38 protein-coding genes and 2 tRNA genes are annotated in these 57,671 nt (G+C 39.8%); 28 read left to right on the top strand and 12 right to left on the bottom strand.

Annotated features, from left to right (window positions below):
* The first annotated feature begins 488 nt into the window (after positions 1 to 488).
* The 7 genes from EV194_RS09125 (at position 489) to EV194_RS09095 (ending at position 8,546) form a co-directional block, all read left to right on the top strand.
* Positions 489 to 1,223, top strand: coding sequence for an ABC transporter ATP-binding protein (locus tag EV194_RS09125; RefSeq protein ID WP_207915973.1), 735 nt, complete (start codon positions 489 to 491; stop codon positions 1,221 to 1,223).
* 84 nt (positions 1,224 to 1,307) lie between these two features.
* On the top strand, positions 1,308 to 2,555 hold the full coding sequence (locus tag EV194_RS09120) for an ABC transporter permease (RefSeq protein WP_132433729.1): 1,248 nt from the start codon (positions 1,308 to 1,310) through the stop codon (positions 2,553 to 2,555).
* Positions 2,556 to 2,816: 261 nt separating this feature from the next.
* Positions 2,817 to 4,097, top strand: a complete 1,281-nt coding sequence (locus EV194_RS09115; RefSeq protein ID WP_132433728.1) for an ABC transporter permease — start codon at positions 2,817 to 2,819, stop codon at positions 4,095 to 4,097.
* 71 nt (positions 4,098 to 4,168) lie between these two features.
* Positions 4,169 to 5,251: an efflux RND transporter periplasmic adaptor subunit gene (locus tag EV194_RS09110; RefSeq protein WP_132433727.1), complete on the top strand. Its 1,083-nt coding sequence runs from the start codon at positions 4,169 to 4,171 to the stop codon at positions 5,249 to 5,251.
* A gap of 160 nt (positions 5,252 to 5,411) precedes the next feature.
* On the top strand, positions 5,412 to 6,746 hold the full coding sequence (locus EV194_RS09105) for a TolC family protein (RefSeq protein ID WP_132433726.1): 1,335 nt from the start codon (positions 5,412 to 5,414) through the stop codon (positions 6,744 to 6,746).
* A 116-nt stretch (positions 6,747 to 6,862) separates the two neighbouring features.
* Positions 6,863 to 7,558 carry a tRNA (adenosine(37)-N6)-threonylcarbamoyltransferase complex dimerization subunit type 1 TsaB gene (gene tsaB, locus EV194_RS09100; protein WP_132433725.1) on the top strand — a complete coding sequence of 232 codons (696 nt, stop codon included), beginning with the start codon at positions 6,863 to 6,865 and terminating at the stop codon, positions 7,556 to 7,558.
* A 187-nt stretch (positions 7,559 to 7,745) separates the two neighbouring features.
* Positions 7,746 to 8,546, top strand: coding sequence for a DUF3108 domain-containing protein (locus tag EV194_RS09095; RefSeq protein WP_243699372.1), 801 nt, complete (start codon positions 7,746 to 7,748; stop codon positions 8,544 to 8,546).
* Here the strand turns inward: EV194_RS09095 and EV194_RS09090 are convergent.
* A complete protein-coding gene (locus tag EV194_RS09090; RefSeq protein WP_132433723.1) occupies positions 8,543 to 12,634 on the bottom strand; it encodes a hybrid sensor histidine kinase/response regulator transcription factor in 4,092 nt (1,363 codons plus the stop codon). The genes EV194_RS09095 and EV194_RS09090 overlap by 4 nt on opposite strands.
* Positions 12,635 to 13,112: 478 nt before the next feature.
* Between EV194_RS09090 and EV194_RS09085 the strand changes: the two genes are divergently transcribed.
* The 7 genes from EV194_RS09085 (at position 13,113) to EV194_RS09055 (ending at position 28,224) form a co-directional block, all read left to right on the top strand.
* Positions 13,113 to 16,175, top strand: coding sequence for a SusC/RagA family TonB-linked outer membrane protein (locus EV194_RS09085; protein WP_132433722.1), 3,063 nt, complete (start codon positions 13,113 to 13,115; stop codon positions 16,173 to 16,175).
* 31 nt (positions 16,176 to 16,206) lie between these two features.
* Positions 16,207 to 17,868, top strand: a complete 1,662-nt coding sequence (locus tag EV194_RS09080; RefSeq protein ID WP_165921842.1) for a RagB/SusD family nutrient uptake outer membrane protein — start codon at positions 16,207 to 16,209, stop codon at positions 17,866 to 17,868.
* 27 nt (positions 17,869 to 17,895) lie between these two features.
* Positions 17,896 to 19,593, top strand: a complete 1,698-nt coding sequence (locus EV194_RS09075) for an IPT/TIG domain-containing protein (protein WP_132433720.1) — start codon at positions 17,896 to 17,898, stop codon at positions 19,591 to 19,593.
* 130 nt (positions 19,594 to 19,723) lie between these two features.
* Positions 19,724 to 21,391 (top strand): glycosyl hydrolase, encoded by a 1,668-nt coding sequence (locus EV194_RS09070; RefSeq protein ID WP_132433719.1) that lies wholly within the window; start codon positions 19,724 to 19,726, stop codon positions 21,389 to 21,391.
* A 449-nt stretch (positions 21,392 to 21,840) separates the two neighbouring features.
* Entirely contained in the window at positions 21,841 to 22,839 is a 999-nt protein-coding gene (locus EV194_RS09065) for a ComEC/Rec2 family competence protein (RefSeq protein ID WP_165921841.1), read from the top strand.
* A gap of 68 nt (positions 22,840 to 22,907) precedes the next feature.
* A complete protein-coding gene (locus EV194_RS09060; RefSeq protein ID WP_132433717.1) occupies positions 22,908 to 24,995 on the top strand; it encodes a discoidin domain-containing protein in 2,088 nt (695 codons plus the stop codon).
* Positions 24,996 to 25,245: 250 nt separating this feature from the next.
* Positions 25,246 to 28,224, top strand: a complete 2,979-nt coding sequence (locus EV194_RS09055; RefSeq protein WP_132433716.1) for a glycoside hydrolase family 2 protein — start codon at positions 25,246 to 25,248, stop codon at positions 28,222 to 28,224.
* Positions 28,225 to 28,278: 54 nt separating this feature from the next.
* Here EV194_RS09055 and sfsA read toward each other — a convergent pair whose 3' ends face one another.
* Together sfsA and larE are read right to left on the bottom strand one after the other, a co-directional pair.
* Entirely contained in the window at positions 28,279 to 28,977 is a 699-nt protein-coding gene (gene sfsA, locus EV194_RS09050) for a DNA/RNA nuclease SfsA (RefSeq protein WP_132433715.1), read from the bottom strand.
* On the bottom strand, positions 28,974 to 29,777 hold the full coding sequence (larE, locus tag EV194_RS09045) for an ATP-dependent sacrificial sulfur transferase LarE (protein ID WP_132433714.1): 804 nt from the start codon (positions 29,775 to 29,777) through the stop codon (positions 28,974 to 28,976). The genes sfsA and larE overlap by 4 nt, the downstream gene beginning before the upstream one ends.
* 179 nt (positions 29,778 to 29,956) lie before the next feature.
* Here larE and EV194_RS09040 point away from each other — a divergent pair, with 179 nt between their 5' ends.
* On the top strand, positions 29,957 to 30,211 hold the full coding sequence (locus EV194_RS09040; protein ID WP_132433713.1) for a YkgJ family cysteine cluster protein: 255 nt from the start codon (positions 29,957 to 29,959) through the stop codon (positions 30,209 to 30,211).
* A gap of 52 nt (positions 30,212 to 30,263) precedes the next feature.
* Positions 30,264 to 30,827: a ribosome recycling factor gene (gene frr, locus EV194_RS09035; protein WP_132433712.1), complete on the top strand. Its 564-nt coding sequence runs from the start codon at positions 30,264 to 30,266 to the stop codon at positions 30,825 to 30,827.
* A 444-nt stretch (positions 30,828 to 31,271) separates the two neighbouring features.
* Here frr and tyrS read toward each other — a convergent pair whose 3' ends face one another.
* Both tyrS and EV194_RS09025 read right to left on the bottom strand, forming a co-directional pair.
* The gene (gene tyrS, locus EV194_RS09030; RefSeq protein WP_132433711.1) at positions 31,272 to 32,564 is read right to left on the bottom strand and encodes a tyrosine--tRNA ligase; all 1,293 of its coding nucleotides are present in this window, start codon (positions 32,562 to 32,564) and stop codon (positions 31,272 to 31,274) included.
* Between the two features lie 97 nt (positions 32,565 to 32,661).
* Positions 32,662 to 33,198 carry a CvpA family protein gene (locus EV194_RS09025; protein WP_132433710.1) on the bottom strand — a complete coding sequence of 179 codons (537 nt, stop codon included), beginning with the start codon at positions 33,196 to 33,198 and terminating at the stop codon, positions 32,662 to 32,664.
* A gap of 272 nt (positions 33,199 to 33,470) precedes the next feature.
* On the opposite strand from EV194_RS09025, the gene EV194_RS09020 reads away from it, so the two are divergent.
* The 3 genes from EV194_RS09020 (at position 33,471) to EV194_RS09010 (ending at position 36,043) form a co-directional block, all read left to right on the top strand.
* On the top strand, positions 33,471 to 33,728 hold the full coding sequence (locus EV194_RS09020) for a hypothetical protein (RefSeq protein WP_132433709.1): 258 nt from the start codon (positions 33,471 to 33,473) through the stop codon (positions 33,726 to 33,728).
* 209 nt (positions 33,729 to 33,937) lie between these two features.
* Positions 33,938 to 34,507 (top strand): elongation factor P, encoded by a 570-nt coding sequence (gene efp / locus EV194_RS09015; RefSeq protein ID WP_079558949.1) that lies wholly within the window; start codon positions 33,938 to 33,940, stop codon positions 34,505 to 34,507.
* A 303-nt stretch (positions 34,508 to 34,810) separates the two neighbouring features.
* The gene (locus EV194_RS09010) at positions 34,811 to 36,043 is read left to right on the top strand and encodes a PP2C family protein-serine/threonine phosphatase (protein ID WP_132433708.1); all 1,233 of its coding nucleotides are present in this window, start codon (positions 34,811 to 34,813) and stop codon (positions 36,041 to 36,043) included.
* A gap of 5 nt (positions 36,044 to 36,048) precedes the next feature.
* On the opposite strand, the gene EV194_RS09005 is transcribed toward EV194_RS09010, so the two are convergent.
* The 3 genes from EV194_RS09005 to EV194_RS08995 form a co-directional block, all read right to left on the bottom strand.
* On the bottom strand, positions 36,049 to 37,896 hold the full coding sequence (locus tag EV194_RS09005; protein WP_132433707.1) for an ATP-binding protein: 1,848 nt from the start codon (positions 37,894 to 37,896) through the stop codon (positions 36,049 to 36,051).
* Between the two features lie 192 nt (positions 37,897 to 38,088).
* Complete coding sequence (locus tag EV194_RS09000; protein ID WP_132433706.1) at positions 38,089 to 40,233, bottom strand: LamG-like jellyroll fold domain-containing protein; 2,145 nt, start codon at positions 40,231 to 40,233, stop codon at positions 38,089 to 38,091.
* A gap of 321 nt (positions 40,234 to 40,554) precedes the next feature.
* Positions 40,555 to 40,638: transfer RNA gene (locus EV194_RS08995), tRNA-Leu, on the bottom strand.
* A gap of 112 nt (positions 40,639 to 40,750) precedes the next feature.
* On the opposite strand from EV194_RS08995, the gene recO reads away from it, so the two are divergent.
* From recO to EV194_RS08960, 7 genes are all read left to right on the top strand, one after another.
* Positions 40,751 to 41,476 (top strand): DNA repair protein RecO, encoded by a 726-nt coding sequence (gene recO, locus EV194_RS08990; RefSeq protein ID WP_132433705.1) that lies wholly within the window; start codon positions 40,751 to 40,753, stop codon positions 41,474 to 41,476.
* Positions 41,477 to 41,818: 342 nt separating this feature from the next.
* Positions 41,819 to 42,037: a hypothetical protein gene (locus EV194_RS08985; RefSeq protein ID WP_132433704.1), complete on the top strand. Its 219-nt coding sequence runs from the start codon at positions 41,819 to 41,821 to the stop codon at positions 42,035 to 42,037.
* Positions 42,038 to 42,708: 671 nt separating this feature from the next.
* The gene (gene metK / locus EV194_RS08980; protein ID WP_132433703.1) at positions 42,709 to 43,956 is read left to right on the top strand and encodes a methionine adenosyltransferase; all 1,248 of its coding nucleotides are present in this window, start codon (positions 42,709 to 42,711) and stop codon (positions 43,954 to 43,956) included.
* 422 nt (positions 43,957 to 44,378) lie between these two features.
* Entirely contained in the window at positions 44,379 to 45,422 is a 1,044-nt protein-coding gene (locus tag EV194_RS08975) for a polysaccharide deacetylase family protein (RefSeq protein ID WP_132433702.1), read from the top strand.
* Complete coding sequence (locus EV194_RS08970; RefSeq protein ID WP_132433701.1) at positions 45,419 to 46,549, top strand: DegT/DnrJ/EryC1/StrS family aminotransferase; 1,131 nt, start codon at positions 45,419 to 45,421, stop codon at positions 46,547 to 46,549. The genes EV194_RS08975 and EV194_RS08970 overlap by 4 nt, the downstream gene beginning before the upstream one ends.
* A 73-nt stretch (positions 46,550 to 46,622) precedes the next feature.
* Positions 46,623 to 47,231 carry an acyltransferase gene (locus tag EV194_RS08965; protein ID WP_207915971.1) on the top strand — a complete coding sequence of 203 codons (609 nt, stop codon included), beginning with the start codon at positions 46,623 to 46,625 and terminating at the stop codon, positions 47,229 to 47,231.
* Positions 47,232 to 47,321: 90 nt separating this feature from the next.
* Positions 47,322 to 48,350, top strand: coding sequence for a Gfo/Idh/MocA family protein (locus tag EV194_RS08960; protein ID WP_132433700.1), 1,029 nt, complete (start codon positions 47,322 to 47,324; stop codon positions 48,348 to 48,350).
* A gap of 29 nt (positions 48,351 to 48,379) precedes the next feature.
* Here the strand turns inward: EV194_RS08960 and EV194_RS08955 are convergent, their stop codons facing one another.
* The 4 genes from EV194_RS08955 to EV194_RS08940 form a co-directional block, all read right to left on the bottom strand.
* On the bottom strand, positions 48,380 to 49,105 hold the full coding sequence (locus EV194_RS08955) for a M48 family metallopeptidase (protein WP_132433699.1): 726 nt from the start codon (positions 49,103 to 49,105) through the stop codon (positions 48,380 to 48,382).
* Positions 49,106 to 49,359: 254 nt separating this feature from the next.
* Positions 49,360 to 51,633, bottom strand: coding sequence for a TonB-dependent receptor (locus EV194_RS08950; RefSeq protein WP_132433698.1), 2,274 nt, complete (start codon positions 51,631 to 51,633; stop codon positions 49,360 to 49,362).
* A 394-nt stretch (positions 51,634 to 52,027) separates the two neighbouring features.
* Positions 52,028 to 52,414: a hypothetical protein gene (locus EV194_RS08945; protein WP_132433697.1), complete on the bottom strand. Its 387-nt coding sequence runs from the start codon at positions 52,412 to 52,414 to the stop codon at positions 52,028 to 52,030.
* Positions 52,415 to 52,512: 98 nt separating this feature from the next.
* Complete coding sequence (locus EV194_RS08940) at positions 52,513 to 53,643, bottom strand: hypothetical protein (RefSeq protein WP_207915969.1); 1,131 nt, start codon at positions 53,641 to 53,643, stop codon at positions 52,513 to 52,515.
* Positions 53,644 to 54,051: 408 nt separating this feature from the next.
* On the opposite strand from EV194_RS08940, the gene EV194_RS08935 reads away from it, so the two are divergent.
* Complete coding sequence (locus tag EV194_RS08935; RefSeq protein WP_165921840.1) at positions 54,052 to 57,309, top strand: DUF6055 domain-containing protein; 3,258 nt, start codon at positions 54,052 to 54,054, stop codon at positions 57,307 to 57,309.
* A gap of 164 nt (positions 57,310 to 57,473) precedes the next feature.
* Positions 57,474 to 57,547, top strand: a tRNA-Ala gene (locus tag EV194_RS08930).
* Positions 57,548 to 57,671 lie beyond the last annotated feature (124 nt).

The raw sequence follows: 57,671 nt of genomic DNA, 5'->3' as shown, positions 1-57,671 counted from the left end.
TATTTCTGTAATTGATGTCCAAAGACATCAATTTTCTGATTTTTTAACTATAAACATCCTGTTTATAGGGTTTTTAAACTTAAAAAGATTTAATAGTCCTGTTTGAAAATCTTCTCCTATAATTTTTCTGATTGCATCAAAGGAAGAATTAATTGTAAATTAAAGGGGGCTGTAGTCAAATATTTGGTCAATCAATCGCCAATATCAGGTGATGCTGCCATACCAACAACCTCTAAAATAGGTTGGGATTAATTCTAAATGGAATTTTCTTTAAAATCTAACGAGCATAGTTGCAATGAAATTTATTCTGGTTTATCTTTACAAATTGTTCGTAAACGTACACCTCCTGTTCAAAAACAGACAATTATCATATTTTCTTGAATCTTCTCAAATTTGTTATTTATCACAAAATCAGGATGAAAAAGTTTTTGGTCTGATCATTGATAAGTATTTTTCGCATTTTTATACAACCAGCTAATTTTTATACAATGGATAACAGTATCATTCGTGTCGAAACTCTGCACAAGTCTTATGTGAATGGAAGCAATGCGCTTCATGTATTGAAAGGGGTGGATTTGGATATCAGGCAGGGAGAGATGGTGAGTATTATGGGATCTTCGGGCTCCGGAAAATCTACATTGCTTAATATCATTGGGATTCTTGATAACTATGATGCTGGTGCATATTACCTGGATGGGATAAAAATTGAAAAGATGAGCGAAACACGCGCAGCACGTTTCAGGAATAAATACATCGGCTTTGTATTTCAGTCTTTCAATCTGATATCATTCAAAAATGCCATGGAAAATGTGGCTTTACCGCTCTATTATCAAAAGGTAAGCCGCAAAAAGCGAAATATGATTGCGCTTGAATATCTCGAAAAGCTTGGGTTAAGAGAATGGGCGCATCATTTGCCTTCCGAATTATCGGGTGGTCAAAAGCAGAGGGTGGCCATTGCACGTTCTCTCATTTCAAAACCAAAGGTTATTTTGGCTGATGAACCTACCGGAGCATTGGACTCGGTTACCTCCGAAGAGGTCATGGAGATTCTTAAGGAAGTCAACGCTACCGGGATCTCCATAATCATTGTAACGCACGAAAATGAGATTGCAGCACAGACGCAAAGAATCATCAGATTGCGGGATGGAATCATCGAATCGAATGAGGTAAACCATAACTTCAGCAATGAGGTTTCTGCTGGTGTTTTGCTAGAGCAGCGATGAGTTCCTTGATTTGAATTAAAATGCAATTTCGTATAGTACCACTTTTATCATCTGTAATGTTTTAGAGAACAAACAGGCTATATTATGATTGATTATCTGGAAGAAATATTTAGCACATTGAAGCAAAATAAGCTCCGCGCCATCATGACCGGTTTTAGCGTGGCATGGGGAATTTTTATGCTGCTTTTGTTGCTTGGTTCAGGAAAAGGACTGCAAAATGGCATGGAATATAATTTCCGGGGGTCTTCTACCAATGCTATTTGGATACATAGTGGTGAAACCGGTGAATCATATGAAGGTTTGGGAAAAGGCAGACGCATACAGTTTACCAATGAAGATTATGACATGCTTAAAAGGGAACTTGCCGGCATTAAGAACATTTCCGGAAGAATGTATCTTAGGAGCAGTGCCCCGCTTACCTATAAAAATGAATTTGGAATATACACCATTACCGGAGTTATGCCGGAGTATAACGGAATCGAAATTTTGGATATGCAACAAGGGCGATTCGTTAATCGCCTGGATATTGATAACTATCGGAAAGTAATCGTATTGTCTCAACCCATTGTAGATGTTCTTTTTAAGGACGAGGATCCTATGGGAAAATATATTAAGGCAGGTGGTGTCCCTTTTCAGGTTGTTGGAACTTTTTACGATTATCAGAACCAGGATGCAAGAAAGGCATTTATTCCTATCAGTACCGGGCAGCGTGTGTTTGGCGGAGCCAACCGATTAGCCAACCTGGCCATAACCACGGCATCCACATCGGTTGAGGAAAACAAACAAATTGAATCGGAAATAAAATCTCTGCTGGCCAGGCGCCATCGCTTTTCTGAAACCGATGACCGTGCCATCTTCATCTGGAATACACTTGAACATTTCAGACAGGCGCAAGGGGTTTTCGCAGGAATTCGCATGTTTGTATGGGTAATTGGGATTATGACCATCATTGCCGGAATTGTTGGAGTAAGCAACATCATGATTATTCTTGTGAAAGAACGTACCCGCGAAATTGGCATTCGAAAATCCATTGGAGCAACCCCATGGAGTGTGATCCGTTTGGTGTTGTCCGAATCGGTATTTATTACTGCTGTAGCAGGATTCTTTGGTCTTTTGTTTGGAATGGGCGTATTACACTTAGCCAATATGGTGTTAATGGGCATTGCGGAAGGTAACGATATGGTAAACAGGATGTTTTATAACCCATCGGCGGATTTTGGAGTGGCTGTGTCCGCTACATTAATCCTTATTGCTGCGGGATTAATTGCAGGGTTTATTCCGGCACGAAAAGCTGCCGCAATTAAACCAATAGAAGCACTACATGATGAGTAATTTGTAAATATCCTTTCGGAATGTAGGATTCCTCATTTGTGTAAAACGTATAAAAGACCGTTTAAATTTGTATCGAATAAATAGAATAGATTTTTAGACCGATAGACAAGACAAAATAGAAAACCAGTTGTGTCTAATCATCTTTCTTAACTATTCTATCTGTCTAAATTCTAAAGTTCTATAATCTATAGAGTTCTTTAGAAACTAGATTTAAACAGTTACTAAGTTTTAGATCTATTTATCTATTAAAAAAGTGAAACTGTGTTTGATAAAGATCGTTGGCAGGAGATATTTATTGCCATTAAGCAGAATAAGTTACGAAGTGTCCTGACAGCATTCGGGGTGTTTTGGGGTATATTTATGCTGGTTGTTATGACCGGTTCCGGTAACGGCCTGGTTAATGGCGTTACCCAAGGAACAGCAAATTTTGCATCCAACAGCGCATTTATGTGGACTCAGAATACAACGAAACCTTATAAAGGATTTCGGCAAGGACGCTGGTGGAATTTTAACAACAGAGACATGGAAATTATCCGCGACCAAGTTCCGGGTGTGGACGTAATTGCGCCACGTTTGCAAGGTTGGGATGTTTCACAGGGAGAGAATGTACACCGGGGTTTGAGAAGTGGTTCATTCACTGTTAACGGAGATTATCCTGCATATAACCTCATAGATCCGAGTGAAATGATTCATGGACGGTTTATAAATGAGATGGATATTCATTTACGTCGCAAGGTTTGTATCATAGGGGAACGCGTTTACGAAGTGATGTTCGAACGTGGAGAAGATCCTGTTGGGCAGTATATGAAAGTGAGTGGTGTCTATTTTCAGGTTGTAGGAGTGTTCAGAACATTAAATCCAAATATACAGCTTGGAAGTAATAAAAGTGAGAGCATTTATGTTCCTTTCACCACCATGCAGCAGGTTTATAACTACGGTGACAGGGTTCACTACTTTGGCTTCACCGCCAAAGATGGTCATAGTGTTGCTGAAACCGCAGAACAGGTAATGGCGGTGCTTAAAAACAACCATTCAGTTGCACCTGATGACAACGATGCCATTGGTCATTTCAATGTGGAAGAAATGGTTCGAACCATGACTTATCTATTCCTTGGAATCAACATGCTGATATGGATTGTTGGAATTGGAACATTGATAGCCGGAGCAGTTGGAATCAGTAACATCATGGTTGTTGTGGTGAAGGAACGAACCAAAGAGATTGGGATTCAACGTGCCATAGGGGCACGTCCATGGACCATTGTTTCTCAGATTTTAACCGAATCAGTATTCTTAACCACCCTTGCCGGATTCATGGGACTTTCGCTTGGAACTTTAGTTTTGCATGGAGTTGACACAGCATTAACTCATGCACAGGCATCAATGCCTGCTGATGAGCAAGTGTTTTTCACAAATCCGGAAATAGGTGTTACAATGGCGGTGGCTTCTCTGATCATTCTAATAATTACCGGATTAATAGCAGGATTAATTCCTGCCCAAAAAGCAGTTAGAATCAAGCCTATTGAAGCGCTTCGGCATGAATAGCAACAGATCTAAATATAAAATATCGAATAGTATAAATATTTTTTTGAAAAACCTGTTAAAACGCCATAACAATGAAACGATTTTTTAAAATTCTCGGCCTTTTAGTATTTGTAGGCCTTGTTTTGTGGGTATTTGTATATCTTTACAAGCAATCAAAATCTGACCCTGTTGTATTTGACACAGAAACACCTTTTACCACCGATATAATAAACAAAACGGTGGCTACGGGGTCTGTTATTCCAAGACGCGAAATTGCCATTAAACCGCAGGAGAACGGAATTATAAGGGAAATTTATGTGGATCCGGGAGATCGTGTGAAAGAGGGTGATTTGATTGCCCGCATTCAGATCATTCCTGAAATGATTGAAGTCAATGCGGCAGAAAGCCGGTTGAACAAAGCTCAACTGGAATATGAAAATGCCCGGATTGAATTCGAAAGAAAAAAGGGGTTGTTTGAACAGAATGTTATTGCCCGCTCTGAATTTGAAGCCGAAGAGTTGAGATACAGAACCAGATTGGAGGATCTCAATGCTGCGGACAATCATTTACAGTTGATTCAGGAAGGAGTAACCCGGAAAATGGGTGCTCAAACCAATACCCTGATCCGTTCAACAATAGATGGAATGGTGCTGGATGTTCCTGTACGGGAAGGAAATTCAGTTATCAGAACCAACGCATTCAACGAGGGCACCACAATTGCTATCGTGGCCGATATGAATGAAATGATTTTTGAAGGAAAAGTAGACGAGACAGAAGTGGGACGTATCAGCGAAGGGATGCACCTTTTGCTTACAATTGGAGCACTTCAGGGTGACTCTTTTGATGCTTATCTGGAGTATATATCACCAAAAGGTCAGGAAGAAAGCGGTGCCATACAATTTGAAATCAGAGCAGCGGTTAAATTACAAGAAGGGAGTTTTATCAGGGCCGGCTACAGTGCCAATGCCGACATCGTTCTTGATCGTCGTGACAGTGTTCTGGCTGTTACAGAAAGGGTTTTACAGTTTAATGGGGACTCCATTTTCGTGGAGATAGAAACAGCTCCGCAGACTTTTGAAAAAAGAGTGGTAAAGACAGGTCTATCTGATGGCCTCAATATAGAAATTAAGGAAGGAGTCAGTGAAAACGACAAAGTTAAAGTTCCACGGATTTAATCACTGATTCATCTGCAAGGATGTATTCCCCTTGTCGGTGTGTCATGGTTCGTTTGAACGTTGAAGATCTTTAAACTGGAGATGAAGATGGAATTTGTGCAGCATTTAGCATTCAAAATTCAAACGATCAAATTATTGGTAATTATTAAATACATTGAATATGAAGTTTATACATCCCATCCTGGTAAGCAGCTTTCTGTTGTTTGTTGGTTATGCCAATGCAGATGAGACTTCTGCACCATGGAGCCTGGAGGATTGTATCAATCACGCATTGGAACATAATCTCTCCATAAAACAGCAATCCTTAAATGCTGAGTATGCCGGGAATCAATACACACAGAGCAGATATGAGTTATATCCAAATCTGAATGCAGGTTCATCCCACCGTATAACACGCGGACGTACTACGGATCAGGTTAACCTGCGAATTGTGGATATTACATCAAATACCACCAACTTTTATGTGGGGTCATCAACTCCTTTGTTTGAAGGGTTTGCCAGACGAAATACCATTGAAAGAAATCAATCAGACTGGCAGGCTGCGCTCAAGGATGTAGATCGTGCCAGAAATGATCTGACTTTGAACATCACAGCTCTATATCTTCAGATTTTGTTTGATAAAGAGCTGCTCGAGGCAGCCAAAAGGCAATACGAGGTAATTGAACAACAGATGCAAAGAACCCGTCGCTTGGTGGATGCCGGAAGCATTCCTGAAGGAAACTTCCTTGAAATGCGTTCTTTGGCCGCAAGGGAAGTATTAAACATCACGCAGTTAGAAAACAGCGTTGCATTATCGTTGCTTGATCTGGCTCAGGCTTTGGATCTTGAGGTGGTTGAAGGTTTTGATATACAAGAACCTGTATTGGACGAATTATCAGGTGCTGAACTGGTAGAAAGAGCCGACGTTCTTGAGTACGCCATCAATAATATGCCACAAATTGCGGCTTCAGAGCATCGTCTATCCAGCAGTGAACTGGATGTTGAAATTGCCAAGGGGAGAATGTTACCAACGCTCTCTTTTGAGATGGGTTGGGGAACCAATTATGTGTCGGTTAAAGATTTTGAGAATCCTTCATTCGGGAGCCAGTTCAGAGACAATGCCAACAGTTACGTTGGTCTGAACTTGGCCATTCCGATTTTTAATCGATTTCAGGCCAGAACCGGCGTTGAAAATGCTCATTTAGGTGTAAAAAATGCCAGGTTTGAACTGGATCGCCAAAAGCAACAACTTAGAAAAGAAATACAGCAGGCATATGCCGATGCAGAAGCTGCATTTCGTCAATATCTGGCAAGCCAAACGGCTGTTGAATCCTACCAGGAGTCATTCAGGTACACTGAAAAAAGATTCAATGTAGGCTTGCTTAATCCTGTTGATTATAATGTGGCTAAAACAGAGTTGATGAAAGCTGAATCTGATTATATACAGGCAAAATATTCCTATATTTTGCGATTGAAGATTCTGGAGTTTTACCAGGGAAATCCCATCGAATTATAACAGATTGTCGATGTTTAGCTTGATTAAAAAATTAGCCCGGTTTAAAACCGGGCTAATTTTTTAATGTTCTCTCTCAACAATTCTTTTTCTATCTTTGTGCATCCAAAAATGATTTTATGGCTTTGATTTTGTGTATTGAAACTTCTGCTGTAACCTGTTCTGTAGCTCTTTCAGAAAATGGTATCGCCATTGCCAGATTGAGGGAAGATATTCCCAACTCCCATTCTGCCAGGCTTACAGTGCTTATTGAACAATTACTGAAAAATCAAAATCTGCAAATCAAAGATCTGGATGCAGTGGCTGTTAGCAGTGGGCCGGGATCTTACACCGGTTTGCGAATAGGGGTTTCTGTTGCAAAGGGATTGTGCTTCGGAGCCTCCAAACCATTGATTTCGGTTCCCACTTTAGAAATATTGGCAGCCATGGTTTTGCATCATCAGGAGTTTTCTGACGACACCCTTATCTGTCCCATGTTGGATGCCAGACGAATGGAGGTTTACTCTGCTTTGTACAACAGCAGACTTGAGAGAATCCGAAACACAGAGGCTGAAATAATTACTGAAGAGAGTTACCGAGAACATCTGGATCAGTCGCGGATCATATTTGCCGGAAACGGAGCTGTAAAATGTCGTGGAGTCATACGCCATTCAAATGCCATCTTCCCCGATGATGAGGTGATGCCCCTGGCCGCAGAAATGGCCAGTCTTGCGCATCAAAGATTTTTGGATAATAAATTTGAAAGTGTCGCCTATTTTGAGCCGTATTACTTAAAAGATTTTCTGGTAACGGTGCCAAAACGCAAAGTTTTTTAAAGATTGCAACAATCTTTAAATCAACTCTCAAGCAATTTATCTCTTCTTTTTTTCTATTCCTGAAACAAGAAAGGCTCATATTTTGTATAACAGATATTAACAATCCAAATCATGATTTGGATTGTTATACGATAAACAGTGAACCAAAGATCATTGTGATGTGAGTATTCACTAAAATCTTATGCACATGGGCACAATTAAACCTATTCTATACATCATCATTTTTTTGATGGCCATTATGTCTGATACTGCATCAGCAAGCAATTCACCTAAAACACAGAACCGACCGGCGTACGGCCCCGGAGAGGAGTTACACTATATCATGTCCTACGGGTTTATTACCGGCGGTCGTGGAGTTCTATCAGTAAAGGATACTATTTTAAATGGCAGACATGTCCATCACTTGGTAGGAGCTGCAAATACAGTAGGTTTGGCCGACCGGGTTTTTCGGGTTCGTAATGTTTACGAGAGCTTTATCGACCCCAAAACTGACTTTCCCGTTAAGGCCATACGGAATGTAAGAGAAGGCAGTTACCGCAGATATAATGAGGTGCTGTTTGATCATGGGTCTGATTCCACTTTTATAATCAGTCAGCGCACTGGTGAGAAATACGTTTACCCAAACATTTATGACATTGTAGCTGCTTTCTATGTTGCCCGCAAGCATCATTTTAACGATGATATGGTTGAAGGCCAGGTGATGGAATTCATGACCTACTTCTCCGACGAGGAGTTTCCGCTGCGCATCCGGTACAGAGGAATTGAGGTGATTAATACGCGTTTTGGTAAAGTGGAGTGCTATAAATTCTCGCCTGTTACAGAGGTTGGACGCGCTTTTAAGACCGAAGATGACATGCATGTATGGATCACACGTGATGCTAATCGTGTCCCCATTCGCATCCGTTTTAACCTAAGGGTTGGTGCTTTTGTTTGCGATTTGGAGAGCTTCCGTGGCTTGCAGCATCCTTTTTCGAGTATTGTGCATTAGATTACATTACAATGAATATTTGTTTCTGAGGGGTTGATGCCAAACTGCCTCTGGAAGCATTTTCGAAAATATTTAATATCATTGAATCCCGTCAAAAAAGCAGCTTCCTGAACTGTCATTTCTCCAATTCTTAAAAGACTGGCAGCTTTCTTTAGTCTAACTGTTCTTATAAACGGATTTATTGATTGCCCTGTAAGAGATTTAACCTTCCTATATAAAGTCATGGTGGTCATGTTCATTTCTGATGACAAAAATTCATTATTGAGATCAGGATTATCAAGATTGTCCTCTATAGTTTTTACCAACGAAGAAAGAAAAATCTCATCTTTTGAGGTAAATGTGATTTCTGAAGGTTCTGCTTTCACTTCGGTAACAAACTTTCTCTTTAGCAGTTCTCTCAATTGAATAATGTTTTTTGTTCTCACTATCAGCACCTCCGGATTAAATGGTTTGGCGATGTAATCATCGGCTCCAAGTTTATAGCTCTTAACTATTGTGTCCCCTGTATTAAGCGCCGTAAGCATGATTATTGGAATGTGTGAGACGTAAATGTCAGACTTTAGCCGTTGACAAAGTTCTATTCCATTTATTCCGGGCATCATTATATCTGTTATTATAATGTCTGGTTGAAGTTTTGTTGCCAAATTTAATGCAGTTTGTCCATCCTCAGCAGGATATACATCGTAATCTGATTCAAATATAGTTTTTAGGAGACTTAGTAATTCTGCATTGTCCTCAGCAATGACAACGGAGTGTTTTTTCTTTTTTCTCTCTTTGCCACATTTTTCCTGTTTTTTCAACTCTTGAATGGTATGCTTTACTGAGCTTCTTTTAGGTGTTTTGCTTTGTCCAAAAATTTTATCATAAGGTAGATTAATTAAGAAACTACTCCCGACGCCCTCTTCACTATTTACCTGTATGGAACCATTATGTGCTTCTATAATCTTTCGGGTATTATACAAGCCTATTCCGAAGCCAGTTATATGAGATGCTTTTTTTGAAATCATGCCAGACGTGGCTCTGTAATATCTGTCAAATATAAACGGCAAATCTTTTGGGTGTATTCCATACCCTGTGTCCGATATTATGATCTGTATATAGTTATGTAATCCATTTTTTAAAGAATGGAATTCTCTAACTTCGATTACAATATGTCCATGTTGACGGTTGTACTTAATGGCATTAGATATCAGGTTTGACAATGCCTTTTTCATCTCTTCAGGATTAAACCTGAAAAAAAGTGTATTACTCTCACATCTTAGATCAAATGATATATCCTTTTCAAATCCCTTTTCACGGAAATCATCAACCAGAACTTTTATAAATTCATTTAAATCACTGATTAAATATTCTTTCTTGTGATTTTCATTTTCCGTTTTTTGGGTGTCAATAAGTTCATTAATAAGATTGAGAAGGTTATGAGCATTTCGTTGGATGCTTATGAGCATTTTTTTATCATAGATCTCATTCTTCAACAATCTTTCAACGGGGGCTATAATTAATGATAACGGGGTGCTTAATTCATGAGATACATTAATAAAAAAGTCCGATTTCATTTTTGCAATTTCTTCGGCTCTCTGGGCTTTAATTCTTTGAATTTTTAACTGTCCTGCATAAGTAACTTTTAAAAAAGAGTATCTCCAAATAAGTAATAAAAGAAGAGCAATAACTATTGAATACAGTAAATAGGCAACATTGGTTCTCCAAAATGGAGGAGTAATATTAAGATAGATATATGCACCCTCATCATTCCATAAGTTGTTGTTATTGGAAGCCTTAACTGTAAACAGATATTTTCCGGGGGACAAGTTAGTGTAGGAGGCATACTTTTGGTTTCCTGCCTGATTCCATTGTTTGTCGAGCCCCTCTAGTTTATATGCGTAATTATTTTTAGAAGCATTAATAAAATTCAATGCTGAGAAAAAAAAGGTAACAGAGGCAGCCTCATGATGGCTCAGAGTTATGATTTCTCCATTATTGATATGGGATCTCTTTCCTGTTTCTGGTGCATGACTATATTCTGTTATAAATATTTGAGGAAGATCTATGTTTTCCCGAATCTTATTTGGATCGAAATAGACCAATCCTTCTGAAGTTCCAAACAAAAGCTTTCCATCGGATGTTCGTAACGAAGCACCATTATTAAATGCATTACCAGGGAGTCCGTCTAGTTTGGAAAAATGAATGGTTGAACTGCTTGCAGGGTTGTATTTTACCAGACCATTAGAGGTGGCTATCCATAGATTATGGCTATAATCCTCTATAATTCCGGTAATTATTTCTCCCGGAAGAGCTATCTTGGAAGTGTAGTTTTGAAATACTCCACGGTCTCTGTTAAACCTATGTAGACCCATATTTGTTCCAACCCAAATTTCTTTATTTGAATCTTCATATATGACATATACCCACTCCCCTATCAGATTCTGACTCTCTGAGAATCTTTGAATTTCCCCGGTTATAGGGTCTATTCGGCATAATCCCTCATAGGTACCCAGCCAAAGGCGACCAGTGTGATCCTCAACAATGGTTAGTGAATAGTTACTGCTTATTGTTTGGTTGTTAGAGGGATCGCTAAGGTAGTGAATAAAACGTTTCTCATCTCTCAGAAACCGGTTAAGTCCTCCCCCGTTCGTTGTTATCCAAATCTTTTCTTTGGAGTCTTTGTATATCTGTCGGATATCATTATGAGACAGAGCACCTGGGTCATCTGCCTTATTAAGATATGTTGTAAACTTAGCATTCCCTTTTGGATAAATCCTGATCCCTGTCAAAAATCCACCTACCCATATTTGTTTTTTCTCATCTACATGGATCGTCAGAATGACATCTGGTGCGTTGCAAATTGAATAGTCGAATTCATCTGGAGAGACTATTCTGTGAGTATTACGATTGAAGAAATTAATTCCGCCACCATCGGTTCCAATTATTATAATGGAATCATTTAATTCACTTAGCGCAGTAACCCGATTGCTGGATAAAGTGATGTTATTAAATGGATTTCTTTGTACAGCTACAAATGTTGATTGATTGCTGTTTAAAACATAGTTAACCCCGCCTCTTTGTGTACCAACCCACTTGTTTCCTTGCCGATCCTCGAAAAAACATTGCACATTATTATCATTGAGAGAACCTTGTATGGTTTCATCACGGAAATAGCTTCTAAAGTTCAGATTTGCATCAATCATTTTATGAAGTCCGTCATCGTTACTGCAAAACCATAGGTTGCCACTCTGATCAGAATCTATTTGCCAAATCCAACGTCCGTTAAATGGCTGCTCACTCATGGAAGGTTCGTATGCAGTAAATTTTTCAGAAGTTTTACAGTAAATATCCAAACCTTTATTATGACTAACGAAAACGCGGTGAGATTTGTCCTCATTTATTGAAAAAATCAGATTTGATCCTATAGAATTCTTCTGACCTTCTCTAAAATTCAATGTTGTATTCTTATCAGGACAATAGATAAAAAGACCTTGTGTTCTTGAGCCTAACCATAACCTATTGTATTTATCAAAGTGCATGACGGTAATATTACCCAGGGAAAACCTGTCTCCGTTAAGACTCTTAATTGTAACGGGTTCCATCAAATCCTCTTTTTGGTTATGCTTCCATATTCCATGATTTCCCCAACTAACATACAGAACACCATCTGCACTTTCTGCCAGTGCAGGAACGTAATAACTATATAAAACTTCCGATTGATTGTTACTATCTCGCATTAATCCAATTCTATCAAAATTCCCTTTAGCGGGGTTGTATCTTGCCAAACCTGAATTGGTTGCAATCCAGAGATGACCTCTTAGGTCTTTATGTATGGCATAAATTACATTTCCAGGTATTGAATTATTGTCACCAGGGTCATACCGGTAGGTTTTGAAATCCACCCCATCATGACGTTGAAGACCATTTTCTGTTCCAAACCAGATAAAGCCGTCCCTGTCCTGTGCAATTGAATATACATTGTTATGGATAAGTCCGTTATCAGTGGTTAATTGTCGGAAAAACAACTGTTGTGAGACCAGTTGGCTGAAAGTGCTCTCGGAGAGAATTATTCCAAATAGTGGCAATATGTAGATCAGTCTCTTCAAATTAATTGTCTGTTGGCTCTATTGATATACCGCTTTTAAACTCCTCTGGATAAGAAGCTATTCTAATATAACACGTCTTTACCTTAAAGTTTTTAGCAAAGATATGAATTTAGATGTCAGGGTGGCTGAAAATTTCAAATTGGAGATAATTTTTAATAAGAAAATGACAAAATAGTATCATTCAATGTTTTCTGTTTGCTACAAATATTAGTATTTGTTTACAAATAGTCCGGATGCTAAAAAGCTCTTAAAACGCCACAATAACAGCATGTAAGGTAGTTCTATAAATGTTTTTAATAATGAAAAATGAAGGATTCGCCCCCCTCTTTTGAAATAATTGTCCCTGCTTTTCTCTTTAATCGGTGATAATTTAGCACAATAGAAATGAAGGCATTTGAAAATCAAATAAAGATTTTCAAAAGATGTCTGCCGGAAAAATAAATTCGGTGTGTTTTATTAATCATTTAATTATTTATCTATGAAAAAAACGATTCAGTTAATTGTCGTGATGGTTTACTTTACATTTTCTGGTGCTTTATGGGCACAGGAAAGAGTAGTAACAGGAACCGTTACCGACGACATGAATGAACCCATTCCCGGGGTGACAATTGTTGTGCAGGGAACCTCGATTGGTTCGATTTCTGATTTTTCAGGAAATTACCAGATCAATGTTCCTGAGGGTAGTGAATTTCTGGTTTTTTCTTCTATTGGGTTCGATACGCAAACAATAGAGATGGCCGGAAGAAGTGTGGTGAATGTTCAGATGACATCATCTATCCTCGGATTGGATGAGGTAATAGTAATCGGATACGGTAGTGTCCGAAGAAGCGATGTAACCGGAGCAGTGGCCAGAGTTAGTGGAGACCAAATAAATACCATGGCCTCGGCTGATCCGGTATTAGGATTACAAGGCCGTTTGGCTGGTGTGGATGTAGTTTCAAATTCTGGAGAACCAGGAAGTGGAACCCGAATAAGAGTTCGTGGTATTGGGACCATTAACAACAGCAGTCCGCTTTATGTTGTGGATGGATTTCCAATGGGAGACATGAGTAATGTTGATCCATCAAACATTGAAAGCATTGAGGTATTGAAAGATGCTTCTGCAACGGCTATCTATGGATCAAGAGGAGCAAACGGTGTTATATTAGTAACAACAAGAACCGGCCGCTCAGGAGCACCGGTTTTCAATGTAAATGCTTACGCTGGGGCACAAATGATAACCAGAAGGTTAGATCTAACTAATGCTCACGAATTTGCAACTCTTCGTAAAGAATCATATACCAATGCCGGATTGGCAATTCCTAATGTTGAGATGCTTGATTATGTTATCGCCAATAACTTGAAGGGAACCAATTGGCAGGATGAACTTTTTAATGTAGCCCCAATACAAAACTATTCATTATCGGTATCTGGAGGAACCGATAACATGACTTATAACATTGGAGGTACCTATAACTCTCAAGAAGGAACAATTAAGTACAGTGGTATCGATAAACTGTTTCTGTTTTCTAACACTCAATATCATTTTTCTGACCGTATTACTTTAGGTGTAAACCTGAGTTATACCCATTACGAAAAGCACAATAACAATAATGCGCACTATGGAGGATCTCTTACCGATGGTTTGCAAATGGATCCACTAACAGTTGCTTGGGATGACTATACGGGTTATTACGGAGAACGCTTTCTTACAGGGGGAGTAACCATTCAAAATCCTGCCAGAATTGTGGATGAGGCAAAATACAATACCAGCGGGGCTCACCGCTTAATATCCAATTTCGATCTTAACATCAAAAACGTAGTCTTCGAAGGCTTGGATTTTAAGACCATGTTTGCCTCCGATCTTAATTTCACAAATGATAAGTCATTTTATCCCGAATTCTATATTGCTCCTGACCAAATGAGGGAAAAGAGCAGTTTATATGAAAACCGAGGTTTTAACAATAACTGGGTGTGGAACGGATATTTCACATATAACCGCCGAGAAGGATCTCATAACATCAACGCTACGTTAGGAATGGAGACCCAGGAGTTTAATTGGAACGGAATTAATGCGACTGTTTATGATGTCCCGTTTGACGAAAACCTGATGTATTTTGATCAGGCACAAGATCCGGAGCAACGAACTGTTGGTGGTGGCGCGAGTAAAGTATCTCTGATGTCTTATTTCGGCCGTTTGAATTATAGTTTTGATAATCGCTATCTATTTACTGCAACCATGCGTGCCGATGGTTCTTCCAAATTTATTGGAGACAATAAATGGGGATATTTCCCATCCTTTTCCACAGGATGGAACATCCATGAAGAGAACTTTATGTCTGATGTTTATGCTCTGAATCAATTGAGATTACGTGCCGGTTGGGGACAAGTAGGAAATGAAGGCTCTGTTTCACCTAACGCTTATTTGGCCACTATGAATACAGGGTATCATTACGTTTTTGGAGGAAGAATTGTTGATGGAGCAAGAACCGGAGCCTTGAGCAATCCAGATTTAAAATGGGAAGTAACAGAACAGGTAAATGTAGGTTTGGATATGTTACTGCTTAATAGCCGTTTAAATGTAAGTTTAGACTGGTTCAATAGAGATACCAAAGACATGATTCTTCGTACACCAATCCCAACATACGTTGGTTCTGGAAGACCATATCGTAATGCCGGAACCATGAACAATACCGGGTTCGAGTTTTCTGCTGCCTGGAGCGAGCAAATTGGAGAGTTTAATTACGGAATTGGAATAACAGGCTCAATGATTCAGAATGAGGTTACCAGTTTGGCTGGTGGAGAACCAATCAGTGGAGGCGGTGCCCAGCGGCTTGGATCTGTCACTAGAACGGAAGAAGGGTTTGCCATGGCATATTTTTACGGATTAAAAACCGATGGCATATTCCGTACACAGGAAGAACTGGATGCACACGTATGGGTTGATCCTAACACTGGGGCGATCCGCAGAATTCAGCCAAATGCCAGTGTTGGTGATGTGAGATTTGTTGATACCAACAAAGACGGTCGAATTGATGATGATGACAGAGTAAAACTTGGAAGTGCAATCCCGGATTTCACTGGTAGCTTGAATCTTGAACTGGGATACAGAGGTTGGGACTTCAGAGCCTTCTTCTATGGTGTTTTTGGCGTTGAAGCAGTAAACGTATACCGATACTATTCTCATACTTCCGGTCCTGAATCAAATTACCATCGTGATAGGCTGAACCGTTGGACACCCGATAACATCAACACCAATGAGCCTAGAATGGTTTCTAATGATCCGAACAGGAACAACCGTTTTTCAGACAGGTACGTTGAAGATGCATCCTACATCCGTCTCAGGAACATCCAACTAGGATACACCTTCAACAGAGGAATCATTGATCGTCTAGGGTTGTCTCGTGTTCGCATATATTGTAATGCCGACAACCTAATAACCATTACCAATTACACAGGTTTTAATCCAGAAGTTGGTGGCTGGGGACTTAGCGGCGGAGTTGACTATGTTACCTACCCAATGGCTGTAACTATTACAGGAGGTATCAATATTTCTTTTTAATTAAAGTGTAAATGACAGAAAAAAAATGTTTATGAAAAAGATAAAATATTTATTCTTTATTGCGGCACTGGGCATTGGCTGGGGATGCAGTGATTTTCTTGAAATTGATCCAATTAACACCCAAAGTGAAGCGAATTTTTTCAACGTTCCCGAAAATGCAATTCTGGCAGTAAATGGCTGTTACGGATTGTTGGGAATGACTGAAGGACCAGGACCCGATGGAAACTGGCAGGCTCATAACTATGAATTTTTCTTTGGTGATATTCTAAGTGATGATGCAGAAAAGGGAAGTAACGAATCAGACTTTCCCGATATAACTGACATGAAAATTTGGGATGCGAAACCAGACAATGGAGTTATCGATGCATTGTGGATTAAGATCTATGATGGTATTTCCAGATGTAATACTGCTTTGGAGCGTCTTGCTGAAAGCACCCTTGAAGACCGCTTAAGAAAAAGATTAATGGGTGAGGTCTATTTTATTCGGGGATACTGGTATTTTTATGGTTCACGAGTATTTGGTGGTCTCCCTATTTTTACAGAGCCAGTTCGTCCATCTCAGTTTGGAAATGTAGAACGGGCGTCCTTGCATGAAACTTATTTACAAGCTGAAAAGGATTTTAAAGCGGCCATTGAAAGGCTTCCTGAACGCAGCGGATATGCTCCAGAAGATTTGGGAAGAGCCACGAAAGGTGCAGCACGTCATTATCTGGCCAGACTATATATGTATATGATTGGTACCGACATTGACAACACCTCCATCACTTGGCAGAGCGTGTACGATGTTACCAGCGCGATTATTTCTTCCGGGGAGTACAGATTGGCCGATAATTATGCGTTAATATGGGAGCCCATGGGAGAAAATAGCGCAGAGTCAGTGTTTGAGCTTCAGATGCTTGAAGGCAGCCATAATAACAAACCTAGGAAAACAGGATCAAACTTTAATCAGTTTCAAGCCAACCGATTAGACTGGGGATGGGGCTTTAATAACCCTACGTTAGATCTGTTTAATAGTTTTGAAGAGGATGATCCTAGATTAAGCGTAACTCTGTATGGACCTACATTTAACAATGGAATTATGGGTGGCCAACAATGGGATTATGACCTTACAGAACAAATGACACCCTTCTTGAATAGAAAGGCTGCTTTAATGCCTGGTGAGCGACCAAATATCACAAAAAGCAGCAGCTACAACATCCGTTTGGCTCGTTACGCAGAGGTTCTATTGAATCATGCGGAGGCCGCATACCATACTGGTAATGAGACAGAGGCCCGTGATATGATAAATATGGTAAGGGAAAGAGCCCGAAACAGCACATTTGCAAGAGGATTTGACGAGGGATCACTTGATTTTCCGGTTACAGGTTTCTCCGGGAATTTGCCTGATGTAACAGCAAGTGGTGAAGCTCTGTTGGAAGCCATTTATCAAGAGAGGCGCACCGAGTTAGGAATGGAAGCCATAAGATATTTTGATCTTGTAAGAACAGGAAGGTATTTGGAGACGCTTGATAAAATAAGGCAAACATTTACTCCTGCACACGATGAATCAATTCTCCGCTATGCGAATATAGACCTGAGATCCAATGCCTTGGAAAGATCTATTCCGGGACCCAATGGAAACAGGGTTTTTCTACTGCCAATCCCATTACGGGAAGTTGCTGATTGGGGATTAAGACAAAACCCAGGCTATTAATTCATTAAAAACATTAAATCAATACTTATGAAAAAATACTTTTTAAAATATGTCTCCATTACTACCTCCTTATTGATGATAGGACTTCTGTCCTGTGAGGATAAGGAGTGGGGTGAAGATTATGACATAAAATGGCCTGTTTCTGAAATACTGTCGATTTCGACAAATTCAGCCCAAATCGAAGATGTTATTACAATAACAGGAACAAATCTCGATAAAGTTCAATCAATTTCAGTGGGAACTGCGAATTGCGAAATTCTTGAGGAAGGACATACTCCAAATCAATTAAGCTTTAAACTCCCACGCAGGGTTGAAAGTGGCATGGTTACTTCAAGAAATGTTTATAAAAGGTCATATACATATGAGTCAATTTTAACCATTTCATACCCTTCCATTCTCGTTACCGGGTGGCCAACTGAAATAGTAGCAGGTCAAACTTTCACTATAGATGGAGAGAATGTGGATCTGATTACCAGAGTTTTTATTGAAGATCATGAAATAGTTGTAAGACCAGGAACAAATCAGGAATCCATAACCATATCAACTGCTGGAGTTCCTTTAACTATTGGAGAAACTGCGACAATTAGAATTGTCGGATTAGGTGAGATTGAAGGTGCTTCAGAAGTGTCTGGAGTAATGATTTTGGAACCTACTGATATCTTTAATGCAGTTGCACCGATCATTCTTTGGGATTTCGAAGATGGAAATCCAATAATAGAAGATGCGGGTAACGCTCCGGACGTTGCAGAGCGCAACTATGGTGGACTTACTGCTCCAAGGGGCGATAACTACTTCTCTGTTCTGGCTAATCAAACCGGTGGTTGGACTAATTTCATCTACATAACAAGAGAAGGTCCGATAGATCTTTCAGACTTCCACGATCCACACATTACTTTCCTTGTTAATACCAACGGCAAGCGTGGATATGTAAATCCGTTTATGACTCAGGGAGGCGATCAGAGAGACAACCATCTTCATAATGGAACAGCTAATGAGCGTATGCCATATGGTGATAACTACCTGATTGAAACTGATGGATGGGAATGGAGATCTTACCCGGTAAGCAAACTTTTCCCCGATTTTAATGCAACTGGTGTGTTTGACGAAGTAAGAATGAGATTTACTTCAGGAAATGTTGGAAACTCAGGCGATCCTGAAGATTTTGAAATTCATATCGATCAAATTATGATTACCGATGGATTACAGCTACCAGTTGTTAAGGTGTTCGACTTTGAAGATGGAGCTCCGGCGTGGGATGCCAACACTTTGGCCGAAGGTGGTGTTATTAAAACGGATGCTCCAACTGGAGGCGGTTCAAGCTATTATCATTTGAGTTTTGTCTCTGAGGGCAGTTGGGACTGGAAAGGAGCAATTGAATACTCTCAGTCTATTGATTTAAGTGGAACCATTGATCCTCATGTTAGTCTATTGGTAAATACCAATGGCAACAGAGCTTTCATGCAGTTTGAAACTCACCAGAATGACGTAAAATGGGGTGGAGGTCCTCCTGGGATCTATGAATTTACCACTGATGGATGGGAAGTAATGACTTTCAGGCTCACTGATTTCCTTGGAAATTGGGGTGGCTCTGGAACTGCATCCGAATTCGATCCTAAAGGTGTTATGGATTATTTCAAAATAGGATTTTCCACAGGAAATGTTGATGGAGGAACATACGAGATAAACATCGATGATGTTTATATTTCGGATGGAGCTATGTGGTAACCAACTCTTTTATAAATTCCCGGGAGAAGGAATCTTCTCCCGGGAATTTTTCACTTTTCTCTTATTTCTTAACCAAATTCCCAATACTATGTAAAAATTGTCATTATAATAATCTGTTGAAATTAAAAGTATGAAAATCTTTTTCTATCCTGTTTTTGCGATATTACTTCTAGGATCCTCCTGTCAAAAGGATGAGAATAAAAGTACCCTTTCTGAATTAATCCACTTTTCTCTTGTTGAAATTGATGTTGCTTACAACATCACAGCCAATGCAGCATCGGCCATGGTTCCTGCGGGTTCAATCCTGGATGATCGTACCATGGTTTTTGAAATATCCGAAAAGGCTAAAGCCTTTATCGAAAATAGAGAGGTGCTTTCCGGCACTTCAAAGCACTCATTTGCGACTCCCGTAGAATTAACTGTTGTGGCTGAAAACGGGAATAGAACCAGCTATTTAATCATTACCGGATTTCTGCCAAATAAAGCACCGGTTGCTAATGCCGGTGAAAACCAGATCCTCTTTCTTGATGACGGTAAAAGCTCTACATTAGTTAATCTTGACGGATCAAAATCATATAAAGAAGATGGCGAGATTATTGAATATACCTGGAAGTATGAAGATGAAGTAATTGGAACAGAACCATTCATAGTCCACACATTTCAGATTGGACGACATTCAGTGTTGTTGACTGTAAAAGATGAATTCGGTTCAACCGCTCAGGATGAGGTGATAATTGATGTAAGAGAAGTAATTCAATATATTCCGGTAGATCCAAATGCTACTCAGGAAACAAGGAGTTTATTAATCAATTTAGGGAAAATTGCCAATGGGCCTGAGTTTATATTCGGTCAGGAGTTCCCCATGTCATTTCAATTGAACAATCTGCGATGGAATTTAAACACTTCTGATTGCAAGGACGTTGTAGGCGATCATCCTGGAGTATTTGGTATTGATCCACATTATATGCTTTATAAAGGATCTCAACAACGCGATTTGCATATACAAGAAGCTAGGTATGCTTACGAAAATGGAGCTGTAGTTACCTTTGACTTTCACCAGGAGAGTCGATTCGACAATTCAATTTACATGAATCGGATTAACAATGAGTTGGACAAGAGTCTGATGTATGACATTGTTAATGATCAAAATGGCTCACGGCAATGGTTTTTTGAAGAGATGGATATCATTATTGATATTATTAATAATGAGCTGGGTTTCCCTATTGTATTCAGACTCTTTCATGAGATGAACGGTGGTTGGTTTTGGTGGGGAACAAATGCAACAAACCACTCACCGCAACTCTATATTGATTTTTTCAGATTGAGTGTGGACTATATCAGAGACAGAACCAACCTGGTATTGTTTAGCTGGTCACCTAATCATCCATTTGGAACCACTTATTATCCGGGTAATGACTATGTGGATGTTGTTGGAGTAGATATTTACGAGCCATCGGCCAGTCAGTTGACCTCTTTGCTGAAACAGGTTTCTGATTTTGCATTGGAAAACAATAAAATTGCGGCACTTACCGAAGTCGGAAACCGTGATAATTATATCAGTAATCATCCGGATTTCTGGACAAACACCATCCTTAAAGCAATCAAAGATGGAGGGGATGACATCCGGATTGCCTGGGTGCTAGCATGGTTTAATGCTCCATGGACATCTACTCAAAATGATCTCTTTATTCCCAATAGCCAATCGCCTCAAGCCGCTAAAAATGACTTTAAAAAATTCCATAAAGATAAGCAAACCATGTTTTTAAATGAAGTGCGTACATTTAAAATGTATGATTAAAATGTGTAATTAGTCTTTACATCTCTAGTTTGTTTTGAAGTGTGTTTCCGGGTGGCAGGTTTCGCAGAATTTTTCCTGCCCCCGGAATAACATTTGCATCGTAATATTAAGTTAAAAAGTTTCTTATGAAATCAATTTGCAAATACTTACCCGGACTCCTATTTCTTTTGGCTTTTTCATTAATCAATCTATGTCATGCCCAACATCTATCGGAGAAAATTCTTATTAGCCCCCATAACAATGTTTTTTATAAAAATTCACCCAGAGACTTATATTTCGTCATTCATCAAAACGAGCATTCATTGCTGTATATTGATGTTAAAAACAACCCGTTAGCTTTTGAAACCGAGCCTTTGCAAACAGAATTCCTTGAATCCGGTCTTTTAATTAAAATATCAAATAACGAATTATCCAAAATTGGTAATGGACTCCACTCTATTAAGTTTGTCATGGATAATGGTGAAGTCTTAAGATCTCAATTAAAGATAGTTTCAGATAGTGAAGCAAAAAACTATGGATTAAATGTTGTGGCTTTCAATGTTGGTCATGGAACTTCTGTACTATTTTTCTTGCCAAATGGTGAAACCTTGTTGGTTGATACCGGATACGATCACATGGCCGAAAAATATACAATACCATTTATGAAAAGCCACTTGCCGGTTAACCGACACGGAAAACAGAGAATTGATCACATATTCATTAGTCATTGGCATTATGATCACTTTCACGGGCTTAATAATATTCTTGATGCATTTGATGTAGGAAGTATTAAATATAATCTTTCTGAACCAGAAAGAGGTGATTGGCGCAAGGATCCTTACAATTATGCAAAACATGGCTTTGAACCGGTTCATAGTCCTCAATTTAAGGTAGGAAATGTTATAGATGATATAGGAGGGGATGATGTAAAAATTAAAATTTTGAATGCTGCGGAGTTTGATTTAGAAAGGTATCCATATTTTCATTCAAAATACTTTGGAGAGTGGGACAACGCTAATAATCGTTCCCTCTCTTTTATTTTAAAATTTAAGGATTTTGTATTTAATTTTGGGGGAGATACATATCAGCATGGACAAATCGCAATGTTGCAACACTTCCCAGAATTACTCGCTAAAACTCATGTTTATCATGGCAATCACCATTTTCATGGTGGCTTATCAACAGATTTTTTAAAGCATATAAACCCTTATCTTTTTATTGCATCCGCTTGTGATGTGGCGTATGATCGGGCTGCTTTTGTAAGCGATGTTATGAATAATGTTGTTCCAACTTTAGAGCAAGAGAGTAATATATTTATTGAGAACCTGCACACATTTGAAGTTGGGCATATAGTAATAAGGGTGGATGGAAGTCTGGATTGGACCGACTCATCAACCGAAATAATTTACGAAACTTATTATAGCGAAGCTGATGATTTTCCGAAATTTAGGATTCTATATTTAGATTAAACGATTTATTTATGTGGCATCTGACATCAAATCATACACTATCTCATTGACCTACTAAATATTATGCTATGATGAAAAAAATGCGTTTTTTTATTTTGAGTTTTCTTTTTCTCTCTATAATCAGTCGAGCAGAAGTTAATCATAATAATCTATTGTCCCATAATGATCAGTCCATTTTCTTGAGTGGCATGAACCTCGCGTGGTTAAATTTTGCAAATGACTTGCGTGATTTCAACGAGGAGTTGTTCATTCAACGAATGGATGATTTATCCGAAGCAGGCGGAAATACTGTGCGTTGGTGGTTACACACCAATGGAAGAAATAGTCCGATAATTAACAATGATGGTTTTGTAACCGGTATTGATCCGGTAGAGTTGGACAACCTCGAAAAGGCTTTGGATATTGCCTATGAACGTGGTGTTTTGGTGATGTTGTGTTTATGGTCGTTTGATATGTTACAAAACAATGCAGGTGCTGAAAATCTAACCCGTAATAAAACTCTGCTTGAAAACGAGGACAGAATCAATTCTTATATTCAGAATGCTTTAATACCCATGGTGGAGCGCGTTAAAGCTCATCCTGGCATTATCAGTTGGGAAATATTTAATGAGCCTGAAGGAATGAGTAGTGATATTGACTGGGCTGGATGGACGCCGGAAACAACCACCATGAATCATGTTCAGAGATTTGTTAACCTTACAGCGGGAGCCATACGACGTACAGATCCCAATACCAAAATCTCCAATGGGTCATGGAATATTTTGGTGCTTAGTGATATAGGCAGTTTTTACAACTACTATACCGATGAGCGGCTTATTGCTGCCGGCGGGGACGCTGATGGAACGCTTGATTTTTATATGGTACATTATTATCCTGAGCACTTTGGCACTTCCATGTCCCCGTTTCATAACCCTGCTTCACACTGGGATCTTGATAAACCCATCGTTATTGGAGAATTTTCTGCAATAGGCATTAGTACTCCCAGCGGAGGAGGTAGTTCTTTTACCACTGAAGAGGCATACGCTTATGCCATTGAAAATGGCTATGCTGGAGCTTTAAGCTGGACCATGACTGGACATGACGGACATGGAGATCTCAATGATGCCCGCCAGGCCATGCTCAATCTTCAGAATGATTATCCTGATTTAATAAATGTAATTCCCGATCCTGATTTTCAGTATCCTCCTTTTGTCAAAGAAGCTATTCCTACTTTTTTTAATGGTTATACTAATGAAAGTACCGCTTTTACTGTTGCAGATCTAAACACTGTATTTGGTTCGAGTGTTGAAAATATGGTTTTTACTTTTGAGGTAATTGATAATACCAATGAGGATTTAGTTGAGCCATTTATCGAAAACGATGAATTGAAACTTAATGTATTGGCAAATCAAACTGGTATGGCACAGGTTAGAGTGCGAGTTATAGACAGCAACCAAAAAACTGCAGTAACAACATTTACAGTAGCTATTTACGATCCCGATTCTGAAGACTTGTTACTAAATCGAAGAGCATTTTCATCTACAAATGAAACTGCTGATCGCATAGAAGCATTTGCAATAGATGGAAACCTTAATACACGATGGTCTTCAGCATATAGCGACAATCAATGGATTGCAGTTGAAATGGAGCAGAGTCGCTATATTGAAATGGTAAAGTTACATTGGGAGACTGCTTTTGGATCAAACTATGAAATTCAAGTCTCCTCCGATGGAGAGGAATGGGTAACAGTTTATCACGAAACTTCGGGAAATGGTGGTTGGGATATTATAACATTCGAACAGACTGAAGCACGCTTCATAAGAATGAAAGGAAATGAAAGAGCCACACAATGGGGGTTTTCAATATATGCCTTTCAAGCCTTTACCGAATCAGATGGAACTTATATTGATCCCATCTATTTGCATAGATCCTCTGTAGATATTTCTGCTAACCCTATAGAAAACAATGTGCACATAGATATTATGAATTTTGTCGGTAAAATTAATTATGGAATATATACAATTTCCGGAGTAATGGTGTATCAAGGCCAATTTACCAGTAATAACGATAAATTTTTCAGACAGAATTTGAATCTGTCCTTTTTAAATTCTGGATATTATATTATGGTATTTAATTATGGACAGGAATCAGAAGCATTTAAAATAATAAAGAATTGAGACAACTTGTTTATTGTTATATCATTTCATCAAAAACTTGTATTAATCAGTCAACCTAACTCTAAAATTACGAGTTGTAAGCCTCTTTTTTCATAATTTCGATAAAAGAACATTTTAAATAAGGAAAAAATGTTTTGAAATAACCAGGAAACAGGCAGAGTGAGGGTACGAATCCAAAATATTGATAAGTGCTCAAGGTTGAGTGTGTTTGTAAAAAAGGACTCTAACAATGTTTAATTAAATTTATATAATGAAAACAGAAATCTATTTTATTAAATCCTCAATAACTGGAATTCTATTTTTCCTGTTAATGGTATTTTCCGGTTGTAATGCCGATCAACCTGAACTTTTAACACCGATGGAAGGAGGTGTTGTTCAAACGAATACTCCGATTTTGTCCTGGATGCCTGTTGAATCTGATTCACAAGAAGTTTGGATAAATGGGATTCATATGGCAACACTTGGAAGTGATGTGACTTCTTATGTTCCATTCCCTCTTTCCTTCGGAGTTAACGAATGGAAAATAGTCGCCATAAACGGTTCCGGTAAAGTAGAAAGTCCAACTGGATCTTTTGTCGTAGATGATGAACCACTATTTAAATTGCCAGGTCGCTCACAGCTTTTGCGTCATAATTGGAGGGTTCAGTCAGCGTTGATAACTTCAGACGATGGAGAAACTTTGTCGACCGGTAATGCTCATACGGCGGATTGGTATCAAACCTCCATTCCAGCAACAGCTCTTTCAGTCTTAGTACGCAATGGTGTATATCCCAATCCATATGTTGGAAAGAATAACATGAAAATTCCGGATTCTCATGATGGATATAACCAGGAATACGATTTGATAAAATACAGCCATATATCTGGAGAGAATCCTTGGGCAAAGCCATATTGGTATGTAAATGAATTTGAAATTGATCATCACCTTAGCGGGACTCGTGTGTGGCTCAATTTCGGTGAAATAAACTACAGAGGAGAACTCTGGTTCAATGGACACCAATTGACAGACACCTCAGCAATGGTCGGCATGGAACGGCAATTCAGATATGATATAACCGATTTACTTGAGTCTAAAGGAAAAAACCGATTAGCGGTTGCTATTTATCCTGTTGATCATCCCGGCGAGCCTGGTGTGGAGCCTCTTGAGCCATTTGGAGATCCCGGGGTAAATATGGGAGATGGAATAATCAGTCGTAATTACACCAAATGGGATGCCGTTGGATGGGATTGGCAACCTGCTATACGCGATCGCAACATGGGAATTACCGAGGATGTATTTATTTCATTTACGGATGATGTTGAAATAGAAAATCTTTATATTACATCAGTTCCAAATCTTCCGGAGGCTTCTCATGCCGATATGACCATTTCGTTTGATTTGGTGAACCATTCTGGTTCACCAAAAGAAGGAACAGTAAAGGGTGAGATTTCTCACAATGATAAATCTCATATTTTTGAGATCCCTTTTTCCCTTGGAAGAAATCAGGTAAAGTCAATTTCGTTGAACAGTCACGTTAACGCTGCTCTAAGAATTGAAGAGCCTGCTCTATGGTGGCCTGTAGGTTATGGAGAGCCTGATTTATATCAGGTTTCAGTATCCCTTAAAACAACTGATGATGATCATTTTACAGTGAAAAAACATCACGGAATCAGAACCATTGAAACCTACATCGGATCAAACAGCCGAGTATTTAAAGTCAATGGAAAAGAGATCTACTGCAAGGGAGGTAACTGGGTTATTGATATGATGCTGAACTGGACTACAAGTCGGTATGAACTGGAAATTCTGATGACCAAGAATGCAAATTTGAATATGCTTAGGGTATGGGGGCCTACAGGTGTTCCACCAAAGGCCTTCTATTATGCAGCAGATAAACATGGGATTTTACTTTGGCAGGATTTTCTCAATGATTATTGGGGTACTTTTAGAAATACACCTGGGTATCTGCCCGACGCAGATTTATATGAAACTATTACCTCCGGTATCATCAAGCGTTACCGAAATCATCCCTCCCTGATTATATGGTGCGGTGGCAATGAAGGCGTTAATCCCCGAGAAGATCTTATTGTAAATAAATTACTACCAATGTATGACGGTCAATCTGGGCGTGTTTATCTCACCGAATCAGATGGAGATGGTCTACATGGAGGAGGCCCATACCATACCATTCGCCCTGCAGAGTATTTTAGCCATGAAAGAATGCATGGTTTTAGTAGTGAGATTGGGCCAAGCGGGGTTCCTGTATTAGAGAGTATTATGCGGTTTATGCCGGAAATTGGACAGGTATGGAAACCCGGCTTTTTCCCAATTGATGGCACATGGGCTTATCATGATGCAGCTAATTTTCCCGGCGAAGATTTACGGAAATTTACCGCGTACGATGATATTGTCCGACTAGATTATGGTGGCCCACGTACCAAAGATGAAAATGGAATTCAAGAATATTTTTACATTGCTCAAATGGTTAACTACGATGTTTACCGAGCAGCCATCGAGTCTATAAACAGACAACTTTGGGAAAATTCAACAGGAATGCTACTTTGGAAGTCCAATGCAAGCTGGCCAAGTATGGTATGGCAGTTGTATGACTGGTATTTACAGTCGCATGCTGGGTATTACGGTGCCAAAAAGGCATTCGCTCCTCTTGGCATTCAATTAAACCGGGATAATATGACAATTTCTGTTATAAATTCTCAATACAAAAAAAACAGGGGTACAAATGTTTCGGCCATTTTGTATAATGAAGAAATGGAAGTGATTTGGGGGTACAATGAAGAGATCGGAATCCCCAAAAATGGGGTTAAAACGATAGATACCAGTGTTCCCCTGTTGGATGAACTCAACTTCTTAAAATTGTCTATAACCACAGTTGATGGGAGTGTAATTGCAGATAATTTTTATTGGTTACACAATGAGAATGATTTCACCGGAATGATGAATATAGGGGAGCCTATTTTGGAAGTGACAGCCAACAGGAAGTCAGAGGATAAATTTATTGTTACCGTCGAAAACATTGGAAAAGTTCCATCCATTCTCACACGAATTCAATTGGTAAACCCAGTTTCTAATCACGAAATCCTTCCAGCTTTTTGGTGCGATAATTTTATATCTCTCTTGCCGGGTGAGAAACGAAGTTTAAGCGTGAAATCTATCTCTGAATTATCACAATCATACTCAATATTAATTGATGCTTACAATATGAGTAAGACCATGAAGATTAATCCTTAAATAACTAATAAAAAGGCAATAGCATACCGTATCTCTGATTTCAGGGATACGGTTTTATTTATTAAGCTTATACTCTAAGACTCTGCAAACATGAATCCCTTCCGGTTCAACTTTTACCTGAACCGGAAATATTTCCACACCTTCCTTTTCAGCCAGAATCAGGGTGTTGGAGTATTCCGGATCGATATCGTGGGCAGGGCCAAACAGATTCACATCTGATCGCTGGATGATGTAAACCATGGCCACCCGGAACCCCTCTTTCTTCAATCGTATTAAGGTGTGCAGATGCTTCAGACCCCGCTCGGTTCGTGCATCGGGAAACCGTGCAAACTCACCATCTTTCATGGTCACGTTTTTTACCTCAATGGCACATTTCTCCCGATCGTTTTCAGCCAGAATATCCAAACGACTCTCATCGAATTTCACCTCACGTCTCGCTGAACTGTAGTTGTCCAACCCGGGAATTTCCCTGTTAAGAATGGCGTTATAAGCAATTTTGTTGGGATGTGACGTGTTAATGCCAACCCAGTCGCCATTGATTTTAATCATTTCCCAGGTGAACCGGGTTTTTCGTTTAGGATCGGTTACATGCGATATGTAAACCTCCGCTCCCTCCTCCAGGCAACTTTTCATGGAGCCGCTGTTGGTGCAATGGGCTGTTACAATTTCTCCGGAATCCAGTTTTATATCGGCCAAAAAACGTTTATAACGTTTTATTAAAGTTCCGTGAACCAGTTTTTGTTGAAATATCATTTCCCTATGAGTCTGTTTAGCTTTCCTGAAACCAGTCCTTCCTCATCTATCTCAGTCTCGTTAAACCCAATTTCTGCAAATTGTTTGGTGATGGTGTTGATTTTCTCTTTAAGGATAGATAACTGAAATTCTGGAACCTCTATTTTGGCTTTAGAGCCAAAATAGCGAACTCGTGAATCCATGAAACCATGATTGGCCACAATATCTTCAGCTTTTTCAACCAGCGCCAGTTTGTCCACGGTTATCAATTCACCGTAAGGGAAACGACTACTTAAACAAGGACTTGCAGGTTTATCCCAAACCTGCAAACCAGCTTCACGTGCCAGATTGCGTATATCTTCTTTGGTCATTTCGCACTCAGCCAGTGGGCTATAGGAGTGGTATTTGTCGGCAGCCTTCAAGCCGGGACGATAATCTCCCCAATCGCTTTTGTTATTGCCATTGGCCAAGATGAAATCTGGATAGTTTTTTTCTCTGAACTCACCCATCACGGTGTAAAGGGAACTTTTGCACCAAAAACAACGATCTTCAGGATTTACCCTGTAGTTTGGGTCATCAATCTCGTTGGGATAAATGATGGCGTATTGTATGTCGTGCTGATTACAGAAATCGATGGCAATATCCAAATCACGACGTTTTAAACTTGGTGAATCGCCTATTAATGCAATGGCTTTTTCTTTTGGTAACGCCTGACGTGCAGCCCAGGCAACCAGACAAGAGTCAACTCCCCCCGACAAAGCAGTTAAAACACCATTGTGCTTTGTAAACCAGCTCTTTAATTCAATCAAATGTTGATTCATTTTCTTATTCTTATGTTATAGAGACAAAAGAGTCTTTTTTGCTAAATTACAAAAATCCACTGAGATATCATCCATGGTAGTTTTTAATAGCAAGGTAATTCATTGTATAGTAGCCGTATAAATATTTGTTAATGTGTTGTTATCAACAACAGGTTTTCTTATTTTCGCAAAAAAAAATAATGGATTGCAGACCTAGTTGTGGAGCATGTTGTATTGCTCCTTCTATATCTTCCCCAATTCCCGGAATGCCCAATGGCAAACCGGCTGGTGTGCGTTGCATACATTTAACGGAAGATTACCGTTGTGCTATTTTTGAAAGTCCTGACAGACCTCCTGTTTGCGGTGGATTTAAAGCTGAGTTGCTAATATGTGGCAATTCCAGACTTGAGGCACTTAATATTTTAGCTGAATTGGAGGGTTGTCAGTCAGCGTAAAAGTTTTATATTTGTTACTAAACTCAGCAATGTTTAACAAAATATTTGCATTATGGAAGATGAAATTAAGTTAGTTCTGGAAGATGCCACAGAAAAAATGGATAAAGCCATTGACCATTTAGATCGTGAAATGGCCAAAATACGTGCCGGTAAAGCCAACCCCAAAATGCTTGATGGCCTTATGGTCGATTATTATGGTTCCATGACTCCACTTGCACAGGTTGCAAATGTAAATACCCCCGACCCAAGAACCATCGCTATTCAGCCGTGGGAAAAGGGGATGATTCCCGTCATCGAAAAGGCCATTTTGGCTGCTAATCTCGGTATGAACCCCGATAACAATGGAGACGTTATACGCATAAATGTTCCGCCATTAACCGAAGAGCGAAGAAAGGATCTTGTAAAAATGGTGAAAAAGATTGGGGAAGAGACCCGAATAGGAATCCGTAACGTTCGCCGAGAAGCCATAGACGAGTTTAAAAAACTTCAGAAGGATGGTCTTCCTGAAGATATGGCTAAAGATGCCGAGGAAGAAACTCAGAAACTCACCGATAAGTTCATGAAACGCATCGAAGAGATGCTTGAAAGGAAAGAACAAGATATTATGACTGTATAGAAAAAAGGTCGCTCGATAGAGCGGCCTTTTTTTATGTGTTGAGGTTTCTATTTTTTTCTGATTTTTTTCACAAAACGTAATCAGACGCTAACCTCCTCAATAACAAGATTCTTACCTGCGTTAGAAGTTGTAATTAATGACTTGTTAATATACATCTAAGGGATTTTAACACTCCAGATTAAGGTTCAAATGGAATTGTAAACATATATTTACATTAAAATCGGAAGCCGGCATAAAAACATGGGTCGAAATAATTTGAGATTTATGCGTAATCAAATTAGGTAAGAGATTCCGGAAAATTAATACAGACCAGACCAGTTAATTTTTTCCATGTTTCTATCCGGAGTCGGTTTTGAAGTTTAGTAATACTGTCACACCTGACAAAAAGGGGTTGTCGAATGATCGACAACCCCTTTGAGTTCTTATTATTACTAAAAATAGTTATTACTGTGCTATTATCAGCGAATAACTCTTTTTCCCTTTCTGAACCAAAATGTACTTATCATTCAGCAATGCTGAGGTATCAACAACATCGTCCTGGGTTTCCACTTTTACTTTATTGATGCTGACCCCACCACCCTTTACAGTTCTTCGGGCCTCCCCTTTTGACGGGAAAACGGCAGCTGCATCGGCTATCAAATCCAGAACATTTATGCCGGATTCAAGCAGAGAACGGTTTACTTCAAATACAGGAACTCCGTCAAAAACACTTAATAGTGTTTTTTCGTCCATTTTTTTAAGTGTTTCAGTTGCTCCTTTTCCAAACAGAATTTGTGATGCTTCCACTGCGAACTCATATGCTTCCGCACCATGAACCATGGTGGTTACCTCTTGTGCAAGCCTTTTTTGTAAGGCGCGCGCATGTGGTGCCTGCTGATGCTCTTGTATGAGGGCTTCCACTTCATCACGCGTCAACAACGTGAATATTTTGATGTACTTTTCAGCATCTGTATCCGATGTATTCAGCCAAAACTGGTAAAACTGATAGGGACTGGTTCTTTCCGGATCAAGCCACACATTACCCGACTCGGTTTTTCCAAACTTACCTCCATCGGCTTTGGTAATAAGCGGACAGGTGAGGGCGTAAGCCTCACCTCCTGCCACCCTGCGAATCAGTTCAGTTCCGGTGGTGATGTTACCCCATTGGTCGGAACCTCCCATTTGCAGTTTGCAGCTTTTATCGCGGTAAAGGTGCAGATAATCATACCCTTGTACCAACTGATATGTAAATTCGGTAAATGAGAGACCTTCACGTGAGTCGCCGGTTATTCGTTTTTTAACAGAATCCTTCGACATCATGTAGTTTACCGTGATGTGCTTGCCAATGTCCCGGATAAAGTCTAAAAAGGTGAATTCCTTCATCCAGTCATAATTATTGACCATTTCGGCTTTATTGGGCTCGCTGCTGTTGAAATCCAGAAATTTGCTCAACTGGTTTTTGATGCACTCCTGGTTGTGGCGCAGGGTTTTTTCGTCCAGAAGGTTGCGTTCTGCCGATTTCATGGAAGGATCGCCTATCATACCGGTTGCTCCACCTACCAATACTATGGGACGGTGTCCCGCTACCTGAAAATGCTTCAGCATCATAACGCTTACCAGGTGGCCAATATGCAGGGAGTCTGCAGTTGGGTCAATGCCAACATAGGCAGAAGTCATCTCTTTTTGCAGTTGCTCTTCAGTATTGGGCATGATGTCGTGGATCATGCCTCTCCATTTTAATTCTTCAACAAAATTCATGGTCAATTATTTTTTTGCGCTTTTGCGGCGCAAATATATCAAAAAAAGCCGGTTAAATTTGTCAGCCTAAATACTATCTTTTGCTTTGATTTATTTATCAGCTCATGGAAGCTGGCGGCATAACGGGTAACTCTTCCAGTCTGGGAAGTAAATGATCGACACTGAGATTGATGAGATGCAGAGCGTGTGGAGCTGCCTTTTGCAGATGGCTGTAGAAGAGAGAATTGTCACGATTTTCCACAGTCATATATTTCTCGCTGAGGCCGGTGGCTTCGAACAACAAAATACCGATGCTTATTAAAATGGCTGCTTTTACAACCCCAAAGGCCGCTCCGGTTAGGCGGTTCAGCCAACCCAGTGCAATGGCCGACACCAACTTGTCAATCATTTTTGCAACCAGATGCACCCCAAGTACAGTAGCAGTAAATACCAAAATAAACGCGAGAATGGATACATATCTGGAGGTGATGTAATCAGATAACCAGGTTGCTGTTACTTCTGAGAACATCACTGCAAGGATAATTCCTAAAAAAAGTGCAGCCAACGAAGCCAACTCAATAATGAAACCGTTCTTTAGACCTTTTATTAGAAAGAAAAGGATAATGATTAATGCAATAATATCAAAAATATGCATTTTAAAAAGTTTTCAATTTTCTATTCCGCTTAACAAGATGCGGAATTTCATCGTGTAAATTTACTATTAAATTTTTAGTTTGCCATTATTTAGCTTTTCAGATCTCTTAGTCAACAGAATAAAAGGTTTTATCTTGTTAATTAATGATTTAGTCAAAAAAGAGAATGGGTCAATGTGCTATTTTAGTAATTTGGTTATTGATTTTTGTGACAAACTAATATAAGTTTTAGCCATCCATTAAATCACATTTAATACATTTAAATCAAACAACTATGGAAAATCAACAAGAACCTTTAGCTTACGCACAGGAAAGTCAAAATGTATCGGTTGGAGAATGGGTACTTTCTCTTTTAATTGTAATGATTCCACTTATAGGATTAATTATGCTTTTTGTTTGGGCCTTCGGCGGAAACACCAAAGTTAGCAAAGCCAATTTTGCAAAAGCAGCATTGATATGGTATGCCATCGGTATCGTACTATGGATTCTTATTGCAGGAATTTTTGGAGCTGCATTTTTGTTTGGAAGATAAGTGAAGATATAGAATCAAGATTTACATTAAGCGACAACCGACCATCGGTTGTCGCTTTTTATTTGTAAATGAGGTTGATCTGTAGTTGAAGAAGTATTTTATTAAGGTTATATAAAGCATATTTTATTGTTTTAGACTATTTTTGCCAAAAAAACAGATCATTCTCAGCCTGATTTTGTTGAGATTATTCGAAAAAACGATATTTTAATATGGCAACAACTGCAGATTTTAGAAACGGGATGTGTATTGAGCACAACGGGCAATTATTTTCCATTGTGCAATTTCAGCATGTAAAGCCGGGCAAGGGCCCTGCCTTTGTAAGAACCAAGCTTAAAAACATTTCAACCGGTCGTGTATTGGAAAACACTTTTTCAGCCGGAGTTAAAGTAACCGAAGCTCGCGTGGAGCATCGTCCTCACCAATTTTTGTATAAGGATGATATGGGTTATCATTTTATGAATACTGAGAGCTTTGAGCAAATGACCATTCAGGAGGCGTTGGTAGAATCGCCCGACCTGATGCGTGAAGGTCAGGAGGTAGATCTTGTTTACCATGTGGACTCTGAAACACCTTTAATGGTCAATCTCCCACAATTTATTGTTTACGAAATAACTTATACTGAACCTGGTGTGAGAGGGGATACCTCTTCAACATCATCTTTGAAACAAGCTACGATTGATACCGGAGCAACTGTTATGGTACCACTTTTTATTGAAAATGGAGAAAGAATTAAGGTGGATACCAAAGAGAGATCTTATGTTGAGAGAGCCAAGGAATAAATTCTTTGAATTTATATTTCTTCGATTTAAAATTAATCTATATAGACAAACCGGGTTAGCGTCTACTGCGCTAACCCGGTTTGTCATTTTGACAACCATTCATTTTATAATGAGTGCATTATAGCAAATATTTTAAAGTTTTTTCCGATTAACTAGCGATAACCGAATAGTAACAAGATCTGAATTTATATCAAATTTCCAGACAATATGTTTAAATCAGATGATCTAAGCATGATTTGTTACTTGACTACATATATTTTTTTTGTAAATTTAGTCTGTCGCAGAACGGGAAAAAGAGTTATAATGATTACACATACACGGAAAAGACGCATTAGATTATATAAAGACCGGCTAAACATCCTGTTGGATCTGGCGCAGACCATCAATGAAGACCACAACATTGAAGATTTGTTGTCTGAGTTTGAAATTTTGCTGCGTGAAGAACTGGATGTTGGAAAAATTCTTGTATATACCAACACTGAAGGAGTCTGGTCCAACTTGTTGAATTCAGGAGTTACTCCCGAAGAGGTGGCAGGCATTGATGTGGAAAGAGATTTGACGGTTTTTAAAGGCATAGAAAACATCACACTCTCTCCTCCTGAAAATCTTAAAGGCTTTGATGCCATCATCCCGCTTTTCCACCGGTTTAAGGCGATAGGGTATGTCCTGATTGGGGATGTGGAGGAAGAACAACAAGGTATAAGTCCAACCATCAAACACCTAAAGCTCATTCAGATTATCTCAAATCTGATAATTGTTTTCATTGAAAACAAACGAATGCATGCAGAACTACTTGAGCAGCAAGTAATGAAAAAGGAGCTGGAGCTGGCTTCCCGCATTCAGAATCAGTTGATTCCCGGACCCGCCGATTTACCTCAACACCGGAAGCTGGCAATTCACACTTTATATCATCCTCACTATGGTGTGGGGGGCGATTATTACGATTTTGTGAAACTCTCGCGAAACACCATCGGTTTTTGTGTGGCCGATGTTTCCGGCAAAGGTATTTCAGCAGCGTTGCTGATGTCAAATTTTCAGGCTGTTATCAGGTCTGCTTTTACTTCACGGGTGAAAATGAAAAAACTGATTCACCAATTAAACAAAAGGGTAAACGAAAGTGCCAATAGTGAAAAATTTATTACCATTTTTATTGGGAAATATAATATTCTGACACGACGGCTTAGTTATGTAAATGCCGGACACCTGCCTCCGTTGCTGTTTGAGCCGCAAAAGGGACATCTGATTTCACTCGATAAAGGCTGCATCGGGCTGGGGATGCTGGACACAATTCCGGTGATTGAAACCGGTCGCGTGACCGTTTCAAGAGGATCTAAACTGCTTGCTTTTACTGATGGCTTGGTGGAGTTGGAACGTGGCGATGAGATCACATCTGGGTTGAATGCTGTTGAGAAAATCATCTCAAATTCTCAATCAATTGATACCAATATTGAGGAAATAAGAAAGTTTATATCAAAACATGTGGAGAGGCAATCCATTTTTGATGATATTTCGGTAGTAGGAATGGGATTCTATTAATCCTCTCATGAAACGATCCCTTGACTTTGGGTCTGGTTTTCCATTTTGTCGGGAATGAACTGTTTAATCATATCAACCAGCTCGTTGTAATTAATGGGTTTGGAGATATACTCGTTACATCCGGCTTTCAGCGCTTCGGCTTTTTCTCCCCTCATTGTATAAGCTGTTTGAGCTATAACAGGTACCGTTTTGTTGAATTTTCGTATCTCTCGAACAGCAGTATACCCATCCATAACAGGCATTTTTATATCCATCAATACCAGATCTATCTGGTTCACTTTTTGAAGGATGTCAACAGCTTCTCTCCCATCTCTTGCCCAAATCAGAGACGCATTAAAGAGCGACAGAGCCACTTCCAGATAACGGAAATTATCCTCCTCATCCTCTGCTACCAAAAAGGTTTTTCCTTCCCAGTTTATGCTGTCTGAAAGCCAGGGTTTTACCTGGTTTTGCAATGGAACTAACACCTTCTGGAAAGGGATGGTGAAATAGAAGGTTGTTCCAACAGCCGATCTGGAATCCACACGAATGTCTCCACCCATATATCTGACCAAATGTCGGGCAATGGTGAGCCCAATACCGGTTCCTCCGTAAAGTTTTTCACTGTTGTTGCTGCATTTGTAAAAACGATTAAAAATAAGCTCTTCAGTTCCTTCAGGCAGACCTATGCCGGTATCTTTAACGTAGAATTCCAATTGATGATGATTTTTTACCACATAGCCAAATTCCACATATCCTTTGTGCGTAAACTTAATAGCGTTACCTATTAAGTTGGCCAGAACTTTTTTCAACCGGATTCCATCCGTTAATATCTGGAGATTTTCATCTGCCAAGCCCTTCTTCAGGTAAAGCTTTACATTGGTAATTCCACGTCTGAAGATCTCTTCTTCAAAAATGTTGTTGGTCTCATCAAGTAGTTGGTGCAGTTGACAAGGGCTGTTGTGTAATTCAAACTGGCCACTTTCCATCTTCGAAATATCAATGATATCTTCAACCAATGACATCAGGTTGTTGGCATTTATTCGAATGAGATTTACAAATTCTTTCTTCTCCTGATCGCTGACCCCCTTATGTGATAAAAGGTTCGAGAATCCGAGAATGGCATTCATCGGAGTTCGGATTTCATGACTCATATTGGATAAGAAGGCCGTTTTCAGTTTATCGGACTCTTCGGCTTTCTGCCGGGCCAAAACCAGATCATCCTGCTCTTTTTCCAGAATGCGCTGATACCTGCGTTCTTTTTTTATGCTGAACATTAATCCATTAATCAGAGAAATTAACGGTGCCAGAGTAATGGTATTCAGCACCATGAAACTTATTGCCAGATTTATATAGGTGTGAAGTGATATGTCAGGAAAATTGGTCAGTTGGAATCTTCCTGAATACCAATAAAAGCCTACCGCTGTCAACACAATTGAGTGTAAAATCATATATCTGATGGCCGTAATCGTTCCCGACATGGTAACAGCCATGATGGAACAGGCAAAAAGGAAAATCATCCCAATATTGGTGTGGGGGCCAAGGAAAAGGAGGAATGTCCCGGTAATAAATAGCATCAGCTGCACCCAACCTGATCTGATTTTAAGTGGAATGCCCGGAAGGCTGACCATCAAAAGTGAAGAGATAAAAATAAAAGTGCTGAAAGCAAGCAAATGGTAATCCTGAGAAAAGAGAAAATATAAACCGTAGTACAGATATACAGTTACCCCAAAAAACACTATCGCCAGAGAAAAGTAGTGAAAAATCCGTTGTCTCCAATATTGGATGCCTTCACCGGGAAGTGACGACGGCCCCAAATGCCTGTTAATCAAAGCATGTAAATGACGAATGTAGGTTTTTGTTGTTTTAGACATAGGTTTTGTCTCTTCTCCTCAATCATATTTCATGGCTAAATATAAATATTTATGCTTTAGTTTGTTTGGGATTTAGAAAAAAGTTGTTAACAATTTTTGGGAAACTGGATTAAACTCAATTTAAGTCTTAGTTAAAGAACCCCGGATAGAGAGTGAATTCTAAATCCGGGGTTGGATGTCAATTTAATATAACTATTTCGTTTTTAAGATTCTGAAGGTTTTATTTAGGGTCTCAGATTCTATTTGAATGATGTATACCCCGGGACGTGGCAATGGTATCATTTTGCTCTCGCTCGGGTTGATGGCCGTTTTTATAAGAGTTCCTGTTATGTCGAATACTCTTACTGCAACAAATTCATTGTTTAAAATGACATAAAATCCATTGTCTGTAATAGTCGGGTAAACAATTACACTGCTAATTTTTTCTTGTTCAAACGAAGTCTGGGTATCATATATAAAGTTGATGGTGTATGTAGATTTTGTGCCGTCCTCAGCTGTAACTTCAATTGTTGTTGTACCTGGAATTTGGTTCGCGTTGGTTACAACAACATTTGCATATGGCTCATCAGATGCGATTGCTGTCACCTCAGGGGATTCTGAAATATCAGTGGTCAAAACCATAGTATATTCCAATGTGTTTGCATCGAAATTGTCTATGGTAATATCGTCAACTTTTAAATCAAATAAAGTTGCATCTGACGAAACAAAAAATGGAAAGTCCGTAGCCCTTGTGGCAATTTCCTGAGAACCCATAACGCCACTGTAAATATTATATTCATAAATAGAGCCGATCCAGGTTGGGTCACTATATCCAGCTCGACAAAGGTAAGCAAACTGAGTGCTTAAATTATGGATTTTATTCTCCTCAGAAAGTGCTGCTGAGCCTTTATACTCTCCATCAACATACCAAGAAATGGACTCGTTGGTCAATATACTAACCAAATGGTGATAGCCTCCAGCATCCAGTTTTTCACTATCAACACCGTTTTCCGCACCCCATGGCGCCCCATAGTTTCCGCAGCTTATGGCTGTTCGACTTTTGAGAGAGGTGAAGAAATAATCTACCCCTTTCCATCCATCTTGAGTTGCTCCAAAATATGTTAACATGTGGTTGTTCCCATTGGCTTCATTACCTGCTTTTACGTAAAGTTCAACTGTAATAGATTTATAAGAGTTAATTGCTATTTTATTTGCAGGAAATGTTATGTGATGGCCATCCTGGCTTGAAGTATATACGCCTCTGTAAATTTCACCGCCGATTATTGTTCCGTCACCATCTCCTACCATGTCTCTGGCGGTGCCATCCACAAAGGTATAAGAGTGTTTAAGTGTAGGTTCAGTATTCGCAATATAAATGATATATTGAGATATGGACTTTTCATCAGCCGAGAGTACTTCTACAATAATAGATTTTTCATCATCTGTTAGACTTACTGCTCCTGAACCTTGAACAGTTGCACCAGGTATGTCAGTTACAGCGTTGATGTTCAAAGAAGTCGTTTCCTCCGGTAGGATAATGTTATACTCTAGATGTCCATTCTTAAATGGTGGGTACATATTGATGCCATCAATAATGAGCTCTGAAAGGGTTGCTAAATATGAAGAATTATTGGTGTAGACACCCCCAACAATAAGACCGTTATTCCCATTTCCAGACATGTCTGTGGCAATTCCATCATTAGCATCATCAAAATTGTAATATGCAATCAAATTGTCTTCAGTTCCATCCAATGTAATATACATTTTTTCAATTATTTCCTCAGATGATTTAGGCGTATCCCAGATTCTTATTTCATCAATAACTCCTTTAAAAGCTCTGTTTGCATCTGCATTATCCCATCCGATATACAGATTACCAGTGGAAAAATCGTATACCGGACTTACAATATCTCTTTGAGATTCAGTTCCATTTAAATAGAGCGTGCTGCTGGTGGGGGTTAACACAACAGCTATGTGATGCCATTCTCCTGGTGTTGCAATCTGTTCGGAAACTGTTCCATAATCATCCGTTGCAATGTTTGTCATAAAACGTAACTTCCCGGTTCCCTGCCATGCTGAAGCATAAGCAATTCCGGCATGATGTTCCCCAATTCTACTATAGATCAATCCGGCATTATTCGGTTGAATTCCTTCAGGTTTAAACCACATTTCCATGGTAAAACTGTTGCTGGTCAAAGGGATTTCTGGAATGTTTATGTGACTTTCACTCCCATTTCCACCCAACAGCTTTAGAGCATGATTTGATGCAGTAGTTTCTGCATTTATTGAAAATGCATTTAAACATAATGTCAAAAGGCTCACTGACAATAATCTCAAGTGTAAAGTTTTTTTCTTCATAATTCTGCGATTAATAAAAAAGGTTAATAATGCCTTAAAATTATGAAGTTAATTTGATTTCTATTTTTCAAAATTCGACAATTACTGTAAGTAATTTATCAATTGAGAATATTTAAAGGGATTAATATCAATAGATCGTTAGACTTATAGATTATTAGATATAAGACATAAGTAAGCTTCTTATTATCAGCTAATTAAATATCATTGCAGCAAATTCATAAACGTTTGATAATTAGGCAAATAAAAAAGCTTAACGAACTATTAAATATGGGAGTAAAAATAAAAAGCTGCCTTTAAAAAGGCAGCTTTAATTGAAGTTTGTACCCGGAGCCGGGGTCGAACCGGCACGACATTGCTGTCACTGGTGTTTGAGACCAGCGCGTCTACCAATTCCGCCATCCGGGCAAACAACATTAAGATTTATTGCGCGGCAAATATATAATAATTCATCATCCCAAACAAGAAAAAACCATATTCCTTACATTTTATTTATTTTTGCAGGACAAATGCTCTGTTAATGATACACAAAACCCGCGGTATAGTTCTGAATCATACACGTTATGGCGATTCCAGCGCCATAGTGCATGTTTATACATCGATGTTTGGTATGCAGAGTTATATGGCTAACCGCGTTTTTGGGAAACGCAAAAAGTCCAATGGACTTTTACTCCAACCTCTCAATGTGCTTGAAATGGAAGTGTATCACCATTCAAATAAGGAGATACATCGAATAAAGGAGTTTCGTCCAGTCAGACCTTTATTGCGTATCCCATACTCACAAACACGCAGAGCACAGGCCTTTTTGATTACTGAGATTTTATCAAGGGGACTTCGGGGTGAAGGTAAAAATCAATACCTGTTCGAATTTTTAGATCAGTCTGTGGAATTTATGGATGGAGATCATTCCGGAATGGAGAACTATCACATCTGGTTCTTATTTAATTTAACACGGTATCTGGGATTGTTCCCTCACAATAATTTCAGTGATGCATACTCCCGTTTTGATATCAAGGAGGGCTGTTTTGTCAGTGGAGAACCATCTCACCCATATTTTCTTAATAAAGAGGAGAGTGGTTGGCTTGCATCGTTGTTCCATATTGAAGTGGAGCAACTTGCCGATATCGCTGAAAATGTAACGCGCCGACGCCAACTGCTCAACTCAATTGTACTTTTCTATGAGTTTCATCATCAGGAAATTGGCAAGATCAGGTCTCTTGATGTACTGAAAGAGCTTTTTTCCTGAGTTCCGCACTTTTTTTTAACCAAAAACTTTAAAAGACATTCAATCAGCAGATTAATTGTTTTTTAGTTGTTGGATTGGGTGTCCCAGCGGTATATTCGCACCATGTTTGTTAGAAAAAGAAGAACAAAAGCGGAATTGTTAGCATTCAAGTGGTTGACAAAAGTTCGGGCACGTACAAAATGGTTAAAACAATTGGCATTTCTAATATGCCTGCTGAGATTAACATGCTCTATAACCAAGGTTTGGATTATATCAAGAATTACCGGGGACAGCAAACCATTGATTTTTCCACACAGGATTTCAATCAGACTATAAAACAGAGTATTCAAAAAATATACATTGATGGGAACAATATTTGGAACAAACATCGCATACTTTTCTAAAAGAGGTTCAGTTAAAAATTTCAAAAAGAGCTTCTATATTATCCCAACTGTATTGTTGCTTGTTACTATAGGGCGCATTTATTTAGAACTTCATCCTGTTTGGATTTTTACACCTTTGGTTATGTTGATTATTAGTGTTGTTTATGTGATTCTTGTTGTGACAAATAAAATTAAATAAAGGAGTCTTTCGAAATTTTTCGACGCAACGTTTTTTTAAAAACTTTTAAGTGATTATGGTTATATTGTTTCTTAACCAATTGTGCAATATTATCTGTTTGAGCCGGGAACAAATTCAGATATATATTTATGAAAAATGAAAACAGCAAATATGGATATATTGTGTTTGCAATTTTAAATATTGTGGGTATTATTGGTTCGCAAGCAACATATGTGCATATCCGATAACATAAAGAATATTTATTGGTTTTTGCCTCTTTTGCCTCATGCTTGATTGGTGGATATATTTTTTACCGAATATTAATAAGCAGAATAGAATTCAGGTTTAATTAGTAATGTCTTTAATTGAGTTGTACATTGCCCTCGTAGAGAGCCAATGTTGATAGAAAAGCATCAGATTTAAGAATTTGCACCTCGTAGAGGTGCAATGACAGTAATCCGCCATTTCCCAATCTTTTACCGGCATTAATTTTTACAATTGATTTTTATCGTATTTTTTCTTTACTTTGTTGTAAAGAAAAAAGTGGAGGGATTTGGCTGATTGCAACCACTCAAAAAAAATGCTAAAACGCAGTTTTTTGGCTTTTCAACGTCCATTTCCCGATAAAATTAAGTTCAACTTTTGTGTGTGCCGCTTGTTATGTATGGTACAGACACTAATTTCTATGTTTTATGGGATATTTATTCACTTCAGAGTCGGTTTCAGAGGGGCATCCCGATAAAGTGGCCGATCAAATTTCAGATGCACTATTAGATGAATTTTTACGACAGGACCCAAATTCAAGAGTTGCCTGCGAAACTTTGGTAACTACCGGTTTGGTGGTTCTCAGCGGAGAGGTTAAAACCACCGGTTATGTGCCGGTTCAGCAAATTGCGCGAAATGTCATTGAGCGCATCGGATATACCAAAGCAGAGTATATGTTCGATTCCGGTTCATGTGGTGTTATATCTGCCATCCATGAGCAGTCGGAGGACATTAACAGGGGCGTGGATCGCGAAAGCGAAGAGACCCAGGGAGCCGGCGACCAGGGGATGATGTTTGGGTATGCCTGCCGGGATACCGATGAGTTTATGCCATTGCCACTGCATTTGTCGCATCTGTTGTTACAAGAGTTGGCAGCCATTCGTCGAGAAGGAAAAGAGATGACCTATCTGCGTCCCGACTCTAAATCGCAGGTTACGCTTGAGTATGACGATAACAGTCAGCCCATCAAGGTGCACACCATCGTGGTTTCTACTCAGCACGATGCTTTTGATGAAGACGAAGCCATGCTTAAAAAAATTAAGGAAGATGTACAAAACATCCTGATTCCAAGGGTCAAAAAAGTTCTAAATTCCAACGTTGCCGGACTTTTCGATAACTACATTCTGCATGTAAACCCTACCGGGAAGTTTGTAATTGGCGGCCCCCATGGCGATACCGGCCTTACCGGACGGAAAATCATTGTGGATACTTATGGTGGTAAAGGAGCTCACGGAGGAGGTGCGTTTTCAGGGAAAGACAGCTCCAAAGTTGACCGTTCAGCTGCTTACGCTGCACGTCACATTGCAAAAAACATGGTGGCAGCAGGCGTGGCCGATGAGGTGCTTGTTCAGTTGGCCTATGCCATTGGTGTGGCCGATCCCGTTGGCGTGTATGTAAATACCTACGGTACCTCCAATGTAAATCTGTCTGATGGAGAGATTGCCAAAAAAATCGGAAAACTTTTCGATTTGCGTCCCGGAATCATCATTCGCCGTCTTGGACTTAAAAACCCTATTTTTGAGCCAACTGCAGCATATGGCCACATGGGTCGTTCGCCATACAAGGAGAAAGTTAAAGTTTTTAATAACGGAAACGAGACCGAGAAAGAAGTGGAATTTTTTACCTGGGAGAAGCTCGATTATGTGGATGCCATCCAAAAGGAGTTCGGACTTTAATTGTTTATCACTGATGTCCGTTTAAAATCTTTGAACGCATTAAAAAGTCTTTATTCGTTTGGTGTTTAGTAGCTTCTGGTATTAATGGAGGCTTCTTTCCGCCTCAAGAAATTTCCGTTAATAAAATCAAATTTATTGTCGTTGAAAAATCCGGGTTGTTTGAGCGTAGCGAGTTCCCGGATTTTAGACAATAAGGTTGATTTTTAGGAAACGTAGTTCTTTGAGGCCATAAAAAAACAAACACATCCTCGAAAAATTCCTTGCAGCGGCGGCATTTTTTGCTTACTTTTTTTTGCTGTAGCAAAAAAGTAAGAGCCCGTGCGGCTTGAGCACTTAAATAATATGAGATTATTTTCTCGGATAATAATGATTGTGAAAACAGATAAAATTTCATTTATTTTACAACCTGATTCCCGTCGCTTATGAAGCACCTTATACTCACGGTGGATTATGAACTGTTTTTTGGTTCCGATCCTGGTACTGTGGAGAACTGTATGATACGCCCTGTCAGGCATCTGATGGAGGTGCTCGACGATTATGAGTATAAGATGACTGTTTTTTGGGATGTTTTGCATTTCTATCGGTTGAAGCAGTTGGAAGATCAGGTTGACTCTCTTCGTCTTGAACGTGAAATGATAGAAAAGCAAATCCGGCTATTGATAAAAAATGGGCATGATGTGCAAATGCACATTCATCCCCATTGGCTGGATGCCAGGTGGGAAAACAACAGGTGGCATTTTTCATACATGCGGTTCTCCATTCACAAGTTGTGGGACGGTTGGGAACTGAACAACATTGAAACCATACCGGGATGCATCACCATCTGCAAAAATCTGATTGAAGAAATATGCAAAAAGGAGAATCCCGGTTATAAAGTAAGAGCCATAAGAGCAGGTGGCTACAGGATTGAGCCATTTGAAAGATTGGCAGAGGCCTTAAAACATAACAACATCAGGGTTGATGCATCAGCCGCTTATGGGATGAAGAGTTTTAATCCGGCTTATCCGTTTGATTTTAGGATGATGCCCCCGTTTTTGCATTATCGTTTCAACACCTCCGTGTTGAAACAGGAGCATGACGGCTTCTTTTGGGAATTCCCAAAGGAGAGCATCAAAGTACCGGTTTATATCCGGATGATGTTTTGGTTTTTGCGCAATATGGTTTATCCGTTTAAAAGTTGTTATGGCGACGGCACACGTTTGCGCTTTACCCGAAGGGAACAGTCCGGCCACTGGATTTCAGAGCTTGGCCCCCGTTTTTATAGGCTTACCCCCGAAGATATGGATAAGTATCGCTGGTCGTGGCTGGTTAAGAAATCAAGGCGCAACGGGATGGTTGTTCTGCATTCAAAAAACATGGGACCCTTTACAATGGACATGTTGAAGGACTCTTTGGCCAAAAAGGAGATTGCTTTTCATTCCCTTGCAGACAGAATTAAGGCATTAAAAGTTTACGACGATTTATGAGTAAAATTGAGATGGTAGATTTGCGTTCGCAATACCATAAATACAAAGGCGAAATTGACGCAGCGGTTATGCAGGCCATGGACGACTGTCAATACATCGGTGGTCCGGAGGTTGGGCAGTTTGCCATCAATCTGGCCGACTATTTATCTGTTGAACACGTCATTCCCTGTGCCAACGGAACCGATGCCTTGCAGTTGGCTCTTATGGCACTTGACCTGAGTCCGGGCGACGAGGTCATTACCTCTCCATTTACATTTGTGGCCACCGCTGAGGTTATCGCTCTTCTCGGCTTAAAACCTGTTTTTGTTGATGTGGAAATTGGCACTTATAACATTGATGTATCAAAGATTGCAGAAGCCATCACTGAAAAAACCAAAGTGATTCTTCCTGTGCATCTGTTTGGGCAGGCTGCATCCATGGAGGCCATTATGAATTTGGCCGATGAACATGGGTTATACGTGGTGGAAGATGTCGCTCAATCGTTGGGTGCGGAGGTAGATTTTAAGGGAGAGAATCGTCAGGCCGGAACTGTAGGCCACATTGGCTGCACATCCTTTTTCCCTTCAAAGAATCTGGGATGCTTTGGCGATGGTGGCGCATGCTTCACCAACAATGCCGGGTTGGCTGCCAAAATGAAAATGATAGCATCGCATGGGTCACGCGAGCGTTATTTTTATGATATCACAGGAATCAATTCACGCCTTGATACACTGCAGGCTGCCATATTAAAAGTTAAACTCCCTTATTTGAAGGATTTTATCCGGACACGTCAAAACGTGGCCGGAATATATGACGCACTTTTGATGCATCTTAAAGAAATATCAACCCCTGAAAGAGCCGCCGATTCGAGCCATACGTTTAATCAATATACCATTAGAGTCAAAAACGGACATCGGGATGCTCTTAAAACATATCTTCAGGAGAAAGGTATTCCTTCCAGAATTTATTATCCGCTCTCATTGCATCAACAAAAGGCCTTTGAAGCATTTTGTCCCGGAATTGTTCTGCCTGTGGCAGAACAACTATGCAATGAAGTACTATCTTTGCCCATTCATACCGAAATGAAAAAAGAAGAAGCCGAGCTGGTTGGTAAATCAATTATCGCTTTCTTTGAAAAAAACCCATAAACCATAAACCCTCAACCTTGAACCTCAAACCTTGAATTTAAAACTTAAAACATAACAATTCAATCACATCAGCATGTCACAAAAAAATGACAACATCATGATTCACGAATCGGCCATTGTGGACGAGGGGTGTGAAGTTGGCTCAGGCAGTAAAATATGGCACTTTTGTCATTTGATTACTGGCTGCAAAATCGGAGAGGGATGTAGCCTTGGCCAGAATGTAATGGTTGCCAAAGGCGTTGTTTTGGGTAATAATGTAAAAGTTCAAAACAATGTTTCGTTGTACGAAGGAGTTGTCTGCGAAGACGATGTTTTTATTGGCCCCTCGGCTGTATTTACCAACGTCATCAATCCCAGAAGTGCCATCAGCAGAAAAAATGCCTACAAAAAAACCATCGTTCGAAAAGGAGTGACCATTGGAGCCAATGCAACCATAGTATGTGGTGTAGAAATTGGAGCTTTTGCATTTGTGGGAGCAGGAGCTGTGGTTACCAGCAATGTTCAGCCATACAGTCTTGTATTGGGCACACCTGCGCGTCATTCCGGATGGATGAGCGAATATGGTCACCGCCTCAGATTCAAACCCGACGGATTGGCTGAATGTCCCGAAAGTGGAGATATTTATATTTTCTCCGGTGGTAAAGTGGTCAAAATTGTCGCCAAAGACGACACCACAAATTAACTTAAAACCTTAAACTTAAAAATTAGAACAATAAACCATCAACTCTCAACTCAAAACCATCAAACTCAAAACCATATAATAGAGAAACGAATGCATAAACCAATAAAATTTGCCGTTATAGGCCTTGGACACATCGGAAAGCGACATGCTGCCATGATTAAAGGAAATCCCAATGCCAGTCTTGTAGCGGTATGTGATGTGTTGGATGCCAATGATACCGGCTTTAACGATAAGGATATTCCATACTATAAATCCATTTCAGAGCTGCTTAAAAGTGATACTGAAATAGATGTGGTAAACATATGCACGCCAAATGGTTTTCATGCATCACAAACTTTGGAGGCATTGGAAGCTCGCATGCATGTGGTGGTTGAGAAACCAATGGCACTGTCAAAGCAAGATGCAGAGCAGGTAATTTTTAAGGCTCTACAGGTATCGCGACAGGTTTTTACTGTTATGCAGAATCGTTATTCACCACCGGTGAAATGGTTACGCCAGATTATTCAGGAGGAGCGTTTGGGGAAAATATTCATGGTTCAGATGAACTGTTTCTGGAATAGGGACGACCGTTACTATAAACCCGGGGGATGGCATGGAACTGCCGACTTAGACGGAGGGGTTCTTTTTACTCAGTTCAGCCATTTTATGGACATAATGTATTGGTTGTTTGGTGATATCTGCAACATAAAAGGGAATTTTGGGAATTTTGCGCATCGTCATTCCACCAAGTTTGAAGATGCTGGAAGCGTTGTATTTGACTTTGTGAACGGCGGCATGGGAAGCATCAATTACTCCACAGCGATATGGGACCGCAATCTGGAGAGCAGCATCACCATTATTGGAGAAAGAGGTACCGTGAAAATCGCCGGTCAGTATATGGATGATGTGTCGTGTTGTCATATTCAGGATTATAAGATGCCGGAACTGGAGCCGGTGAATCCGCCCAACGATTATGGCGGATACAAGGGTTCTGCATCCAATCATTCAGCGGTTATCGAAAATGTGGTGGAAACGCTCAACGGAAACACCGAAGTAGCCACCAATGCGCTGGAAGGCATGAAGATTGTGGATATTATTGAACGAATCTATCAGGTTCGTGGACCGGGTGAAGAGATTTGAGTTTCCGGTAAGAAAATCAGGGACACAATTCAATATACTTTTGTGCTATACTGTTTCATCTCGTTGGCCAGAATTTTTGCTTTCCCGCTAGTCACCTGGTTCATTAAACTCCAGAATCCAGATCCATGGTTTTTTTCCCTGGTATGGCACAATTCATGTAAAATGACATAGTCGATAAGATGATCCGGGAGCCGCATCAAATGCAGGTTTAGATTAATGTTGTTTACTCCTGAACAGCTTCCCCAACGGCTCTTTAGGTTTTTAATGAATAGACGATTGTAGGAGAATTGATGTTTTACTGCAAAATGATGGACTTTGGAAGGCAATACTCTTTTCGCTTCCAGTCGCAATGCTTCCTCTATTCCAAAACGTATGGCTTCCTGTACCGGTTCCGATGTGACGTCTATATGATACGGATACCACACATTTAAAATGCCCCGGTTTAGTTTAAGCCGGACATCCTCTCTTTGCGCTTTTTCAATTTTAAGGGAAAATGATCTGGTTCTGAAAGTGGTATTCTCATTGAAAATCGTGAAGTTTCCTTCATGCTCAGCCATTTTTTCCATGGATTTTAAAATCCATGGCGTTTTTTCATTCACAAAGGCCATTGCGTTTTTTATGGAATATCCCGGCGGGAAAAGCACCGAAACGCCCTGCAATGGCTTTATTCTAATTGATAGCCGCTTGCAACGCCTGTCGGACTGGAATGTGACATTGCCAATTTGCTCAAAGTGAATGATGGTTGGCTGGTTCATTTTAATGATTTTCAATGCTACAAAAATACGTAAATATTTGCATTGAGATATTTTTTGGTAGGTGATACTATCCCGAATGTCTCGGGACAAAAGTCTTCTCAGCTACATAATTTATTAACTTTGCGCCCACGGTTTAAACCGTGGGCTATGGAATTATTTGAATATGTTTATAATGGATTTATCCATTTCCTTCTTTTCATAACAAAAGCCGGACAATTGCCCGGCTTTATCTATTTGGTGTTTGCTGTTTTATTTTAAAAGAACCATCTGTATGACAGGTTTACGTTTCTTCCCGGCATAACAAAGTTCCGGTCTTCAATTCGCGATAAATGGTCGCGGTATTTTGTGTCGAAAGCGTTTTCAACCCTGAGAATAAACACATGGTTCCCCATTCTGTTCATTCTGTATCCGGCCTGGAATCCCACCAAGCTGTATCCATCGGTTTTATCTTCCTCCGGCGCCACTCTACTTTGGCGGTTTACAATTTGGTGGCTGGCACCCAGCCAAACTCTTCCAAAGTCATATTCAATCTGACTTCTTACCCTGAAAGGAGGAATAAATGGAAGATTCTCATTTGAGGCGTCATCAAAAATACGACGACCACGAACCAGATCAAGGCCTGTCTGCAAGGTTAATCCATCAAACAGAGATGCTGCAATCGTGAATTCTCCCCCGTGCAACCTGGCTTTTCCGTCCACATATTCAAACTCGGGATAGCCTGATGCTTCATGAATGACTCCCGTAGGCTGGAATATGATGTAGTTATGGAAGTTATTTATAAAAGTTGCCAGCTCCATTTCAATGATGCCTCGTTTGTACCTTATGAAGAGGTCTCCTCCATGCCCAATTTCATCGTTCAGAGTGGGATTCCCTCTTTCATATACGCCAGCACCTAAATGCATGCCTTCCGCATAGAGTTCTTCTACCATGGGGTTTCGATGTGAGCGAGCCAGTTGTGCCCCAATTTCCATTCCGGGTGTTGGACGGAAGTTGAGTCCAAGTGAACCGGAATAGTTAAGTCTGTTTCGGGTTAGATCAATGTTGTCAAAAACCTCATTGCTTAAAGCTTTTGAGTTCATGAAGTCAAGACGCAGGCCAAATTGGAATCGCAACATGTTGGTCATGGGCACTTCCTGAAATGTAAAGGCAGCAACGGTAAATCTTCTTTCTCCCGGAGTGTATGCTTCATCTCCTCCCACATCAAGATTTTGTCCGGTAACACTTAACCCCATGGCTCCGCGAGCCAAAATACCAATCGGTTTGTGTTGTAGGGTTAATGTTGAGCTAAAGGCATATTGATCGTACTCTAGTTCAACATCTTCATCAATGCTTCCGTCCTCTTCAATTTCAATCTCAACCTCCTGCTGAGAAAAATGTGATGCATTGAATCGGATTTGGGCCTGATCAAAGAATCTTCCCTGTATATTCTTTCCGAATCGTCCCTGAAACGACATCCGTTGTGCTCTGATTTCAACACTTTCATCGGGATCGTCGATGCTTTCGGGTATTTCAAAAGTTTGGTCGGAGATGGAGAAGCTCAACCCTCCGGTTAGTCCGTTTCCATTTTTTCCGTTAACACCCCATCCCATGGCAGCATCGTAGTTTTCCATGGATGTTCCCGGTAGTTTTCCTTCTGGAGTAGTGATGTCTCCTGACTTTCGCATGGAGGCACGTGCTGTGAAAGCATTTTTTTCTCCACCATAAGTCATTCTTCCAAATCCGGCACCCATGTTATTCATGGTGGCTGTTTGACCGGAAACAACCCCTGTTAAACCGGGATCCCACTGGTCTGGGATGTCGGTGGTCATCAGGTTGATGACACCTCCCAAAGCACTTGATCCGTATAGCAAACTGGCCGGGCCTCTAATTACTTCAACTCTGGTGGCGGCCAATGGGTCCAGCGAAATGGCGTGGTCGGCCGATGTCTCAGAAATATCTCCCATTCTTTCGCCATTTTCCAAAACAAGAATTCTGTCTCCATCCATCCCGCGAATAACAGGTCTTGCCGGAGCAGAACCAAAGCTGCGCATGCTGACTCCCGGTTGTCCGTTAAGCATTTCTCCAAATGAAGGTTCACTTCTGCGTTGGATTTGCTCACCCATGAAAACCGCATCGGGCTGGTACCTGAATCCGCTGGCAGTGGGAGAGGCAGTCAGGGTGACTTCAGCCAGATTGATGCTGGTTGATTTCAGTTCAATATCTACCTCTTTGGTGGTATTGGCTGTGGCAACAATTTCAACTTCATTCATGGCATATCCCATGCTGTGAACTTGTAGTATATGTCTCCCTTCCGGAAGATTGGTCAATAAGTAGTGTCCGCTTACATCTGTAATGGTGCCAATCCGGGTACCTTTTACCACAATGTTTACAAAAGGAAGGTGTTCTTTTGTGTCTGCATCAACTACATGTCCGAAAATATTGGCGTCTGTTCTGGGCCTTTGGCTGTGAGGGATATTTGTCGCATGAGATGGATTAAGTCCAGTAAACAGAATAATAAGAATGATATAGAATTTGTATTGAATTTTCATTAGATTAAAAGTTTAAAATCATGCTCAACTATAGAATGCCTATGCCGGAGCTGATTTGGTTTTATATTTGAACCTGTTTGTTTGTCCTGCAGGTGTAGATTTTAATATTTTGACTCTATTTGCTCACAATGCATTTTGGTGTTCTGCTGATCTGTTTTTGAACACATCGATACAATGTTGCCGACAGAACACATAAGAACGTGTTCTTATGTCTGATTTGCACTACAGATTTTGCACTATGAGGTTTCTACGGTTTCAAACTGAAGGGCTCTTTGCAATACAAAATAAAAAGGATCACTAAGATATCTGTTTTATGCTTTTTCAAAATTTGCATAAAACGGATTGTTCAAATTGTATAGCCTTTTCTGAATATAAATATAAAAAGGGCAAAGTTCTAACCGTTTAGTGTCGGGGAGATTGAGGGAGGGCCTCGCATATGATTGGTGATGCTATACCCTTTGTTGAATATGAAAAGAGATTTATAGCTGCGTAAGCGGCTATATAAAAACTGATAAACCAATGAAAGTGCAAGCAAGAACACCAGCAAAGTAGCGGTAATGCTAAGCATGGCCAATAGGAAGAATTCAGCATTGCTGTGGTGATGGTTTTGCCAAGGGGTTCCCGGAAGCGTGTTGCTGTTGTAGGGGTGAGCATGTTTAACCACCATTCCGTTGTCCGTAAGGTGATAGTGCCAGTTGGTCAGATGGTTATAATATAGCCACAGCACCATTGGCAGAGCCAAAAGAACGAAGAATGTCTTTATTTTACGGCTGTTTCTCATTATACACCTTACATTTTACAACACAAATTTAGCAAAAAGTTATAACTCTCTGGGTAATTCAAATGTTTTAAAGATTTTTAATGATTGCAGTTATGTTGTTAGAATGAAAAATTACTGATGAAAAACTCAGGTGTAAAGGTGAGGTATATCCCATATCCATAATCAAAGTGAGATATGGGCACGTCGTAATAAGCTTCAAACAAAAAGGAGAAGTTGACATTTCTGGAGAATCTCCTGTGCCAGCTGTATTTGGCAGTAACCAGTTGGCGTTTTTTAACAACCTCCATGGGATCGATAAATGAAACCGACTGGTAAATAGGGTTTCCTCTTGGCGCAATGAAGTTATTTGCATCCCAATATCCCAGCATTAAAGTGCTCTCGTCGGTGGCGGCGGTAACGCCGGCATAAATACCCTGGCCGCTGTATATTTCATGAATATTTACCTCCCGAAGATCTTTGTATAAGATGTAATGGCCAAACCAACCAATGTTTGAAATTCGGCCATCAAGAGCATGATGTGATTCCAAACCGGCTGAAATGTTTACCAATGATTCACTTGACGTGGCAAAATCGCTGATTTGGCCCCCTTCGTGCATCACAATGCCTTGAATGGGCATGGCAAGCTCCCAGCCAGATTCATTATTCACAAGCTTTTGCCTGAAGTTCAGACCTACGGTAAATATTTCAGGAATGGAATCTCCGGTTCGGATGAATTGTTCCCAGTTAAGCCACAGGTCTGCCTTGGTGCTTCCTTTGTCATACAAAAACTGAATTCCGTTTTCTATTGGGTTAAAAACTGCTCTTTCGTTTAAATAGAGAGCGTCAAGCATATTGTGATGCCGGTGACCATTCAGGGTTCCCATTACCAGTTGCAGGTTGTCGTTAAATTTTAGCCGTGCTGATAAAATGGCACGGAAATCCAGTTCCTCATTTTTTCCGTAATACTTTCTGATATTAACGCCGCCCTCCAGCCTGATGTGGTCACCTGCGTATGCTACAATCGTTGGCTGAATGATATGTCCCGGGAGAGTATATCCCTCAACGATGGAACCAAAAAATTCATTGTTTATAAGGAAATGATGTGAATCAAAGTTGAGAAAAATCTGATTTTTTTTCTGCTCATGAAGGTTGTTTTCGGGGATGTAGTACCAGGGTTCGATTTGTGCAGATATATTATTCTGAATGATGAACAGGGTTAGAATGACAGCAGTTGCAACGAGACTTTTCATTACTGAGATCAATTTGATTAGTATTTTAGCACATAATTCCAACACATACGTGTTGGAATTTACAAATGTTCTAATTTTTGCAACAACTTCCAACATAGGATCACTCAAAATCAACAAGAAACAACTTCCGATGCTTCGGGTGTAATTGAAAACAAATGATAAATACCTATTTATCATTTCCTCAGGCAATTTATGATAGTCCTTTATCGGATTGTTTTTATCAAGAGACAGAAAAGGTGTGACAAACAAGGGCGAATCGATTGTTACTTTCTGTGTATTAATGATTGTGTTAATGTACAGGATTTTTGACACAATTCGCAGAGTTTGTGTCAGATTGATATAAATCAGGACTCTATCTTTAACGATGAAAAATTAATGATGCTTTCTAATTATTTAATTGCCTATAATATGAGCAGGTCTTTACAATATTTATTTACCCTATCAATTTACTTTGTTTTTTCAAGCAATGTTTTTGCTGCGAAAGGTTTGGGTGAGATTATTACACTAGATGGATCAAAATATCGAATTTTAAGTGAAAATCTGATCCCTAATCCGGGTTTTGAAGATGGCTTTGCCAACTGGACTGATGCCACAACATCAGCTGCCACGCTTAGTTCTGCAAATTTTAATATCGTTCCTTCCGGAGGAATTAACAATTCCTCTTATTTAGTAGGAACAAGGAACGAAAGTTCCAGTTCCGCAGGTTCTATCGGAACCGGTTGGAGTCTAGAGCCAGGTAAAAAATATTATTTCTCATATCATGTAAAATACCTGGATGCATCAGCTGTTGCAGGAATGGAGGAGTGGTTAAAAGTTTCACTTACGAATAATAAAACCTCTTCTGCTGAACCAAAAATTTTAATGAACTCCACAAGCGTAGAGAGTGGAGGACAATGGACACGCAATGAACTTGTCTTTACCAACGAAGATCCTTCCTATGCATATTTGGTTGTACGTTTTCGTTGGTTGAGCAACCGTTTTGGTTTCGATGAATTCGCATTACATGAAGTGGTTGAGATTGTTAACATCGACGATCTTCAGGCAATCATTGAAGAGGCGCAGGAGATTTATGAACCAGATACGCCTGGAGCGACTGATTTTCTATTGGCCATTGAAAGCGCCGAAGGTTTTCTTAACAGTGAATCTCCTTCTGAGGTTCTTGCTGCCATTGAGGAGTTACAAGAAGCCATAACGGCTTATAAATTTCAGAATGCATCTTCAGATAACCCTTTGGATGTAACAAATTACATCATCAATCAGGGGTTTGATAATAATACTCCCACGGGTTGGAGGGGTATTGGCACCATCAACCACCGGGTGGTTGAATTTTACCAGAGGACATTTAACATGAGTCAATCAATTACAGGGTTGCCAGCAGGAAAATATACCTTAAGAGCTCAGGGATTTGAACGTCCAGGTGGGAATGATGCCGGAGCTGCTTATCAGGCAGGGACAGAGACCATTTCTGCCCAATTGTATGCAGATGCCAATAGCTTTCCTGAATTGATTAGCCCATTTAACTCATTGTATAGCGAAGGTTACTCGGCAGCAGGTTCATTGAATGGGTATCTGAATACAATGGCTGCTGCATCCTCTTTTTTATCTGCCTCTGATGAACGTTATTCAATAACTGTTCCCGGGATTTTAATTGAGGAAGGCGATACCCTTAGAATTGGAGCGAAGAGCGACCATCAGCAATCAGCTTATTGGGTTTTGTTTGATAATTTTCAATTAGAGTATCATGGGACTTTTGACAGCGATGATTTGTTGGATGCTCTCGATCGACAAATCTCAAAGGCTCAAGAACTCCTTTCCTTGAAAATTACAATCACGGATGAGGAGAATTTAAATAATGCCATAGACTTTGCGGAGTCCACAATTGCCGATGGGATTATTGATTTAGAGGAATTAAGGCAGGTTAATAGCACCATAAACAATGCGATTTTTACTGCACATAAGTCGAAAAAGGCCTATAGACAACTTCAAAATGTAATAGATGATGCCAACGATGTTTTTGAGACGTTGAGAGAATCAAGAAAAGTAATGCTGATGCCATTACTTGAAGAAGCGAATGTGCTTGTGGATGATTCAAACGTGACCATCGATGAACTGAATGGGAGCATTTCGCAAATCTCGGAGTTAATATACAAGGGTATTTATGTGCCAACATGGATGCTTGGCGATGTTTATAATGAGAACAATAATTGGAGTATAACACGGAGCAGGGAATCGAGAAACTGGATCATATTTTGGGAACCCGGTTATGGTGAAGACCCTAGCGTTCTGGCCGATGGCAATTACCGTATAAATATAGACGGTCTGTTGGAAGTGGCGGAGGAGAGTTTCGATTATTATGCAGACTCTATGAAATTTATAACCAGAGGCAATTCAAAGACCGATGATTATAAAATGATTATACGGTTGCGGTATACCAGAGACTGGGAGGCTTCCGGCTCTGGAGTAGACGATATGATAGGTTTGTTAACACTCACAGCATGGTCGGCTCAGGTGGGGGGACATACGTTGGCTCATGAAGTTGCTCACTGTTTTCAGTATCAGGTTCATTGCGATAACGAAGATCAAAATGGCTGGATGTATGGCTTTGGTCCAAATGCGTCTGGTGGCAATGTTTGGTGGGAAATGTGCGCGCAATGGCAAGCGTATAAAATATATCCTGAGTTGCAATTCACCGATGGCCGACTTGCAAATTATTACCGGACAGCACATAAACACATTCTTCATGAAACTCCACGATATGACAACTTTTTCCTGCCAGACTATTGGACCCATCTGCATGGTTTGGATTTCATCGGTCGCATGTGGAATGAATCGGTTCGCCCCGAAGATCCGGTTGAAGCATATAAACGTATGACCAGTATAAATCAAAGCCAGTTTAATGATGAGATGTATGATAGGGCAACTCGTTTCGCAACTTGGGATATTCCGGGATTGCGGTCGTTTGGAGAGAGCAGAATCAATACACGTCCTCAACCACGAATGAATAATGCCGGTGATGACTTTTGGATAATTGATCAGTCAGTCACGCCTGCCAATTATGGTTACAACGTTATAAAACTAAACGCTCCCTCTGAAGCCACAACGTTGACAGTGCATTTTGAAGGGTTGGCAGGAATTGATGGTTACAGGAGCAGAAATGTTACTGCTGCCGGTTGGAGATTTGGATTTGTTGCACTGCTTAAAGACGGGACTCGTGTTTATAGTGAAATGGCTTCTGCATCAAACTCTTCACCAGCAAATCAACTAAGTTTTGACTCTCCGGATCATGTTGATCGATTGTGGTTGGTGGTGACTGGTGCTCCATCTTTTCATTGGCGTCATCCGTGGGATGATGATAATTCCAACGATGAACAGTGGCCTTATAAAGTTCGTTTCAACAATACCAATTTGTTGGGACGCGCTAACGTTGTCAGTTCAACACCTCAATTAAATGATGTTCAACCCATGATATATGGTCTTGAAAACTCGTTAATGATTGAAAACTTAACGTATGAAACAAATGTAATGGTATACAACCTAAGTGGTATTTTAATTCTAAATGATACAGTCAAAAATAACTCCTATTCTAAAAACCTTATGAAAGGTATTTATATCGTAAAATTGATTTCGAACGGAGTAAATGTTAACCAAAAAGTAATCATTGAATAAGATTAAGAATCCTGTAGGCTATTAGTACAGAGCTGTGGTGCGGACTTCGTCATCTCTACATGTCATTTGTGCCTTGTCTAAAAAAACTTTCGGATGAAAGTGATTTATGTTTATCCTTTTTTGGATTTTAAGTTTAAATGTGATTATATTTGCACACCGATTACGGGGGCATAGCTCAGTTGGCTAGAGCGTTTGACTGGCAGTCAAAAGGTCAGGGGTTCGACTCCCCTTGTCTCCACAATAAGCATAACGTCTTACATTATAAAATGTAAGACGTTATTTATATAAGTAGTTTTTACTCGCTAAATGAAACAACACACATTTTTTATAACAGCATTTTGTAATTGCCAAAGGTGAAAATC

Source organism: Natronoflexus pectinivorans (genome assembly GCF_004345615.1).
In the GTDB taxonomy this organism is placed as follows: Bacteria; Bacteroidota; Bacteroidia; order Bacteroidales; family Marinilabiliaceae; genus Natronoflexus; species Natronoflexus pectinivorans.
The sequence above is the reverse complement of the archived record's forward strand: the minus strand, read 5'-3'. Positions and strand labels throughout refer to the sequence as shown.

Bases quoted from the DNA above. Each gene is read 5' to 3' on its own strand.
- metK (WP_132433703.1), top strand. From the start codon at position 42,709: ATGGGATATTTATTCACTTCAGAGTCGGTTTCAGAGGGGCATCCCGAT.
- EV194_RS09080 (WP_165921842.1), top strand. From the start codon at position 16,207: ATGAAAAAGATAAAATATTTATTCTTTATTGCGGCACTGGGCATTGGC.
- EV194_RS08955 (WP_132433699.1), bottom strand. From the start codon at position 49,105: ATGAACCAGCCAACCATCATTCACTTTGAGCAAATTGGCAATGTCACA.
- EV194_RS09010 (WP_132433708.1), top strand. From the start codon at position 34,811: ATGATTACACATACACGGAAAAGACGCATTAGATTATATAAAGACCGG.
- EV194_RS09065 (WP_165921841.1), top strand. From the start codon at position 21,841: ATGGATAATGGTGAAGTCTTAAGATCTCAATTAAAGATAGTTTCAGAT.
- EV194_RS08935 (WP_165921840.1), top strand. From the start codon at position 54,052: ATGAGCAGGTCTTTACAATATTTATTTACCCTATCAATTTACTTTGTT.
- EV194_RS08945 (WP_132433697.1), bottom strand. From the start codon at position 52,414: ATGAGAAACAGCCGTAAAATAAAGACATTCTTCGTTCTTTTGGCTCTG.
- EV194_RS09120 (WP_132433729.1), top strand. From the start codon at position 1,308: ATGATTGATTATCTGGAAGAAATATTTAGCACATTGAAGCAAAATAAG.
- EV194_RS08960 (WP_132433700.1), top strand. From the start codon at position 47,322: ATGCATAAACCAATAAAATTTGCCGTTATAGGCCTTGGACACATCGGA.
- EV194_RS09125 (WP_207915973.1), top strand. From the start codon at position 489: ATGGATAACAGTATCATTCGTGTCGAAACTCTGCACAAGTCTTATGTG.
- efp (WP_079558949.1), top strand. From the start codon at position 33,938: ATGGCAACAACTGCAGATTTTAGAAACGGGATGTGTATTGAGCACAAC.
- EV194_RS09105 (WP_132433726.1), top strand. From the start codon at position 5,412: ATGAAGTTTATACATCCCATCCTGGTAAGCAGCTTTCTGTTGTTTGTT.
- EV194_RS09000 (WP_132433706.1), bottom strand. From the start codon at position 40,233: ATGAAGAAAAAAACTTTACACTTGAGATTATTGTCAGTGAGCCTTTTG.
- EV194_RS09025 (WP_132433710.1), bottom strand. From the start codon at position 33,198: ATGCATATTTTTGATATTATTGCATTAATCATTATCCTTTTCTTTCTA.
- EV194_RS09085 (WP_132433722.1), top strand. From the start codon at position 13,113: ATGAAAAAAACGATTCAGTTAATTGTCGTGATGGTTTACTTTACATTT.
- EV194_RS09110 (WP_132433727.1), top strand. From the start codon at position 4,169: ATGAAACGATTTTTTAAAATTCTCGGCCTTTTAGTATTTGTAGGCCTT.
- larE (WP_132433714.1), bottom strand. From the start codon at position 29,777: ATGAATCAACATTTGATTGAATTAAAGAGCTGGTTTACAAAGCACAAT.
- tyrS (WP_132433711.1), bottom strand. From the start codon at position 32,564: ATGAATTTTGTTGAAGAATTAAAATGGAGAGGCATGATCCACGACATC.
- EV194_RS08970 (WP_132433701.1), top strand. From the start codon at position 45,419: ATGAGTAAAATTGAGATGGTAGATTTGCGTTCGCAATACCATAAATAC.
- EV194_RS08950 (WP_132433698.1), bottom strand. From the start codon at position 51,633: ATGAAAATTCAATACAAATTCTATATCATTCTTATTATTCTGTTTACT.
- EV194_RS08985 (WP_132433704.1), top strand. From the start codon at position 41,819: ATGGGAACAATATTTGGAACAAACATCGCATACTTTTCTAAAAGAGGT.
- frr (WP_132433712.1), top strand. From the start codon at position 30,264: ATGGAAGATGAAATTAAGTTAGTTCTGGAAGATGCCACAGAAAAAATG.
- EV194_RS09095 (WP_243699372.1), top strand. From the start codon at position 7,746: ATGGGCACAATTAAACCTATTCTATACATCATCATTTTTTTGATGGCC.
- tsaB (WP_132433725.1), top strand. From the start codon at position 6,863: ATGGCTTTGATTTTGTGTATTGAAACTTCTGCTGTAACCTGTTCTGTA.
- EV194_RS08965 (WP_207915971.1), top strand. From the start codon at position 46,623: ATGTCACAAAAAAATGACAACATCATGATTCACGAATCGGCCATTGTG.
- EV194_RS09040 (WP_132433713.1), top strand. From the start codon at position 29,957: ATGGATTGCAGACCTAGTTGTGGAGCATGTTGTATTGCTCCTTCTATA.
- EV194_RS09055 (WP_132433716.1), top strand. From the start codon at position 25,246: ATGAAAACAGAAATCTATTTTATTAAATCCTCAATAACTGGAATTCTA.
- EV194_RS08975 (WP_132433702.1), top strand. From the start codon at position 44,379: ATGAAGCACCTTATACTCACGGTGGATTATGAACTGTTTTTTGGTTCC.
- EV194_RS09070 (WP_132433719.1), top strand. From the start codon at position 19,724: ATGAAAATCTTTTTCTATCCTGTTTTTGCGATATTACTTCTAGGATCC.
- EV194_RS09020 (WP_132433709.1), top strand. From the start codon at position 33,471: ATGGAAAATCAACAAGAACCTTTAGCTTACGCACAGGAAAGTCAAAAT.
- EV194_RS08940 (WP_207915969.1), bottom strand. From the start codon at position 53,643: ATGAAAAGTCTCGTTGCAACTGCTGTCATTCTAACCCTGTTCATCATT.
- EV194_RS09075 (WP_132433720.1), top strand. From the start codon at position 17,896: ATGAAAAAATACTTTTTAAAATATGTCTCCATTACTACCTCCTTATTG.
- recO (WP_132433705.1), top strand. From the start codon at position 40,751: ATGATACACAAAACCCGCGGTATAGTTCTGAATCATACACGTTATGGC.
- sfsA (WP_132433715.1), bottom strand. From the start codon at position 28,977: ATGATATTTCAACAAAAACTGGTTCACGGAACTTTAATAAAACGTTAT.
- EV194_RS09005 (WP_132433707.1), bottom strand. From the start codon at position 37,896: ATGTCTAAAACAACAAAAACCTACATTCGTCATTTACATGCTTTGATT.
- EV194_RS09060 (WP_132433717.1), top strand. From the start codon at position 22,908: ATGATGAAAAAAATGCGTTTTTTTATTTTGAGTTTTCTTTTTCTCTCT.